Raw genomic sequence first — 57,671 nt, 5'->3', positions numbered from 1 at the left:
CCTGTCAATGATGGAGACATTGAGCAGTTTGTGAGCTTGCTCTTTACGGTCGGTGCTGCGCTTGCGGGTTGGTGGAAAAACAACAGTTTCACGCAAGCAGCGCTTCAAGCGGATGATTACAAGAAGAAACTGAAATAAGGAGGGGAAATGGCAAACCATATCATTATTTATGGCCACGGTGCGGGAGACCCTGGTGCTGTCGGTCATGGTCTGACGGAAGCTAGCTACTACCGTGATAAGCTTGACCCGTTTATTCGTAAATGGGCAGGGAAGCTTAAAAACAATACGCTGACGGTTGCGAATGAAGCTGAGAATCAGTTTGTTGAAACTCAAAAGGGCAAGGGGATATACTCCATGCGCAACTTTGCCAGCATTACTGAAATGCACCTTGATGCAGCAAGCGGAACAGCAAAAGACGGGCATGTCATCATTGCCAAAGGCTTTGCGCCTGATGCAGCAGACAAGCGCATTAGGGATGTCGTTAAGAAACATGTTGGCTTACGTCCAAATTATCCGGACGGCTTTAGCTATCGTAATGACTTGCTTAACCTTAATGTTGCAGCAAGCCTTGGCATTGGCTATCGCTTGGTGGAGCTAGGCTTCATCACGTCAGCAGAAGACACACAACAAATCACCGCAAACATGGATGCATTAGCTAAAGATTTAGTGCAAGCAATCACTGGCGAAGTTATCGCAGGTGGAACAACAACGCCAGAAACTGGCGGAAATTCAAACAATAAAGGAGAAATTGAAATGTATTTAATTCACGCAATCGACACTGGGAACTGGTACGTATCCAACGGCGTACAGTGCCGTTGGATTAGAAGCGAACGTATGCTTAAAAATTACAAAAACGAATTTGGAAAGCTCAATTTACGTGTAGATAATATGTATAGCACTGAGCTTTACAAAGAGTTTCCTAAAGATAAAATCTTATAATGATTACAATCCCTCGGCTTTGGCTGGGGGATTTTTTGTTTTCTATTTGATATTTTATAGGATAGAAAATTATTTGTGAGTCCTATTTGATAAAATAGCAAATGTGTTATAATATAGTCCTGTTCTTATAGGCAAAAATCTAGTTAACTCTAGGTTTTTTTTGTATTTTTCATAGTTTATACTTGACATAGTTGTACAACTATGCTATAATTAGTACATAAAGTAAAGAAAGGAGAAAAGATGGACGACCTAATAAAAGCCGCCACCTTCGTAAATCTAGTTTTGATAAGTGCCCTAACACTTAAGAAACTAATGAAAGACGAAGATAGCGGCAAGAAGTAACGGCAAGAGGCGAAAGCCTCAAGCTGTTTTCGTGATACCATCTTAACAAATTAAAATGAAAAAAACAACATTACTTATCTTTCTATTTGTTACTTTACTATTTATAGCATTACTTTTTACAAGTTTCTGGTGGGCTTCGGTAATTTATGCTATTATGGTAGGTGCATATAGTATTCTGGCTAGAAGGGGATAAGCTGTATGAGTGATCAAAAGAAACGTAAAGCAATTTATAATCCAGAAGCAGATAAACGATATTTAGAAACACTTACAAAAGAGCAAAGGTTAGAAAAAAATAGACGGGCAGCATTTACTCGAGCTAGGAACTTCATTAGGGATAAAAAATATACTGAAGAAGAATTTCAAGAATTAAAGCAGATAATTGAAGCACATGAAAATGATCTAAAAAAATAATTTGCCCCTTTTTAGCCCCTTCATAAAAAATATTACTAATGAGTGGTATTAATAAAGCATATCAATTTATTAAGGAAATAATGATGAATATAGAAGAAATGAACGCGCGCAAGGAAAAAATCCGTAACTTTTCAATCATCGCGCATATTGACCATGGGAAATCAACTCTGGCTGACCGTATCCTTGAACTGACTGAAACGGTTTCGAAACGTGAGATGCAAGCCCAGCTTTTGGACAGTATGGACTTGGAACGTGAACGCGGTATCACGATTAAGCTGAACGCTATCGAGTTAGAGTATACGGCAAAAGATGGAGAAACCTATATTTTCCACCTGATTGACACACCAGGACATGTCGATTTTACCTATGAAGTTTCGCGCTCATTGGCAGCCTGTGAAGGAGCCATTCTTGTCGTCGATGCAGCTCAGGGGATTGAAGCGCAGACATTGGCGAATGTTTATCTGGCTCTGGACAATGACTTAGAAATCTTACCAGTCATTAATAAAATTGATCTTCCTGCAGCAGATCCTGAGCGCGTACGTGCAGAGATAGAAGATGTTATCGGCCTTGATGCTTCAGAAGCCGTTCTCGCATCAGCAAAAGCAGGTGTAGGTATCGAAGAAATCTTGGAGCAAGTCGTGGAGAAAGTTCCAGCGCCCCAAGGTGATGTTGATGCGCCGCTCAAAGCCCTAATCTTTGACTCAGTATATGATGCTTATCGTGGTGTCATCCTCCAGATTCGTGTTATCGATGGCTCTGTCAAGGTGGGAGATACGATTCAGCTGATGTCAAACGGTAAGGAATTTATGGTGACTGAGGTGGGGATTTTTACACCAAAAGCAGTAGCACGAGACTTTCTTATGGCAGGAGATGTTGGTTATTTGGCAGCCTCGATCAAGACTGTAGCAGACACACGTGTTGGTGACACGATTACTTTAGCGAACAACCCTGCAGCAGAAGCCCTGGCTGGCTATAAAAAGATGAATCCAATGGTCTTTTGTGGACTCTATCCGATAGATTCTAACCGCTATAACGACTTGCGTGAAGCCCTCGAGCGCTTGCAGCTGAATGATGCCAGCTTGCAGTTTGAACCTGAAACGTCACAAGCACTTGGCTTTGGTTTCCGCTGTGGTTTCTTAGGGCTCCTACACATGGATGTTATCCAAGAACGCTTGGAGCGTGAGTTTAACTTGGACTTGATTATGACGGCGCCTTCTGTAATTTATCATATCAACACAACAGATGGTGAAAAGCTGGAAGTAGCTAATCCGAGCGAATTCCCAGATCCGACTCGTATTGACAGTGTCGAAGAACCCTTTGTAAAAGCACAAATTATGGTACCGAATGAATTTGTCGGTGCAGTTATGGAGCTGTCTCAGCGTAAACGTGGAGAATTTGTGACCATGGATTATCTTGATGCCAATCGTGTCAATGTCATCTACCATATTCCATTGAGTGAAATCGTCTTTGATTTCTTTGACAAACTCAAATCATCTACCCGTGGCTATGCCAGCTTCGACTATGAAATTTCGGACTATCGGCCATCACGCCTTGTGAAGATGGACATTCTTTTAAATTCAGAAAAAGTTGATGCACTTAGCTTCATCGTCCACAGGGACTTTGCTTACGAACGGGGTAAAGTAATCGTAGAAAAGCTGAAAAAACTTATCCCACGTCAACAGTTTGAAGTACCTATCCAAGCAACCATCGGTCAAAAAATCGTTGCCCGTAGCGACATCAAGGCCTTACGTAAAAACGTCTTGGCTAAGTGCTACGGCGGTGATATTTCTCGTAAGCGCAAGTTACTTGAAAAACAAAAAGCGGGTAAGAAACGTATGAAATCTATTGGCTCAGTAGAAGTTCCGCAAGAAGCTTTCCTTTCTGTTTTGTCTATGGATGAAGAATAAACAAGATAATAGAGCTATTTCAAAATTTTTTTGCAAGTAGTAAGAGACAGTCAGTGTAACTGTCTCTATTTTTTTTTTTGAGAAATCGAGATGCACATTAACCTAACTATTATTGAAAATATATCGAATAATTCTCAAAACGTTGAAGAAGTTGAAGCATGAAAAAAGCACAATCCTCCATATTAGGCATGGTAATTTCTTTAAATTGGAGTACTTTTTTAGTAATAGTCAGATTTGTTATGATAAAATGGGGAGTGAGAAAAGCTATAAAAGTAGAGAATTTAATGAAAGCGGGAAGGACATGAACCAGTATTCACTAAAATATTACTCTTTTATCTGTTAAGGCATGGAGGATGCAGCTTTTTAGGAGGAATGAGCGATGATTTATAAAAAGTATGGAGAAGTATTTAAGAAATTACGCTTACAGCATCATCTACTTTTAAGTGATTTTGAACGAGTAGGTTTATCAAAATCAACCTTATCCTATTTTGAAAATGGTAAATCAATGATTTCTTTAGATAAACTGGATCTGGCTTTACAAGAAATGCATACGACTTTTCGTTCCTATATGCTGATGATTAATAATGATGAGGAAGACTACTGGTTATCTCAATTCAAGGAAATTGAGAAAGGCTATTTTAGTAACAATCGAGAAAGGCTTCAAACCATTTATCAGAAAAATATAAAATACGATATGGAAGAAAACCAAGTCATCGCTCTTTCCGCCAAAGCTTGTTATACAAAGCTTTCGCCTGACGAAATAAAGTATATAGAAAACAAGCTCAAGTCTTATCAAGTTTGGCATAGTTATGAAATGTATATTTTAGTAAATACATTAGAAGAAATTAACCCTGACTTGTTGTATCATCTTATGGAAAGAATTTTATCTCAAAATAGTCAGTACTTAAAAGAAATCACAGAATTTAGAAATCTATTGATTAGGCTAGTTATCAGGACAATTCTTTCGCTGATTAGAAGAGAGGAGAAGGAGTTTTCAGAAAGGTTAGTAAAAGAATTAGATAAACTAATGCTTGTGTTTGATACCTATATAAGAATATCTTCTATTTTTGTAAAGGGATGTTGGATTTATAAATTCGAAGATAAAAATATGGGAATGAAACTTGTAAGTAGAACTTTAAAGATACTGTCAGAAATAGATGCCTTAGAGTTACGAGAAATTTTTAAACATAATTTTGAGCAAATAAAATGATGAGTAGACTTTAAAGTACAAATGGATATATCAGAAGAAAGGGGTTAGGCCCTCTTTTTTTATGGAGTCACGTAATTCACAATTAAAACTAGCAGTATTTGAACACTCTCTATGTTCAATATAAACAAAAAATGTTTATGTAAGTTCGTAAAAGGGCAGAAAAAGATAAGGCGATAAAGGAAAAATCTGAAACCAAAAAAGAGCCATAGAGTGAAAATATATCCAGTAACAGTTCGATTTATCGAACTTCTTCTCATAAATGTTACTTAAATGAACCTTAGAACATAGGATTAATAGTCTTTTCCTTATTTTTTTATAGCAAAACAAATGATTTGTATAGACAATTGTATCAGGTAGACCGTTGATTTAATTTATTTCTTATTATAATATAACGGTATAAGGAATAACAAAATGTATTAAAAAGAGAAAGATTAGGTTTATCTTTTAATTATATTCATTCTAATTCTAAGAAAAGCTGAAGGGGCGTACGCTGTTTTTAGAAAGGGGAGAAAAGTTTAGAATCATCACAGAAATCTTGTTATAGTTTAACATGCATAAAATAAGGGGAAAATAAAAATGAAAAAATATCAAATACTACACAAAGTGCTTTCTTTAAGAAGAATCCTTATGTTATCTGCAGTGATAGTGTTATTCACTCTTTTAGGTGCATTACCTATTAGAGGATTCGCAACAAATGGTGGAGCAGTTACAACAGCAGATAAAACTTATGCTTTTGATTACAAAACGCATATGCCTTGGGTAGGTGCTTCAAACAGCTTATTTAAAGCATCGTTTAATATTCCTTCACCTGGTACAAGTACGATTGATGGCGATCGTTATCAGGGGACACTCGCCTTTACTAAACTGCCCAATAGTGACTACCGCTTGCTTAATGTTCTTCCTTATCTGGATTCACCTACTTTTACTATTACGAATTCTGGTGGAGCTATCGCTGCATCTGGGGCTTATACATGGGACGAAGCCTTACAAGCTTGGGTTCTTCCTAATCCACTCATAGACAATACTTCTACCAGCATTGATACGAGTCAAGCATTGAATGGTACTGCGGGAATTAAAATCTACATGACCGGAGCTTCAACTGGTTTCATGCCTCTAAGTACACTCAAAAATGACTTCACATTGCTGGGAACAAGACCAGTCTTCTTACTGGGAGATATTGCTGGATTAACGCCTAATCTCGTACAAAATGTCCCCTTTAACTTATATCAGGAAAGGGCATATAATGGAGACCCTAATAAATGGCATGCGTTCAACTTTAATGTGCCCGCCTTAGTACAATATGAATATGATGGGCAAGTCAGGGGCTCTAACCCCGAGGATCAGCTTGGTTTAGTTCCAGGAGGCGCTGCTCATTTCGAATCTGAGGTGAATTTATCCTCCCCTCAGAAAATAACAGTGGATATGGTATGGCAGATAAGTAAAGATAAGGGATTATCCTTTGATGATATTCCTGAAAGTCTGACGAATTCAGAAGGCGATAAAGTCATCAAGAAAACACTCGATTTCATTTCTGATATTTCAGATGAAGGAAGTTTATATCGCTTAAAAATTACACCCATAGATTCAAAAAATAAGGAACCAATTTATACTGAGCCTGCTGTCTTGACGTTCAAAACCGAAAGTTTAAGTTTTAATATTCACTATGTTCTCAATGGTGGAAGCAATCATCCTGCTAATCCTCTAACATACACTTATGGTCGCGGCATAAGCAATTTTGAAGGCCCACAACGTGAAGGTTATATTTTTACAGGCTGGACAGATAAGGATGGAAACAGTATTGCCAACATTCCAACAGATGCGCAAGGTGATAAAACGCTCTATGCAAACTGGCAAGCAAGCAGCTATAAAATAAACTACGTTCTCAATGGTGGTGAAAATTCTGACAAAAATCCCAATACTTACATATATGGACAAGGTATCGCTCGCTTTGAAAAAGCTACGCGTCAGGGTTACACTTTCATAGGCTGGACAGATCAAAAAGGCGAAAAAATAGAAGCCATATCAGTGGAAGAACAAGGTGATAAAACGCTCTATGCCCATTGGGAAAAAGTAGCAGTTGTATCAAATGAAAATGAAGATACTAAAGCTGGCAAAGAATTCGAAAAAAATAAAGCATCTGACAGTATCAAGAAAAGCCAAAACTCCGCTACATCTGTATCTTCTGAGTCTAGAAAAGAGCTAGACAGTCTTCCACAGACGGGTGAAAAAGAAAGGTTTTCCCTTTATATTCTAGGCGTGATTATTCTTGTTGCTCTTTCCGCACCGCAAGTTAAAAAATATTTAACTAAATTGTAAATTCAAATAAAATGAAAGAGGCTGGGACAAAAGTCAAAAATAATGGAAAATCGCTCAATTACGGTCATTAAGAATGTCGTGATTGAGCGATTTTGATTTTTTAGTTTTGGACAAAAACAGTCAAATTTCGACTTTTGTCCCAGCCTCTTTTTTTACTGTCTTTCTCAAAAAGTTTCTAGTGTTTTAAATTTTTTTGAGTTGGTACACAACTTCTGAAATCTGAGTCACAATAGCTATAATTTTATTGTCCTCAGGGCTAATTTTTTAAGAGCTTGATAATTTATTTAGTCGTACTTTCATCAAGATTTCCTCGAAGTTCTTCCGCAATGATTATCACATGATTTGAAACAAGGCGCGTGCTTTAACGATTGAAAGTTTAATCACAGGTTTATAGATCAACGCTTCAGTTAACCCAACTCTCCCCGAGCTGTCAATAACAGTCTGTCTTTATCTTGAATATAAAGTCTACTCTATATATATATCATAATTAACCGTTCTCACCAGAAAAAGAAGAAATCCTGCTTGGAAAAGGAAATTACAGTTCTTTTGAGGGCGGGGAGGTGAGAAAGTTGGACATTGCAAAATATCTTTCTATAAATGCTTTATGCACCAACAAAATCATGACATAATGATATAATACGAAATATAAACGAAATATTTCAACCTGAGCACTTTGCCCATATTCTTGGAAGTATAGCACGGACAGTTTTATTTTTGATAAATTTTGTAATAGGCTTAGTACGGGTAAAGAACGGGATTTAGCGCTGTTTCATGGATTGTCTTAGCGTAAGATTTGATTAAGAACCCTCTTTTTTAAGAGTTGTAACGAAATAGAAATATTGACACTTTAATGTTAAAATAATATACTGTAAAGTATACGAAAAAAAAGAAAACGTTTTCTTTATTTGTAAATAAACCATATAGGAGCTTCCCCATGCGTGCCCAGCTTATCCAAATGATAAAACAAAATCCCAAAATTGCTGCAATTAACAATAATAAAGATTTAGAAAGTGTGATTGAAGCAAATAACAAGGTGATTTTTGTTCTTTATGGAACGATTAATACAATTTCTGATATTGTTCACACATTAAAAGAAGCGGGGAAGATTGTCATCATCAATGTTGATTTTATTGAAGGGCTCTCGTCTAGAGAGGTGTCTGTTGACTTTATTTGTGAAACAACTCAAGCAGATGGAATTATAAGTTCTAAGGCTAAACTTGTCAAAGCAGCTTCTCTGAAAAATACCCTAGCGCTTCAGCGTGTCTTTGTCACAGATTCCAAATCATTCAGAACAATTCCAAAGCAACTGAAAAATTCTCAAGCAGATATTGTTGATGTTCAACCTGGTGCTGCACCCAAAGTTCTTAGATGGGTACAGGAATCGGTAGATGTTCCGATTATTGCGAGTGGCCTTGTTTGCGAAGAAGAAGATATTCAAAATGCACTTGAGGCTGGAGCCATCGGAGTTTCAAGTACAAATAGAGTGATTTGGTGTTAAAGTCAAAGCTAGAGTTAGGATACATATGATTAGATTTGAAAAGGTTAATAAAGTTTATGGGGAAAATCATGTTCTCAAAGATGTTTCATTGGAGATAAACACTGGCGAACTTATCTGTGTCATTGGTACAAGCGGAAGCGGGAAGACGACAATGACACGCATGATTAATCGAATGAATGAACCAACGAGTGGTATTATTCGTATCAATGGTGAAGATATCCAGCAACTCAACGAGGTGCAACTTCGCAGAAAAATTGGCTATGTCATCCAGAATATTGGACTTTTTCCACATATGACGATTCGCGAAAATATCATGTTGGTGCCTAAGCTGTTGAAGTGGACAAGTGAGCAAAAAAAGGGTGTCGCAGAGCATTTGATTGCTAAGGTGGACTTGCCCGTTGACTATCTTGAGCGGAAGCCAGAGAGTCTCTCAGGTGGGCAACAACAGCGAATAGGTGTTATTCGAGCACTTGCCGCTTCGCAAAACATCATTCTTATGGATGAACCTTTCGGAGCACTCGATCCTATCACGCGCAAATCTTTGCAGGACTTGGTAAAAAAATTGCACAGAGAAATGCAAAAAACGATTGTTTTGGTTACGCATGATATGGATGAAGCCTTGATGCTCGCGGACCGTATCATTGTGATGAAGCAAGGAGAAGTCATCCAGTTTGCTAAACCTGTCGATATTTTAGAAAAGCCTGCAAATGAGTTTGTGAAATCACTATTTTCATCAAGTCAAAAAACTGAAATCTCTACACTTTTTGCTGAAGAAATTATGGAAGAGCGCGTGATTTCGGTCACTATGAACAGTGCTGTTAGCGAAGCATTATCCCTAATGGCTGAGCACAAGAGGAGAACTGTAGCAGTTATTGATGAGAAAAATATTTTTAAGGGAAAAATTTCACGTGATTTTCTCGAACTTTTTTCTCCCTCAGAGAGAATAGATGAGGCGCTGCTGGATAAAGAAAATGCTTATGTTACAGTGGATACCACTTTTAGGGAACTGATAAAATATTTCAAGGATGAACGTGTTCGAGAACTTTTTGTTGTAGACAAGGAAATGCATCCCAAAGGACTTATCAGTCAACAAGTCTTTTTAGATGTTTTGTATAATCAATTCAGTTAAGGAATCGTATGAATCAATTTTTATCTGACTATGGACTACAGATTTTGTATAAGGTATGGGAGCACTTGTATATCTCTGCTCTTTCAGTGGGCTTAGGCGTCTTATTTGCAGTTCCTTTAGGAGCAGTTTTTTCCAAAGCTCAGCGGATAGCGCCATTAGTGATGAATGTGGTCGGTTTTTTACAAACCATTCCTTCACTCGCGCTCTTATCACTCATGTTGCCTATTTTTGGCGTTGGGAAACTCTCTGCGATTATCGCCCTCTTTCTTTACTCACTCTTGCCCATACTGAGAAATACTTTTGTTGGGATTAGCTCAGTGGACAAAAGCTATACTGATGCTGCGAAAGGTATGGGGATGTCAAGCCTTCAGATACTTCTCCAAGTAGAACTTCCCATGGCTCTAGGCATTATTATGGCTGGTATCCGTGTTTCAGTGGTCTACGTTATTTCTTGGACAACCTTGGCTGCTTACATTGGTGGCGGTGGCTTGGGAGACTTTGTTTTTAATGGTCTGACTCTTTACCGTATCGACCTCCTTTTGATGGGGGCCCTTCCCGTTACAGCTCTTGCTTTATCTATTGATCTACTAATGAAAGCCCTAGAGAATAAATTTACTCTAGAGAAAAGGAATATATAAAATGAAAAAACTAGCAGCTACAGGCATCCTCTTTGCCACACTTTTTGGTTTCTTGATTTACCGTAATTTTTCTGAGCATTCTTCTGATGTTATAACTGTTAATGGAGGTGTTACCTCTGAAAGCCAGATTATCGGGAATATGATTGTTCAACTCCTTGAACATGATACAGACTATAAGGTAAAGTTTCTCAATAATCTTGTCTCAGCCCAAGTTAATCATGTCGCCATGGAGCGGGGAGAGCTTGGTATTTCTTCCGTACGTTACACGGGGACGGATCTTGTGACAACATTGGGGAGAGAAACTGTAAAAGATGCAGACCAAGCGCTGGAAGTTGTTCAAAATGAGTTTTCCGAAAGGTTCAACCAAGAATGGTACCCAAGTTACGGTTTTGCAAATGAGTTTACTTTTATGGTGACCAAGGAGACAGCGGAAAAATACCAGCTCTCGAAAGTCAGTGATTTACAAAAACATGCTTCAAACTTGACTCTGGGTGTGGACTCCGGATGGTTTGAGCGAGAAGGAGATGGTTATCAAGCGTTTACAGAAGCCTATAACATGAGCTTTAAAAAAGTTTTTCCGATGCAGGTGGGACTGCTATATGATGCCTTAAATGCCGATAACTTTGACGTCATTGTGGGCTATTCCACTGATGGTCGTATCAGTAGTCATGAGCTCGTCATGCTTGAAGATGACCGTCAGTTTTTCCCGCCTTATACTTGTAGTCCTGTTGTTGATAAAGAACTTTATGAAAAATACCCTCAGCTTTCAAGTGTTCTTCGCAAATTAGAGGGAAAAATCAGTACAGAAACGATGCAGGAGCTGAATTACCAATCTGATGGAGAGCTTATTGAACCAGAAATTGTAGCACAACGTTTCTTAGAAAAACACAATTATTTTGAGGAGACATGATGTGGGCTTTTTTTGAAAACTGGTTTTCTTATATTACAACGAACAGTTCTTATCTTTTGGAGCAGCTTGGCACACATGCTTATCTCGCTCTGACAAGTGTTGCTTTTTGCATCATTATAGGCCTTCCCTTAGGAATAGCTATACATCTACATCGAAGATGGGAGGGCCTCGTAATGACTGTTATAAATACGGTTCAAACAGTTCCCTCAATGGCAATGCTAACACTCCTCCTTATATTTTTTGGGTTAGGAACTACAACTGTTGTTATTTTAGTTGTCTTATACTCTCTTCTTCCCATAGTTAAAAATACTTTTGCTGGTTTGAACAGTGTTAATGCTGTTTATTTAGATAGTGCAAAGGGCATGGGAATGACTCAAACTCAGATTCTCCTCATGGTTCAAATTCCATTAGCCCTGCCAGTTCTCTTAGTGGGTGTGAAAAATGCCCTCGTCTTAGCAGTGGGAACTACAACCATAGGTTCTTTCGTGGGTGCAGGAGGACTTGGAGATATTATATTGCGGGGAATTAACACTGTAGGTGGCACATCAATCATCTTGACGGGGGCTTTATTATGTGCATTGATAGCTTTTGGTTTTGAAGCGCTGATTAACTGGGTGGAAAAGCAACTGCAAAATTCCTTTTCTGGAACTAAAAAGAAAAAAATTTAAAATAATACTTTTCTGTTGACAAAAACGTAACATTGTTGTAAAATAATTCTTGTAAATAAAAGCGCTTTCAAAAAGGTGCGAATTTAATAATTTTTTGTTACTAAGAGAATGTAGAGAAAAGTAACACAAAAATAAAACGTTAACCGTCTTATTTTTGTGTTGCTTTTTTGATTTCTTTTGAGAGAGGAGTAGACATGACCCTTGTAAAGTCGAAAGGACCTTAATCATGACTTTAAATCACACAAATTAAATTTAAAACTTAAGGAGAACAAAGCTTTATGGATAAAGCATTCATAAAAAAATACGGGACACTCTTACTGCTTGCTGCTGGTGCAGGGATTATTTTCCAACTTCCCTACATCCGTGAAACATTCTATGTTCCGATTCAAGAAGCTATGAATCTGAGCAATGCTCAGATGGGAGAGCTTTCGGCTGGTTACGCTACTATGGCGACCATATCTTATTTTATTGGCGGGCTTGTAGCCGACAAGTTTTCAGCAAGAAAACTTTTGACATTTTCCTTCCTTGCGACAGCTGTCCTTGGATGGTGGTTTTCAACATTTCCCTCTTTTAACACCGCGCGTTTAATTTTCGTCTTAATGGGTGTCACAACGATTATCACCTATTGGTCGGCAGTGATTAAGGCAACACGTATGTTGGGAAGCAGTGAAGAGCAAGGACGCCTGTTTGGTCTGCAAGAAGGTCTTCGCGGGATGCTGAATTGGTTACTCGTGCTTGGGATGACGGCTGTGTTTGTAAGATTTGCAGATCAGGTTGTTGGTACACAGTGGGCGATTCGTGTTTGTGCTATTGCTGTAGGTATCATCGGAATTCTCAACTGGTTTGTTATTGAAGACACCAAGGCAGAAGAAAATTCAGAGTCTATCAAAGACGTTACACTGGGTATGTTTAAACAATTGGCTTTTCCAAGAGTTTGGTTGCTCGTCGCAATCGTCTTCTTTGGATATAGCTTGTACGGTATCTTTGGCTACGTAAATACGCTAGCGATTAATGTTTATGGCTTGTCAGCTGCTGGAGGCGCTACTCTAGGTGCATTCAGATATCTGATTCAAGCTTTTGGTGGTATTGCTGGTGGTTTTATTGCCGATAAGATTGGCTCTCGACTCAAAGTTTTAATCGCAGGTGCAACGCTCACGGGACTTTCTTATGACTTGTTTCTAGTATTGCCAGAGGATGTTGCCTTGTTGGGCGTGGTATTGGGTAACTTTGTCGGTGGTATGTTTGCGATTTACTTGATTCGTTCAGTCTACTTTGCAATCATCGATGATGCGGGCATCCCTGTTTCACGTACAGGACGTGTTTCAGGAATTGTCTCCGCTTTAGGTTTTTTACCAGATGTATTCATGTACACAATGATTGGTGGTTGGTTAGATAACAACCCAGGAAAATCTGGCTTTAATATGACCTTTATCTATGCTATCGCAATGGCTGTCGGCTGTATTGTGATGTCACTCATCCTCTCACGTGTTATCAAACGTGATAAGGATTTGCATAACGCTGTAGACACTGAAACAGTTGCTGCAGCAGCAGAATAAAATAAAAAAACAAAATTACAAATAAATAGAATGGAAGATTTATACCTTATGGAAACACAAGCACTCGTAAAAGAAAAAGAACTCATTGTCTCAGAACTCAAAGATATCGTCAGCGAAGGTCAAATTTTGACTGAACATGATGCCCTCTATGATGCGGGAGCAGACCGTTATCGTAAATATGAAAAAGCCAAAGGCAAGTTAAAAAATCCATTGCCGGCAGCCATTGTCTATCCAGAAAGCACTGATGAAGTCAAAGAACTGTTGATGTATGCTAATGAAAAAGATATCAACGTGATTCCACGTGCAGGTAAGACAGCGACAGAGGGTGGTTTAGAAAACTGGAAAGATCTAGCCATTGTTGTTGACGGCTCACGCATGGACAAGATTATCAAAATTGATCCCTACAACAATCAAGCAACAGTTCAAGCAGGTGTAAAACTGCAAGATCTTGAAGATGAGTTGAGAAAAATTGGATATACAACGGGTCACTCACCACAATCTAAGCCCGTTGCCATGTACGGCGGTTTAGTTTCTACTCGCTCCATTGGACAATTTTCTACACTTTATGGCGGGATTGAAGATATGGTCGTTGGTTTGGAATGTGTCTTCCCGAATGGCCACGTGTCACGTATTAAGAATGTGCCACGTCGTGCGGGTGGTCCAGATATTCGCCATATTGTTATTGGTAATGAAGGGACGCTTTGCTACATCACTGAAGTGACGATTAAAATCTTTAAGTATCAACCAGAAAACAATAAATTCTTTGGTTACTTAGTCAACGATGTTGATACAGGTGTTAAAGTGCTTCGTGAAGTAATGACAAACGGTTATCGTCCATCTGTTGCACGTACCTACTCAGAAGAAGATGCACGTCAACATTTCTATCATTTCTATGAAGACAAATGTGTTTTGATTTTCATGGCGGAAGGACCTAAAGGCATCGTTGAAGCGACTGGTCAAGGGATTGAAGAAGCTGTTGATAAATTCAAAGATGGCGTTTATAAACAAGTAGATAGCAAACTCATTGAAGATTGGTTCAATAATTTGAACTGGACGCAACAAACAATCGATGATGAAGTTCAAGGTATGATCGAACATGACCGCCACGATGGCTATACAACTGAAATTTCTGCAGATTGGGAGCACATTACTGATATTTATAATTCAGTAATCCACCGTATCAGGACAGAATTTGATCGTGCAGATGATATTACAATGCTTGGTGGTCACTCTTCTCACAGTTATATCAATGGCACAAACATGTACTTCGTATACAATTACGATATCAACTGTGTACCAGAAGATGAGTTGCGTGTTTATCACCATCCGATTCAAAAAATTATTGTTGAAGAAGCGATTAAATTTGGCGGTTCTATGTGTCACCATCACGGTATTGGGAAATACCGTAATGAATGGACCAAGGATGAGCACGAATCTGCCTTTTACATGCTCGAAGCACTGAAAGAAACCTTTGATCCAAAAGGTATTATGAGTTTTGGTAATATCTATCCTGTGCAAGAAGGCGTAAAATATCAAAAATAATTATCTGAAAAAGGCTGGATGAAATGAAAATTATTTGTCTTGTGAAATTTGTTCCAGAACCCAATAAAAAAACAAATTTTGAAGTAGACCGAACAACAGGTAACATGAAAAGAGAAAAGATGAAGGCAATTCTCAATCCCGAAGATGCTTCAGCCTTAGCTTATGCACTAAAAATGAAGGCAGAAAATCCAGAAATTCACATTGAAGTTCTCTCGATGGGACCAGAAAAGATAAGCGCTGCTCTGCAAAATTTAGTGCGATTAGGCGCAGATCGGGCGACTTTACTGAGTGACCGTGTCTATCAAGGCAGTGATTCCTTGGCTACAAGTATGGTTTTGGCAAGATATTTAAAAAAACAAAATTTTGATTATATTTTTTCTGGCACGCAGACAATAGATGGTGCAACAGGACATATCGGCCCTCAAGTTGCAGAGTTACTCCAGATAAATCAGTTTTCTGACGTGTTAAACGTGAAAGAAATCAATGCGGAAACAGTATTTTTTGATGCAGCCTTTGATCAAGAAGTGTTAAGCCTTCAAACTAAGACACCGTGTCTCTTAAGCATGAGCTTAGAACCGAGAATGAAACTTGGTTTTGTGCGTCTTGAGGACATGGAGAAGGATGTTGGTTCTCAGTTCCAAATATTAAGTAATGAAGAACTTCAACTTTCAGTAGACGAGGTGGGACGTAAGGGATCCCCAACATTTGTGAGAAAGGATATTGCTGTTGTTCATGAAAAGCGAGAAAGCCTCTATGTCAAAGCTGATGAGACAGGGATAGAAGAAGTTTATCAATTTTTGAAGGAATACGACTATGTTTAAGACTTTAATCTTTTTGGATAAAAACAATCTTGATAAGTGCTTGGCTTTGACCGCAGTTGCGCAGAAGCTCCGACAGGAAACAGAGGAAGTTGAAATCTATGGACTTGGCTTTGACTTGGGCTCAACCCAAGTAACAGGGATTGATAAGTTAATAGATATTGCTGGCGCAACAGTTAATCTCTATGATGCGAGGCAAGTGTCAGCTTTTCTTGCGGAAGTGCAGCAGCAATTTCAATTTGACTGTATTCTAATTTTGGCCAACAGTTTGGGCAAAATGCTTGCTCCCCGTTTGGCCATGAAATTAAAAACAGGTTTGACTGCTGAAATAACAGATGCGGCAATTTTAAAAGGAGAGCGGCACTTGATTCGTCCGGCTTTTCAAGGGAATCGCATGGCAAATATTGTGTGTCGTACAAGCCCTATCATGGCTAGTGTTCGTCCAGATGTTTTTCGAAAAAACGATTCGGACAAAATACCTGAAAAGCTAAGCATGCAAAGTTCTTGTAAAGAAAAGTCATCGCTTAAAGTCATCGCAAAGTCTCAATCAAATCCTCATGCCGATATTACAAAAAGTAAGGTTTTAATTTCCGGTGGTGGTGGTATTGAAAAAGAATTTGCTCTATTATCGGTACTTTCTGACACTTTAAATGGGGAGTTAGCTGCCTCGAAGAAACTTGTTGATGCAGGTGTTGCTCTTCGGGATATACAAGTGGGACAGTCAGGAAAAATTGTCAGCCCAGATCTTTATATGGCCTTTGGCATTCATGGGACAGTGCATCATGTTGCGGGGCTAAGGGATGTGAAACATATTATTTCGGTAAACACGAACAAACTTGCTCCCATATCAGCACTGTCAACCATAGTTGTTGAAGGTGATGCAGCTGATTTTGCTCAAAAATTAAACAAAAAAATAAAAGAAAACGCTTAGGGCGTGAAAGGAAATTAAAAATGGAAATCTCAGATTTTAAAATGGACATGTTCTCTATCAAAGGGAAAAATGCCATCATCACAGGCGGGAACACTGGTTTAGGACAGGCTTTCTCAACGGCTTTGGCTGAAGCTGGTGCAAATATCTTCATGGCTGGTGTTGACCCAGAAGATAAGGAATTTGCTCAAACACTTGAAGCGCGTGGTGTAAAGACATTTTATATGTTTGCTGACTTGACGAAAGAAGATACAGCGCGTGAAGTGGTTGAAAAATGTGTTGAAGTATTTGGTTCAATTGATATTTTGGTTAACTGTGCGGGTATCTGTCCTATTGATGACGTTTTGAGCTATGATGCCAAAAAATGGGACCCAACGATTGCGGTCAACTTGAATGCTGCCTTTTATATGAGTCATGAAGCAGCTAAATTCATGGTTCCTCAAAAGAGTGGTAAAATCATTAATATCGCTTCTCTCTTTTCATTCCTTGGCGGACAAGGAGCGCCTGCCTATGCCGCATCAAAACATGGTATTGTTGGACTGACGAAAGCATATTGTGACGAGTTGGCAATGCACAATATCCAAGTTAATGCAATCGCGCCAGGATATTTTAAAACTAAAGCAGCGGCAGCCTCTGTTGAAGATCCAGAGCGCAGCAAGTGGATTGTTGGACATACACCAGAAGGACGTTGGGGAGATGTGGCTGACTTGATGGGAGCTACAGTTTTCTTAGCATCAGAAGCTTCTCATTTTGTAAATGGTCACACGCTGGCAGTTGATGGTGGCTGGCTCGTACGCTAATCACAAATTGATTGATACAGTATTGAAAAATAAAATTGCAAGGCGTGTCAAAGTTACACCTCCTGCAATTTTTATTTCACTCTAGAAAGAAAAATAAAATGAAATATATTATTGGCATTGATTCTGGTTCGCAAAGTTCAAAAATAGCCATTTTTGATATCGAAGGGAATCTTATTGTTGAAGGAAAAGAAGAACTTCGTCCTATGAAGCTTGGTGAAAATACACTTGTTGAACACCCGGGTGATGACATCTGGGAATCCATCTGCGCCGCAAGTAAAAAAGCTATGGAAAAATTTCAATATGATTCCAAAGACATTATCGGCGTTGGTCTAGGCTCTATTCGCTGCTGCCGTGTCTTGATGAAAAAAGATGGCTCCCTTGCTGCTAATGTTATTTCTTGGATGGACAAGAGAACTTCAACGCCCTATCAACACGATGTTCCTGAGGCCGCATACGTAACTTCTACAGACGGTTATCTGACCCATCGCTTAACAGGTGAATTTAAGGATAATATAGGCAATAACTTTGGTCAATGGCCTGTGGATTATGAGACTTGGGATTGGAGCACCGACCCAGAAGTTTTAAAAACTTTTAACATTCCTCGTGAAATGTTACTGGAGGCCGTTCGTCCCGGTGATGTTTTGGGCAATATAACCGAAGAAGCAAGTAAGTTAACAGGCATTCCAGCTGGGATACCTGTAGTTGCCACAACATCAGACAAGGCGGTTGAAGGACTGGGTGCAGGACTTTTACATGAAGGTACGGCAGTCATTTCCTTGGGAACCTATATTACAGCTATGGTCGCATCAGATGAGATGGCACCTGTAGATGCTTCGGCTTATTGGGGGATCATGTCCTCCGTGCCTAAGAAATACATCCTCGAAAGTTACGGTATTCGCCGAGGAATGTGGACAGTGAGTTGGTTTAAAAATCTTTTGGGTCAAGAATTATCCTTGCGCTCAAATTATATGGACATCTTAGAAGAAGAGTATCTTAATATTAAGGCTGAAGAAGTTCCTGCAGGATCAGAAGGACTGATGACTATTTTGGATTGGTTAGCCAACCCATGGGAACCTTTCAAACGCGGGATTATGCTTGGTTTTAATGCGCATCATGATTATCGCTATATGTATCGCTCAATTTTGGAAGGCATTGCCTACACGATGAAAAATAACTGTGATGGCATGACAAAAGAGCTTGGAAAAAATCTCAAAGAAATTGTTATCGTAGGTGGTGGCTCAAATTCGGACCTGTTCATGCAAATTTTTGCGGATGTCTTTAATGTACCGGCTAAACGTAACGTAATTAATGGTTCTGCAGGTCTTGGCGCAGCCATCAATACTGCTGTTGGCTTGGGTGTTTATGCTGACTATGAACAAGCCGTTGAAAAAATGGTAAAAGTCAAAAATGTATTTACACCAAAAGCTGAAAATGTTGAGATTTATGAGAAATTGATCAAAGTTTATAAAGAACTTCCAAAATATACTGATGAAGTTTTGCAGATGACTTATGAAATACTTCACTCAGAGGGATAGTTTTCGCTCCCTCACTTTAAGATTCTGAATGACAAAATACAATGGTTATCAGCCGTTGTATTTTTAGCGTTGAATTTTTACTTTCGCGATTGTCAAAAAATCTTTTTGATAAATAAGAGGTTTTTTGATATCATTTTGTAAAGTATGAAATCTTTGAGAAGTGAATGATTTGGAATAGGAGTTGAAATGAAAAAAGAAAAAATTTTGTCAGGCTTGCTTTTGACAACATTAATCTTAGGACAAACAGTATCTGTATTTGCAACAGGTCAAGATATACTACAAAATCAAGTGCAAAATGAAGGTGCAGAGCGAATAGAACAAGATGATAATGCGCAAGCTGAGGAGGAAAAAGGTGTAGAAGCTGAAACAGAAAGTGCGGCAGCTGTTCCAAAAGTGAAAGAGGATGCAGAAGAGAGCCAGGCAGCAACAACAGAGGCAATCGAAACATTGTCCTATGCTGCTGGTACAGGGACTGAAACAGATCCCTATCAGATTGCAAATGAAATTCAGCTCAATCAGATTCGAAATGATTTACCGAATAGTGGTACAGAGGGAATCTATTATAAACTGACAGCCAGTTTTGCGCTCACGGCACCTTGGACACCAATAGGGGACAGTAGTGCGGGATATTTTAGAGGACATTTTGATGGAAATAATCAGACCATCAGTAATTTATCGGTAAATTCTACCTCTTATCTAGGGCTTTTTGGAATTGCAGAGAATGGCAGTTTTACAAATCTTACGATTGAAGCTGCAGTTGTTTTAGGCTCAACAGAGCTTGGCATTTTAGCAGGACGCGCAACAGGTAGCCAAGTGACTAACGTTCATGTATCAGGCACTGTTACTGGTACAGATTCGGAAATCGGCGGTCTTATTGGCCTCAGTCGTGACACGAGGGTGACAGACAGCAGTGCAAATGTCACTGTCAGCGGAGCTGGAAGATATATTGGTGGCTTGATTGGACACAATCAAGAAGACCTTGCGCATCCGGGTGCTTCAACCATCACAAACACAGTTTCCTCAGGAAGTGTTCACGGCACCACAGTCATAGATCCTGGGGATAGTACATCTGGTTCTTTCCGTGTCGGCGGTCTTATCGGTTTTAATGAACGCGCGAATATTATTGGCAGTTCATCGAGCACAACTGTAAGTAATCTTGCTTTTGCGACAGGTGGCTTGATTGGTGAGAATATCAGTAGCCATGCTGGTGAAGGACTTGATAATAACCGTGGTCAAGTGCTTTACTCATCGGCTACTGGCAATGTAAGTGGGACAGGCCAAGGTACAGATCAACTTTCTGAGCGTGTCGGCGGCCTCATCGGACAAAATGGAGACATTGGTGGCAGTACAACAGGACGTGTCGGCGGTAATGTCATCGGGAGTAGCGCTACAGGCAGGGTTTCAAGTGCAGGACAACATGCTGGCGGTCTTATCGGTTTTAACGCTGCTGAAGGCAAAGTAGTAGAGAACAGTCACTATAGTTCAAGTAACTCCGTTGAAGGACTCAATGATGTTGGTGGCTTGATTGGGAACAATCGCTATGCAGATGTGAAAAATACAAGCGCATCAGCAGTGGTGTCTGCCTATGATACGTCGACTGCGCAGGACCAAGCAGATATTGCAGGGAAATATGCCGGAGGACTTATTGGACGTAATAGTGAGTCGCTTGTTGAACAAAGCAGAGCAACAGGTAGAGTCAGTGGACAAGACTATGTTGCAGGATTGATTGGAGCTACAGGTCCAGCATCTACCGGGTCTACTGAGCGGACGACTGTAAGCAATAGCTGGGCCTCAGGTGCTGTTACAGGACGTGGCAACTATATCGGTGGCTTGATTGGGCGTACAGCTCATACGACAACGATGAACAACTTTGCGACAGGGAATGTCGGAGCACCAACTTCTGGCAGTTACGAAGAAGGCTATCAAGTTGGTGGCTTGGTCGGTCAAGCGGGGACAGGTTCTATCTTGGAGCAAAACTATGCAACTGGAAATGTCACCGCCCAAAGTCAGGTTGGCGGTTTGATTGGTCGCTTGGAGAACTCCACCCTTTCACGTAACTGGGCAAAAGGGAATGTAATGGCTGCCAATAATGCTGGTGGTCTCATCGGTAACTCCTATGGTTCTACACAGCTTAGCCAAGTCAACGATGCGTACGCCATTGGTAATGTTACAGCAACAGGAAACAATGTCGGTGGTTTGATCGGTTCAATGTCACCAACCTCTTTTTCTCCAGGCAGCTACGGTACGACCGTCGTCAATGCCTATGCTTCAGGTGATGTGACAGGTGCTTCCAATGTTGGCGGCCTTATTGGTGGCTCAGACTTTGCAGCGACTCTCAGCAATGCTGTAGCTATAGGTCAAGTAACCGGTACAGGGGAAGTCGGTGGAGTTGCCGGCAATGCAAGTCATATCAAGATGTCCGATGTCTATCGTTGGGATTACATGAAAGTCAATGGTGAGGTTCTAGACCGTCACATCAATAATGCTGGTGAAAAAGACGGCGGTCTAGCTTCTGCACGTGAGTTGCGCATGGAAAATTCCTATGCTAACTTAACTTGGGCCATGGGAACAGCTTGGAAGTGGTCGACTGTTTCAAGGAATCCTGAACAAGTCGCTAGTTCTATCCAGCACTGGCCTGTTCTTGGCTTTGGTCCAGAGGAGGACACATTCCCGCACTACAGCATCGCTGGTACAGATAAAGAGACAAAAATGTACGATGGAGAGGAAGTTGTCCGAGACAGCAAGAGTTTATTTACCGCTGAGTACGCACAGATCAACGAGTTTGACTATAGCCTGAATGGGCAACCCTTAAACCTTGAAAACAACTTGGTTCTGGCAGATGACGTGGCTCTACATGAAATTCGGGCTATCTCCAAACTCACACCTCTGCAAACTTCTACAGGACATCGCCAAGATTCAGGAAACTTCCCCGGGAGACTGACTGCACAGGCAGACTATGAGATTACGCCTCGTCCCTTACTTTATACGGGTAAAGTTTGGCTAGAGCGCCAGTATAACGGTCAAGCAAGGATGAATTTACAAAATTCTCGACTGACTTCTGAAGATTGGACAGCCCTAGCCTTTGACCATGGAGTGACACGTGCAGAAATGCCGGGAGTTATCTCAGGCGATGAAGTGAGACTTAATGCCAATACAGATTTCCAACATCTGCTGTCAGGCAATCATAGTCTGGATGGGGTAAATGCCAGCGCGGAAGTTGGTGAAGGTGTCTTGATTCATGACTTGACACCAGAACAAATGGCACAAATCTTTAGTTTAGCGGGTGCGGATGCGCATAACTACAGGTTGAGAACCTTAGATAATGTAAATACACGTGTGACAGCCAAAGATGAGAAAGTCCCAGAAAGCAGTGAAAGAAAACCAACAGAAAGTTTACCAGCAACAGGTGAGGCAGTAAATATCGTCTTCCTAGCTCTTGGTTTTGCTGCTGTGTTCACTGCGATGATGCTCTGGTTCAAACATCGTTTGGCACAAAGAAAATAGTTGAGCATTCTTGCCTCTGAAAATTGTTCTAGAGGCTCAAGCGTAAAGCTTTGGTTTAATCATGTGCCGCGTACCTAAAATGAAATACCAGCCTGACTCAATCTAACACTATATTGAAAGAGAAGTTCACGTTTTTTAACGTGAATTTTTTGCTTGTGGAACATATTCTAATTTGTTAGAATTTCATATATAATTCTGGTTTGTTCTGGATTTTTCAGGGATAAACTTAGGTTTAAGAGAGGAGATTTTAATGAAAAAAGCTAGTTTATATTTGGGTATCGCTATATGTCTTCTTAACGGTTATTTTTCGAATGGTTTTTTATCGCTGCTCTTATCCATCATCGGAATTGCTCTGGTAATGTATGGTGCCGACGAATTTTAGTTGAGCATTCGCTGAAAAGAAATGTGGGGTAGCTTTAAAGAATCATGATAGGCATACTAAACAGTTCTTGTAAACTTTCTTGCCTTTTCCTTGTTGGCGTCAGATGGAGTAGATCTGATGCTTTTTTGAGTCGATAAGATTACTGAACGCCTATTTTTTCTCATCAAACACTCATTTCATTTGACCTTTTTTTATACTATAGACTCAGAAAGTAAACGTAACATTAGAAATGTATATGTAATGAAAATCCAAAAGTAAATGTTACGCCAAAGGAGGAGTTTATGACACCAGAAAAGAAAAAACAGCGGCGGCTGCGCAACCTCGCACTCCTGTCGCTCTTGCTACTCGCAGTAGGCGGCACCTTCGCCTTCCAAGCCTTCAACCAACGGGCCATCAATGACCGGTTGAATGAAGTGGACATCAATGTCGGTGGCCGTGTCCACGACTACTACAACCGAGACACCGAAAACAAGGACGTCTTCGTGGAAAACTATGGGGAGCGGCCAATCATGGCACGGATACGCCTGTCCGAGTTCCTCGAAACCCGACAACGTGACGAAACGGACTTCACACCCCTAGTGGCAGGAACCAGCCGTGACGATGTAGAAAACTGGACCACATGGATTCCCAGCGCAAACGACATCACCGACCGTGAAAACACCAATGCCTCAAATGCCTTCGACCAGTACGCCAACCTCATCTTTGGTTGGGAACGTTCCGGTCAAGATGCCCCATGGTATATGCCGACCTTCAACCATGACAACCTCGACCAGAGAACAGCAGCGGCAGGTCATGCGCGGGACTGGATCGAAGGGAACGGTGCTACAGATGCGGTCACAGACGGCGCGACACATCCGGGAGATGGAATTGATGCCTACTGGTCAGCAGGTGAAGACTTTGACAACAGTGGTCCAATCTGGCCGGGAGAAGAAGTGACCAACCAAACTGCTCAAAACTTACAACAAGACCGTGCGCCAATGACCATGAACCAGTGGAGCAACTTGCCTAACGAAGACAAGATAAGCAACTTCTGGGTGGTTGACCACAACACAGGTTGGGCTTACTGGGCCAACAGACTGGACAGTGAGCAAGCGAGCTCTTACCTGCTTGATGCAGCGGAGATGACAGCTGCCATTGAGGACAAGGTCTTTAACGGCTTTTACTACTATGGGATTCATGTCGAGAGTGGGCTGGTGAGCCCTGACCAGCATGAGGAGTTCCTCAATGACGGGGAGCAACACCATGCGGAGTTAGAAGAATTCCTCCGTGGTATCCAGAACGGGGTGATGTATGATGACGGACCGAACCCATTGCCTAACGAAGACAGTGCACCGGATGCTTTTGACTTTTCGACCATGCGTCCGGGGCGTATCTTTACCATGGCCGGGGAGCAGTACCGCTACCTTGAAAACATGGGTTCTGGTAATCATATGATTATCCGGAATGAGGCGATACGCAATACGACCTTTAATGATCAACCGACTGTTTTAGAGGATTTCTATGATGATCTTACGCCAGCTGTTCAGGCTATAGTGCAACCTGTTTCTATTCCAGCAGAAGTTCCTGCTATTGAGGATGCGGCAGTTGCACCTTGGATTGGTGATCGTTGGATACCAGCAGAATGGGAAGAAGAAAGATTTAATGAGGTCAGAGCAGATAGAACTACAATTGGAGGTTCAACACGTCAAGCCTTTGCGCTTTCACTGGCAGATGTTGTTCACTTGTCTACTGATGAAAGGGCATTCCGAAACCATGCGGCACGTGTCGGTGGACGTAACAGCTGGTGGTGGCTGCGTACCCCTGGTGCTTCAGGCCGTGCTTGGGATGTGGGTTGGCCTACCACCCCTGGTCGGCTGCTTGGCACTTTTAGAGTAGACGGTAGCAATGCCAATGGCGGCGTCCGCCCCGCTCTTATCATCCATCAATAAAAGCAATGAAAATGAACCAAGAGAACAGAAATTTTTGGTTCATTTTCTTTTACAGCAATTTCTTTTTCAAGGGGGACATAAAACGCCGAACCAGTGGCAAATCAGTGGCGTTCTGCAAAGTTGTCTCATTTGACAATATACCCTATAGGGTATATAATGGGTTTATCAAAATCTTTAGGAGAGAGAAAATGAAAACTGCTACAGTCCAAGAACTTAATGAAGCCCTACTTAAGGATAGGCCTTTGATCGATGTCCGCGAAAGCTATGAGTATACAGCTGGTTTTGTGCCAACAGCTAAAAATATTCCCCTGAGTCAGTTAACAGAACGCTTTTCCGAAATTAAAAATGGCAGCTATATTATCTGCCAGTCTGGTGCACGATCTGAGCGTGCCTGCGAATTTTTGGAGGCCAAGGGACTTGATGTGACTAATGTACTTGGTGGAACTTCAGCTTGGACAGGCTGTTTAGCAAGGGAGGAATGAAGCATGTTTGGTTTTGGAAAAATCCGCTCAATCTCAGCGGATGAACTCACAGAGAAACTTAAGGAAAATAAAACACAGGTGCTTGATGTACGAGAGCCCGGTGAATACGCAAGAGGGCATATAAAAGGAAGTAGAAATCTTCCCGTGGGCCAAATCGAAACTTTTACAGCTCCGGCAAATACTAAGGTTTATGTCATTTGCCAGTCTGGTGCACGTTCGAAAAAAGCCTATAAGACATTGGAGAAAAAGGGCTTTGATGTGACCAATGTTAAGGGCGGCATGATGGCTTGGAGAGGGAAAACGGTATAAAGATGGGAAAAAAATATTTGATCATTGGTGGTGTTGCTGGTGGCGCAACGGCCGCGACTCGTCTCCGTCGCCTCAATGAAGACGATGAAATCATTCTTTTTGAAAAAGGAGAGTACATCTCCTTTGCTAACTGTGGTTTACCTTATCATGTTGGTGAAGTCATTAAAGAACGGGATGATCTGCTCTTGCAAACCGTTGAAGGCATGAATAAGCAATATGGACTTGATGTACGCAACTTTTCAGAAGTGACAGCCATCAATCCCAAGGAAAAGTCGGTCAGTGTGCTCAATCATCAGACAGGCGAAACTTATCAGGAAACTTTTGACAAACTCATTATTTCAACGGGGGCTAAAGCCATTGTGCCACCGATTGAGGGATTAGACAATGCAAAGAATGTTTTTAGCCTGCGTAATATCCCCGACATGGACTTGGTTAAAGCTTTTATTCAGGAGAATGAAGTTCAGACGGCAACCGTAATCGGTGGTGGTTTTATCGGTCTTGAGATGATGGAAAACTTGGTGGAGCTCGGTATCAAAGTCCAGCTGGTTGAGATGGCACCCCAAGTTATGCCAAATATTGACTTTGAAATGGCGCAAATGCTGCATGCCCAAATCAATATGCATGGAGTAAATCTTATCTTGAATGACGGCTTGAAAGAATTTCGCCAAGAGGGCCGAGAGTTGCTCTTGACCAGTGGTAAAGTTCTTTCAACGGACATGACGATTCTATCTATCGGTGTTCTTCCTGAAAATACGCTGGCAAAAGAAGCAGGAGTTGAACTGGGCTTCAAAGGCGCCATTAAAGTCAACAAGCAACTTGAAACAAGCTTTCAAGATATCTATGCTATAGGGGATGTGATTGAAGTAGTCGATGCGGTCAATGGTCATCCGACAAATATTCCTTTAGCATGGCCAGCCAACCGCCAAGGGCGTTTAGTTGCCGATATTATCAACGGTATACCAGCAGCATATCCAGGCACGCAGGGCACATCTGTAGCTAAGATATTTGAGTTGACCGCAGCAGGCACTGGAAATAGCGAGCGTTTATTACAACATCATGGTATCGAATACCATGCTGTACATATTCATCCCAACTCACACGCAGGTTATTATCCGGGAGCGGCTCCGATTGCTTTGAAACTTTTTTTTGCGCCAGATGGAAAAATACTAGGCGCTCAGGCCGTGGGAACAGAAGGGGTGGAAAAACGGATCGATGTTATATCAACAGCTATGCGTTTTGGTGCAAAGGCAACAGAGCTTGCCTCTATCGAACTGGCTTACGCGCCGCCGTATTCATCTGCTAAAGATCCTGTCAACATGCTTGGTTATACCGTTGATAATATGATAAATAACAAAGTGCGGACTTTCCAGTGGTCAGAAGTTGACGACTTGTTGGCTGCTGGTGCCTATTTCCTAGATGTCCGTGAAGACTTTGAACTGGCGACAGGGGCCCTAGAAAACAGTCAACAAATACCGCTTAATCAGATTCGTGACCGTCTAAGTGAGATTCCTAAAAATCAAACCATTTATGTTTACTGCCAAGTAGGACACCGCGGTTATAACGAAGCACGCATTTTAATGCAGGCTGGCTATGAAGTTAAGAACCTTGATGGGGGTTATAAAACCTATAAACATGCAAGGTATGAATTACGTCAGATTGATATAAAGCCGACTGATAGGGCATGGAGAAAAACAGACACACACGCTCCAGCAAGTGACTTGATTGAAGTTGATGCCTGTGGTTTACAATGCCCTGGACCTATTTTGAAGGTTAAGGAAAGCATGGATAAAATGCAAGAGGGTCAGAGGTTAGAAGTTCAAGCCAGTGATTTTGGCTTTTCTGCGGATGTCGAAGCTTGGGCGAAAAATACTGGAAATACAGTGTTAGAGAATAAAATTCAAGGAAATAAGGTCGTCGCAACCCTTGTTAAAGGTGCAAGTGCGTCAACTGTAAAGTCTCCCACTTTACCAGAGGAAGCTGTCTTAACTGAAACCAAAGATGGTGCGACCATGGTTGTTTTCTCAGGTGATTTGGATAAGGCCTTAGCCTCGATGATTATTGCGACAGGTGCTGCTGCTTATGGCAAAAATGTCACGCTCTTCTTCACTTTCTGGGGGCTTTCGGTCTTGAAGAAAAAGAAAGTCCAAAAATCAGGCATGGCCAAAATGTTTGATATGATGTTACCGAATGGGGCCGACAAACTCAAAATTTCTAAAATGAACATGGGAGGTATGGGTACAGGGATGATTAAGTCCATCATGAAGCAGAAAAATGTGGACAGCCTGCCTGACTTGATTGAGCAAGCCCATAATCTTGGAGTGAAATTTGTCGCTTGTACCATGAGTATGGACTTGATGGGAATCGAAAAGGAAGAACTTTATGATTTTGTTGAATATGGTGGTGTTGCTACATTTATAGGAGACAGCGAAAAAGCAAACATGCAACTTTTCATTTGATTTTTTAAAATATACTACTAAAGCATAAAGCAGGAATTTTTGGGGGATTTTATGGACAAGTATGATAAAAAAATGATGAATCGTTTGAAGCGTGCAGAAGGACAGCTCCAAGGCGTTTTACGTATGATGGAGAGTGAGAAAGACTGTATAGATGTGGTTACTCAGTTAACTGCGGTACGTTCAAGTTTGGACAACTTGATTGGGCTGATTGTTGCGGAAAATCTAAAGAACTGCCTTTTAAGCGAGGATTCTGAACTGCATGAGGAAAAAATTAATCAAGCCATCAAAATGATTGTAAAAAAATAAAAATATAGAGTTAGAACAAAAGTTTAAATTTATTCAAAATAAACCAGAATTCATCAAGGAAAAGTCACTCAACCACGCTATGCTTTCGTGAAAAAATTGAGTGATTTTCCTTTTTCTCCATTTTGACTTCAAGGAGCACTTTTTTGATTCTTTTACAGCAAAGTAGCAGTATTAATTACTCCATAGTTTTACTTCTAGCAACTTTTTATAGTATTGATTTAAAGTAAATTATTTTGATTTTAATATAAAAAATTTTAAAATGAAGGTGACACAAAGAACAAGTATGGTCGTTCAAGACAGGTAATGAATGACAAAGTGATTTTGGAGAGGGCATGAAAATATATTATACAGATAAAGAGTTGCAAGAGTTCCGTGAAACAATACTTGGTTTTGAAGACTTCAAGCACAGGGAAAAAGTTTTCCGCCCTGGTCAAATGAAAAAAGACCAGAAAATGGCTAAACAAATTGCTAAAAGGGCTTTTGAAACTTATTCTGACTATAATTATAGGGCTTTAGATGCAGAAGAAGTGGCTGAATATACTGAAGAACTTGTGACCTATCATTATGCATTAACCTTACTTACCTTGGATAAAATGGATATGGATAGCTTTACGGCAGTTGCTTCTTTTACATTTACTGAATTGCTAGACGACACGGACATTCAAAAGGTTACAGACAGTATACAACTCGGCATTCACATAGTGATGGTGCTTAAAGAACGAGGTTTTGCTAAAAATATTTCTGGTGATGAAACTGCTTTTAAACCCATGATTGATACTTTTATGACTACGCACAATGAGTTGATGTCCGTGCGTGACTCCATTTCTAAAGGTAGATTTGAAGAAGATTATGGTTCTTACTTGGAAGAAGATGAGGAAGTGCACTATCATGAAATGATGTTTCATACGCCACGTGCTGTGATTCATCATGCCAGTGCTAAAGTACTTATCGAAGAGTTTGATATAACCGATCCACGAGAACAGTTTGTAATTTTTTCAAGCTTATCAAGAATCATGGAGGACTTGATGGATCCCAATGCTTTCTTTTCACCACTGGATGTTTTGAAATATGAATATACGTCTATGTATGCGCTTAGAATTGGCTTTGAGACTGCAGCTCACCGCTTGTTACTAGCTATCAAGCTCTTAGAATCTTGGATGAAACGTCTACAATTTCCAGTAAAGCTTGCAATGAAAGATTTAGTTGAGGCTTTTAACCAAAGTGTGGATCAGTGGACGATGAACTACAACTTGGAGCATCAGACTAAAAAACTTCCCCCTATCAGCATCACTTATAAATCATATGGCAAGTCAAGGATTGTCTTTCGTCCTGAAAGTAAAGCAATTTTAGAGGATTTCTCAAAAAATGTTGTTGAAGCTGTTGAAGCAGAAGATGCGGCGCAATTCCAAACTAAGAGCATGAAAAAACGGAAATTTGTACCTGCGACAGCTGAAAAGCATCAACTTTTGGTGGCGCAGTATTTGGAAGAAGGGGTGCCTAACTATCAGGATAAGGATATGGAAGAAAGGGTGAAGCAAATTTTGCCAGTCTTCATCTTTGAGTGGTATGCCAAGTACATGTTACCAGTTTCGCAAATGACGGGAAATTCTTTTGCGGCGCACATCTTGGACGAGTTTGCCAGCAAAGAGCGGTACGCGATAATGGACTATATGAGCATTTTTACGACACTTATTGGTTATGCGGCCTGGCTGGCTGAGGTTGGAATTATTCAAGAAGAAATTGCTTCAGCCATCATTAATAAAGTGAGTGATGTGGAGGCTATTGCCAACGATAGACGTGAACGTTTGGTGTTTGGAGGTAAATAAGTTTGAGGACTTTCAAGCCCTGATGGAAATAAACGGTAAAAAGTTTCTCTAAAATTCTCAATAAGGCATGCCTTCCGAATTTCTAAGGTTGTCATGCCTTTTAGTTTCTCTTGTGGAGGGTCATCTTATGCAAGAAAATATGATTAACCAACTGCTGAGTTAAAGCCGCATCATTCTCTGGAACATGAAATTCTAAGTTGAAATTATAGAAGAACATATTATGCTAGACTATGTTTATATTATAGTGACTATCCTCCTAAACCTTCTGTATCCATCTTTGTGGAGGAAGCAAACTGAAAAAATAGTTTTTAATCCATATGTAGGATAAGGAGCAAGAAACAAACTTGTAGACTTTGGGGTTTTTATTCAGAATGTTTTTATAGAAAAGAGGCATTTTGGAAATTCAAGCAGCATTGGATTCAATAATATGATACGTTAATCTATTTACTCTCCTGAGGATATTCGTGAAGATCTTTTCTGCAATAATTTAGAAGTCAGACTTTAAAAAATATGTTAAGATAGACATATCAAGAAATCGGGGGAAGTGGGAATGGGGGAGCAGTTTGATGTTCACTTAGATTATGCAAAAACACATAAAAATCAATTAATTTCTGACATTGTAGCCAATAAAAAACGACTTGAAGATAAAACTGCTGTGTTTATGGCTGGGAGTCCTGGTGCAGGTAAAAGCGAAGTTGCAGCTTCTGTTGCATCCATTTATCCAGATTACGTTGTAATTGATGCGGATTATTTTCGCTCAAAATTTCCTAGTTATAACGGAAAGAATTCAAGTGAATTTCAAAAAGCTGCTTCATGGTTGGTAGAACAAGCATTTAAATATATGATTGAACATGGATATTCATTTATTTTGGATGCAACGTTTGCTTTGAGAAGTTCTAATAATAATATTAAAAGGGCTCTAAAAAATAATTTTAAGACATTAATATTTTATGTGTATCAAGAGCCATTGATTGCATGGGATTTTACTAAAAAGCGTGAAGAAGTTGAAGGACGTGTTGTTCCTAAATCAACTTTCGTCCATGCATTTTTCAAAGCAAGAGAAAATATTATAAAGGCAAAGGCTAAGTATCCGGATATTGAATTAAATATTGTTTTAAAAGATTTTAATAATGATGTTGCTGATGTCCATTTTGATGCAGAGAATGTTGAACTCATTCTCACTCAAAATTATACTCACGAAGAATTGGAGGAAAAATTAAATGACTGAAAAAGAAAAAGTAAAAGAAATTGCTAAAAAATACGGTTCAAGCCTTGGAAAACTTTCAAGTGAGGCAACAGCTAAGGAAGTTAAAACCGTCTTTAAGTTTTTTGCAGATGATGCCAATCGCAAGCAACGGGAATTAGTTGGATTGAAAAACAAATAATACAAGTAGCATGCATATTATCAAGCAAGTCTTTCTTCATCTTTGAGTGGTATGCCAAGTACATGTTACCAGTTTCGCAAATGACGGGAAATTCTTTTGCGGCGCACATCTTGGACGAGTTTGCCAGCAAAGAGCGGTACGCGATAATGGACTACATGAGCATTTTTACGACACTTATTGGTTATGCGGCCTGGCTGGCTGAGGTTGGAATTATTCAGGAAGAGATTGCTTCAGCCATCATTAATAAAGTGAGTGATGTGGAGCCTATTGCCAACGATAGACGTGAACGTTTGGTGTTTGGAGGTAAATAAAGTTTGAGGATGCCTTATGCAGGGCATCTTTTGTTTTGTCTTTATGTAGAAGAAAAAAACGTCAAAATCTGTGTGTGTTTTTCAAAATTATTTGCAGAGCATAAAAATTTGCGTAATCCTATGTAAATACCAGAGAGCATGTTATAATCGATTTCATATTGTAAAGGAAATGTAATAATGAAAAAGAATAATATGCTGAAGGCCCTAGCTCTGATGCTTCTTTTTATAGGTTTATCCAGCTTGGTCTTTTCTGATATTTTGCCCGAAGGGGTGGAATATTCAGCTCCTGTGGCTGTTGTGGTTTTGGTTTATCGTCTGATAGGACTTTTAAGCTTTGCTTATTTGGTCCTTGTTTTTATCAAAAATAAAAAGATATGGCTCACTTGGGAGGGAAATTATTTTGAAAGGGGAGAAAAGCTGAGTTGGAGGAGGGTTTCTGTACTCCCCATAATTTTTCTTGCCTATTATATTTTTCATCTTTCGATGATTTTGACAGAAAATATCAACAACAAAACTTTTGAGTTTGACTACACTTCTCTAAATTTAGGACTTTTAGTGGAGTTTTATCTTCCTCTAGTCTTTGCGATGCTTTTAGCTATTTCTCTAGTGGCACGTATTCCAGATAAGAGAAGCGCATGGAAAATTTTGGATGTTGTGGCAGACATAGAGGTCGAACATGTTTATATGACAGTTCTTGTAAGCTTGGTCTTTCTTGACAGTATGACAGAACGCCTCATTTGGGATATATTATTTAGCCCAGTCCATTCAGAGGCCATGCTTGATCTGGTTTATGCCGATGAAAATATTTTAGGGAGTTCTGACTTTATCTCTCTTTTTGGAAACATTCTCCTCGTATTTGTTATCCTTTGTGTACTCAGTTTCTTTATCGTCAAGGGGATTCAAGCCTTTAAAAGTAACAGTGCCAACTTCCCCCTTTCCTTAACAACGAGCCTTTTATTGGCATTTGTTTTTAACTCTCTTATCCAATCAGGGATGAGAGTAGATGAAGGGCCTATGTATTATGGCTATGTTGTGACTGGGATAAGCCTATTTCAAGTTTTTGTTTTAACCCTGGCGTTTATGTTTCTTTATGTGCTGATTAACCGTTATATGATTACTACAGCAGTGATTATGTTTATTTTTGGGGGATTTAGCTTAGGAAATGCCATGAAATTTTCGGTGCGGCAAGAGCCTATATATGTTTCAGAACTTTCTTGGCTAACCAACATACAGTCCTTGCTTACTTTTGTTGATATAAAGTTGATTTTGCTGGCACTTTTCGCCTTACTCAGCCTTGTTTTACTTGCAATTCTCTTAAACAGAAGATTTTTTAAGGGAAAAATCATGGATTGGAAAACAAGAGCGGTCACTCTGCTTTTGATTTTCTCGCTTTACTTTCCTTTGATGCAGAATTTCAAAAATCTTAATACACCAGATGAACAGGTGAACTTTCCCCTCCTCAGCCAATATGTCCAAAGATATAACGGCAGTCTTTTGTGGCGCGGCTCAGCAAAGTTAGCCAGAGACAAGTCGCTTTCTTATGTTTGGTTGAAGAAAATCTATGGTAAAGCTATGGAGGAGCCTGCGGGATATAGCCAAGCCAAGATAGAGGAAATTATCCAAAAATACAGGAAAGAGGCTGATGAAATCAATCAAAGTCGCTCAGAAAATATCGCAGATCAAACGGTAATCTACATTTTAAGTGAATCTCTATCAAACCCTAATCGTATCAAAGGCGCAAACCTCTCAGATAATCCTCTGAAAAATATTGATTTGATAAAGGCAAACGCAACGGGAGGCTTGATGTATTCCAATAGTTTCGCAGGTGGAACAGCAAATATGGAGGCACAATCGCTTAGTGGTCTTCCCATGGTCAATTACTCCAGTAACATCTCGACCATTAATTCTGATGTGTTTCCAAGTATGCCGTTTATTCCGGCTATCTCTAATTTCTTCCCAGAGAAGATTGCACTTCATCCTGAAAATGGAGCTAACTATAACCGTAATACAATCTATAAAAAACTTGGCTTTGATCATTTTTATGCCCTATCAAACACGGACAAGGCAGATATATTGATCAATCAAGAAAAATTGGACGGTTATGTGACAGATGCACAAGTTTATCAAGAGGTGTTAGATAAGATAAATCCTGCACAGTCACAGTTCTTTAGCGTTTTGACCATGCAAAACCATATGTCCTATGAAAATTATTCTGGTTCTTCCAGCTTAACAGCAGTGGGGGAAGGGCACACAAGCGAACAGAATAAACACTTGCAAAACTATGTGCGCAAAATTTCTGATACCGATAGGGAGACAAAAGCTTTCTTGGAAGAGTTAGAGAAGATGGATAAAAAAATCACAGTTGTCTTTTACGGTGACCATCTTTCGAATGTCTTTCCGATAGACTATCCGAGTCTAAAAACAGAACCTTTTAAAGCCTATCAGACGGATTATTTTATCTGGACAAATAAGGGAAATACAAGCAATAAGCAAGGCGACTTAAACGCTGCAGAATTTGCGCCAGCTTTGCTTGAAACTGTAGGTGCAAAAGTTTCCCCCTACTATGCACTTTTATCAAGCATCATGTGGGAGCTGCCCTCAGAGTATAACTCTGCTTTATCGGCTCAGGTAAGTTTAAGTGAAGCGCAGCAAGAACGCATCGAGGAGTTAAAAATCATTCAGTATGACCTCACATCAGGCAAACACTATCTAAAGGAGGATTCCTCTTTCTTTCAGCTTGATGAGTAAGGGCCGGGTGAGCTTCTGATCCAGCTGTTGAGTTTGGAAAAGGAAGCTTTTTCAAAAGTCTTTGTGCAACATTTGCATCCTTTCTTCCTTTTTTATTCTGTCTGAACTACAGTCGTTTGATTTTTAATAATGATTACATTTTTTAATTTTATATTTACGTTACATTGCGTTAACATTTCTCTTGTGCTAAAATAGTTCTAAAAGCGAAATATGAAAAGGAAAAATTTGTGATAAAGATGAAGAAAAAGATAATTGTAGGAACGGCTTTTACTTTACTTTTAGTTGTAGGAACAAGCGCAGCATATACATTTCTCTCTTCAAATGAAGAACAAGCAGAAATTCAATCCCAAAAATCCGAAGAAAAGCCCGAAGAAGCAGAAAAAGAAGTCCAACAAAGTGAAGAAAACTTAAAAGATGAACAGTTGATATATACAAATTCAGCGCATCAGATAAGCGGAGAAAAACAAGACATAAAAGTTCAAGATTGGAAAGTAATAGACGATAGTTCAGGTGAGCAAGTTTTAAAAGTTACATTTACATTCAACAATAAAACAGATCAAACGATTGACTTGAGGGACTTTGCTCAGGACAGAATAAGCTTAGCACAAGTGCTGGACAATAAAAACAGTCAGGTGATTGAAATGGATACGAACGATTTGAAGGGGAAAAAGGTGCACAAAAAAGAAGGAACAACAGGCGTGATTTATGGTAAAGTATTGAAGGATGCACCAAAAATCGCCTTTGTTTTTGGCATGAATCGTAAAGCAGGAGAAACTTATACGGGAGGATTGACTCTAAACATCTAAAATTTTTGAGCAAAAAAGAGATAGACTTATAGATGGTATTTAGAGGAGAACACATGGAAATTGAAAAACTTAAAGATAGACTTGAAACGCTAGAAAAGAAAAACAGAAATCTAAGGGTTGGATTGCTTGTGCATGATTTAATGACGATAGTCTTATCTATCGCAGTTGCTTATTTATTTCTAGGCTGAATAAGATGGAGATTATGAGGAAGCTGCACCTTGCATTTATATAGGAAGAAAAGCTGAGGTTAAAATATGAGTCATATAATCAGACAAGCATTACCTGATGAAAAAAGAAAAATAGCAAAAACAATCGCAAATAGCTATAAGGAAGAACTAAGTGTGCTCTCCAAAAATCAAGAAAGCCTTATCGCGGTCTTTGAACAGGGTATCCATGCCGAGCGTTTTTGGATTTGGCTTGAAGGAGAAGAAGTGCTGGGGATTGCGGCTTGTTCTGACGATAGTGGAAGAGCTTTTACACCAGATAGAAAGAAATGTATAAAAAATTTTGGATTGATGCGTGGGCTGATTGCCTCTTTTATTTTCAATTCTGAATTTGCCAAGACACTTCCCTATCCTAAGACAACAGGCTATATCGAATTTGTCGGCGTGCTTGATTCTGTGCGAGGAAGAGGCATTTCAAAGAAAATTTTGCTTGAAATTGTCAAACAAAGTGAGCAATATGATGAATTTTTACTCGATGTCATGGATAACAATATTGCTGCAATAAAAACCTATGAGAAACTTGGCTTTCGTGAATATAAACGAGAGCCATTTCGCGGGGGCAAAAATAAAGGAATAAAAGAGCGAGTATACATGAAATTGAGTAAGAAATGAAAGGTAGATTGATGCAGTCAAAAACGGAAAAGTAAACCACATGTTTTTCTCTTATTTTCAAGCTAAAATGTGAAGGTTAATTGTAAATTATCCCAGAGTGTTGACTGTAAGGAAAAAATATGAACTGCTAAAAATCAGTAGCAAAACCAAGAAAATCAAGACTGCAAGCCCTCACAAAATGCAAGGAAATATGTCCCGTTTTTTGTGAAGATAATGGACAAAGACAAAAAGGAGCCGCAGTTTGAACAAGAAAGTGACAAAACGGTGCATGGAGTCTAGGAAGGAAGAGAGGAATGGAACACGTGGGAAAAAGCAGAAAAAATAGTGTTAAATATTTTACTCTGGTGCTGTCCTTTTTAAGTGCTCTTGCACTTTTGGGGATTTTGCTGATTCAGTTTTTCTTTTCATTTGACCAAGCAGAGTCAAACGTTATTCGTTTCAATAATCCCTTCTTTGTAGCTGGATCTTTTCTCGCATTTCTCCTGCTGCAATATGGGATTCATCGTTGGGTTGAAATTTTGAATCTTTCGACCAGAACACTTCAAAAGCTACTGACAATCTACGCAAGTGTATTTGGGATAATCATAATTTTTTTATTTTTTAGTCCCCCTTTTTCAGATGCTTGGAGTGTCATTAATGGCTTTCTTGTGGACAGTTGGCTTACAATTCCTTATGCAGAGTATTATCCGAATAATCTAGGTTTAGTCCTGATTTATCAAGTGATTTTTAAAGTTTTTGGAAGAGGCGCTTGGCCCATCATGTATGTGGTAAATGTGATTTCAGTTGTTGGTATTTGCACATTTATTCCGAAAATCACGGGACTCTTGTATAATACAAGTTCTGAAAGAATTGCCATTCAACTTATGTTCTTTGCTTTGCCTTATTTTTGGGTGATTTCCTATTTATACAACGACCTGATAAGTTTGGCGCTGGTTCTCTTTGCCCTTCTGTCTCTTCTAAGGTTTGTAAAGGAATCACCAAAAATTTTTACTCTTGTACTTTCAGGTCTGTCACTAGGTTTGGCCTATGTACTTCGGACAAACGTGCTTATTTTTATTATCGGCATAGGTATCTATTATCTACTCTTGAGGGCTGTGAGGGACAGGAAGTTTGATGGCAACCATCGTCTGGCTTTCCTACCTGTTTTAATCGCTCTGAGTCTCAGTACCAGTTTTCACTTTTTCGCACCTAAAATGATTTCAAATTATAGAACAAACTATGCCCAGCCTTCCATTTCTTGGGTTGCGATGGCTTTGGCAGACGCGAAGACACTGGAAGGTTATCGTTATAAGCAGCCTGGGATGTTCAATGATTTTGAAAGCTGGGCCTTTGACCAATACAAAAAGAAGCACGGTCAAGTTTCACGACAAGATTTTCTCCGTAATCGCTCAGCCAGAGAGAAAATTTATAGAGAATTTATCAGTAAGCGATTGAGCCAGATGATGCAAAATCCGCGACAAACGCTTGCATTCTTCGGAAAAAAAGCTATCGTTTCATGGGGAGATCCGTCCCTATCCGGAAATTACCTCATGAGACAGAGCTATGAGAACCAGCAAGAAATGTATGAAAGATTGCCTGTAGAAAGTCTCGCACTTATACAGGCAATCCCATCAGTAGCCTTGACAGACTTCGAAAGGAATCGCTGGTCGTTCAGAAGTCCGGTTACAGCCTTTCTCGTCAAGACAAGGTCTTTTACCCACTTCATTGAAAGGCCCTTCTTAATTCTCATAGTATTAAGCACAGGTCTCTTTTTGGTTAGAAAAAAATTTAGACCAAATCTAGAGGCATTTTTGCTGCTTCTCATCTTCTTTGGTGGCACTGTTTTTCATCAGTTTCTTTGGGAAACACAGCCGAGGTATTTCCTCCCTTATCTTGCGCTCCTCCTACCAATAGCCTCTTTTGAGTTTTCAGACAGACTATCCAATAAAAGGAAATAAGACTTTTATTGTAGCTTCTTTATATCCATAATGCTTTTGATAAGGTACTTTTCTGCTATAATAATAGCATGAATAAAAAAGTAATCGCTATCATCGCAATCTTGTTAATTGGTGCAGCAGGTGTTTTTGCTTGGCAGACAAAGGTGTTTGCTCCTAAAACTACGCACCAAGAGGAGAAAAATCAGGAAGTAAAAAAAGAAGAACCTCAGTTGGTCAGGGCTGATTTGACTGGGCTCGAAACGACTGCTGAAAAGGCAAAACGTCCCATAACAGCTGTCGTGGTAGAAAATTCACCAGAAGCACGTCCGCAGTCGGGACTTAAGGAGGCAGGTGTAGTTTTTGAAGCAGTGGCTGAGGGAGGAATTACCCGTTTTGTCGCAATGTATCAAGAGAAGCAACCAGACTTGATTGGTCCAGTTCGCTCTATCCGCCCTTACTTTGTGGAATGGGCAGCTGGTTTTGATGCAGGATTGGCCCATGTAGGTGGTTCAGAACTGGCTTTAGACATGGTGAAGTCTGGAAATTATGTCACAGACTTGGATCAGTTTAGAGCCCCAGCTGGAATTTTCTGGCGTTCAGATGACCGAATCGCTCCGCATAATATGTACACGAATACGAATGGATTGGATGCGTATATGGAGAAGTTGGAGAAGAAAAAATCCGATTTTGAAGTCTGGAAACGCCTGCCACTTAGTACGGAAAAGATGGAAAATCAGGATTCAAGTGGTTTGCCTATTGCACATCATATTCAAATCCCAGTTTCTACAGGAATCTTTGCCGTGGGATATCAATATGATACTCCAAGCAACACCTATAAACGTTTTCAAGGCGGCGAAGCCCATCAGGACCGAGAAAAAGGACAAGTGTCACCAGATGTCGTAATAGCTATTATGGTTAATCAAAGCTTGTCAGCAGATGGTAATCATATGGATATTGAAATGACAGGCACCGGAAAGGCATATATTTTCCAAAATGGTAAGGTGCAAGAAGGAAAATGGTCCAAACCAGATGCGCAGACCAATATCAGTTTTACCGATGAGCAAGGACAAAACATCCCTCTCAAATCCGGGCAGACCTGGGTGACGGCAGTGGATAATCTGCGTCAGGTGATTTGGGAATAAGTGTAAATGCAATAGGACAGCATGTGTGCTGTTTTTTTATAATATGGCCTTCCCAAGTCAAAGACATTCAACACGCGTGACTAACGTCATTACTCCAATAAAGGGCTCCCTACGTTTGCCATAGACAACACCAAGATTAACCTAGAGTCAGAACGATAATTCTGTTATAATAAACAATATGAAAAAAATAATCTCCCTCGGCCTAATACTCCTCGGAATACTTGCAGACCAACTGATGAAAGCTTGGACTGTCTCCAATATTCCACTGGGAGGCGAACAGGCATTTATTCCTGGTATTCTCAGTCTAACCTATCTTCGAAATGAAGGCGCCGCCTGGTCGCTTCTGGAAGGCAAACAGTGGTTTTTTCTCATACTAACACCCATTGTCCTTGCTGCCGCTGTCTATTTTCTCTACAAAAAGATAAATCAGAACTGGTATTTTGTAGCACTGACTTTGATTATTTCTGGAGCGCTCGGAAACTTTATTGACCGTGTACGCCAATCTTTTGTGGTGGACATGTTTCAGACTGACTTTATCAATTTTCCAATATTTAATATCGCGGATATACTACTCTCTGTGGGTTTTGTAGTGCTTTTCATCGCGATTATTTTAGACAAAGAGGTAGAATAAATGGCAGTAGTAATTATTGACGAAGCAAATGCTGGTTTACGCTTGGATAAGGCCTTGGCGAACCTTAGCAAAGTCTCACGTTCAGTAGTGATAGACTTAATTCGTGAAGGTAAGGTGAGCGTAGAGGGACAAGTGAAGAAAGCAAAATACAAGGTAAAAGCAGGTGAGGCGATTACTTATGAACTGCCAGAAATTGCTGTCCTTGATATCCAAGCTGAGGATATCCCTTTGGATATTGTCTATGAGGATGCAGATGTAGCAGTAATTAATAAACCTCAAGGAATGGTTGTTCATCCAAGCGCAGGGCATACTTCGGGAACTTTAGTCAATGCCATCATGTTTCATATCAAAGATCTTTCCTCCATCAATGGTGTAATTCGTCCTGGAATTGTGCATCGCATAGACAAAGACACCTCTGGTCTGCTGATGATTGCCAAAAATGATGTCGCGCATGAATCTTTAGCCGCACAGCTCAAAGCAAAAACCAATAAACGTCGCTATATTGCGCTGGTACATGGTGAAGTACCGAATGAAAAAGGTACAATTGAGGCACCGATTGGTCGGAATCCTAAGGAGCGAAAAAAACAAGCAGTTGTCGCTGGAGGAAAAGCTGCAAAAACACGCTTTACCGTGCTGGAGCGTTTCCCAGGATATACCTTGCTTGCCCTTGAACTTGAAACTGGACGAACTCATCAGATTCGTGTGCATATGGCCTACATTGGTTTTCCTATAGCTGGAGATCCACTTTACGGACCAAGTAAAACGCTCATACCAAACCTTGGGCAATTTCTTCATGCGGAGACATTGGGTTTTGAGCATCCAACAACAGGGGAACTGATGGAGTTTCAAGTAGATGTACCAGACATCTTTGCCCAACAACTTGAAAAATTGAGAGCTTTGTCATAAGGGCAAGTTAGACTCTGTCTACAGTCTGAAAAAACTCTCGTTTTTTTTTATTTTTCCCGTCATATTTCTAAATTATGGTAAAATGATTCTATGCTAAAAAAATCTGATTTCGAAAAATTTCCTGATTTGCTTGTCAAATATGATGAGCCATTGTCAAATTACACTTACACTAAAGTTGGCGGACCGGCAGATTTTCTTGCTTTTCCCGCTTCAAGTGAAGAATTAAGTGCCTTGCTTGACTTAGCACGGGCAGCAGGTACGCCGATTACCGTTTTGGGTAACGCCTCAAACTTAATCGTTCGTGATGGCGGGATTCGTGGCTTAGTTATCTTACTTGAAAAAATGAATCATATTGAAGTAAATGGGAATGTTGTTACCGCTGAGGCAGGAGCAAAACTGATTGATACGACACATGTTGCTCTAGAGCATTCTCTAACTGGGTTTGAGTTTGCTTGTGGTATTCCAGGTTCTGTCGGTGGGGCTGTCTTTATGAACGCCGGTGCTTATAATGGTGAAATTGCCCACGTTCTGCTCAACTGTACAGTCATTGACCAAGATGGCATTCTCCGTGTGCTGCAAGCCGATGAAATGAAATTCGGCTACCGTCATTCTGTGATCCGTGAGGAAAACTTGATTGTTGTTTCGGCACAGTTTAAACTCCAAGTCGGTGATGCAGCAGTCATCAAGGCGGAGATGGACCGTTTAACAGGCTTGCGTGAAAGTAAACAACCGCTCGAATATCCAAGTTGTGGCTCAGTATTCAAACGTCCTGCCGGACATTTTGCTGGACAGCTTATCCAAGAAGCAGGCATGCAAGGAGTCCGTATCGGTGGTGTGGAAGTATCCAAAAAACATGCCGGCTTTATGGTAAACGTAGATCACGGTACGGCTACAGATTATGAAAACTTAATTGCTTATGTTATTGAGCATGTCAAGGAAAACTCTGGATTGACACTCGAAGCAGAAGTCCGTATTATCGGTGAAAAATTGGAAAGATAAAAACAGGAAAATGATTAATGCAATAGTTTTTGACGTTGACGATACAATTTATGACCAGCAGGCACCGTTTAGACGGGCCATTTCTAAGGTCTTCCCAGACTTTGATATGGCGGATATGAATAAAGCTTATATTCGCTACCGTCACTATTCAGACCTTGGTTTTCCTAAAGTTATTGCGGGTGACTGGGAGATTGAGTATTTCCGTTTTTATCGTACAAATGAAACACTCAAAGACTTGGGCTATCCAGAAATTTCACGCGCTACCGGTGATTATTTTCAAGAAATTTACGAATACGAATTAGAAAATATCACCATGCTTGATGAAATGCGTTTGACTTTAGACTTTTTGAAAAAACGTAATATTCCAGTTGGCGTGATTACTAATGGTCCAACCGAGCACCAACTCAAAAAAATTCGCAAACTTGGCTTGTATGATTATGTTGAGCCAAGCCACGTAATCGTTTCGCAAGCAACAGGTTTCCAAAAACCAGAAAAAGAAATCTTTAACTTGGCTGCTCAACAATTTGGGATGAATCCCGAAACAACTTTATATGTTGGTGACTCTTATGATAATGATGTGATGGGAGGCCACAATGGCGGGTGGAAAACCATGTGGTTTAATCACCGTGGCCGCAGTATTTCTCAAGAGAAAAAAGTGCATGATGTTGAAATCGATTCTTTTGAACAACTCTTTGGAGCAGTAAAAGTCCTTTTTGATTTGCCCGACAATAAATACATCATGGATTCGAATGATAAAACCAATCCCGTTTTGGAGTTGGGAGTCAAGGCGGGGCTAAATCTGGCCGCAGAACGTCTTTTAGCTACAAAGGAATTTGATTTGAAAACTGTATCCACAATGCTTGAACTCAGTAAAAAGCAAGTGGAATTTCTCACTTTAAAGGGGTACAAGTAAGCGATGAAAATCAGAGTTTCCGCTGTCTTTTGAAAGTTTGTACAATTCTGAGAAGAAAAAATTATAAAACTTTCGCTCTTGCAAAGGACTAAAATTTACGTTATAATTATAAAAGTTCTGCTAGGCAGAAAATAGGACTCATTTTTGCTATAAACAAGCGAAAACTAAGGCCATACGGACAGCCAGAGTCACAGCCGATTGGCAATTTTATTGCCTTATTGATTAAGCAAATTGATTTGCTTATGGAGTTGAGAGGCTCCACCCAAGAAACACGCTTGCGCGCATCAATAAGAGTACTAAAAGTTGACTACTCGGTCTCTCCGCAGTAAGACTGCTTTTTATATGTAATCAAAGATTGAATGTGAATCCAAGTGTGTGTACACTTGGATTTTTTGATATGCTACCATCATTGCGCCTGAAGGCGCTAATGATGGACGGAAAGTCCTGTAGGACCTTTCCTGAGCATCTCATTAGGTAAAAATTATTGTTTTTGATTTTTGCCGTCATGATTGGCTATTGCTATCAAGTGCCTAAAGGCCCTGATAGCAAACGGAAATCCCTATAAGGATTTCCTAAGCCTCCCATTAGTCAAAAAATCAAAAAAAGTATCGTTTTTGATTTTTGCCGTCATAATAGGCTATTGCTATTAAGTGTCTAAAGGCACTGTTAACAAAAGGAAATCTCTAGGCAGATTTCCTAAGGCTTTCGTTAGTTGACAAATAAAAAAATATCGTTTTTGCTTGTCAATGTCATAAGCTATCGTCCTTGTGTAAAGATACTCATAAGGATTGAAAAGCCCTGTTAGGCTCTTTCTTAAGCATCTTGTTGGGAAAAGGACAAAAAATATCGTTTTTTGCTTTTTATACCCTGCACTGTCCCAGTGCTTCTAAAGATGCTAGATAATAGTAGAAAGCCCTAAGCTACTTTCTCCTATGCCCATCAATGAGCAGGAAATAAAAAATATTGTTTTTCTGCCTCATTATTTAATTAAGACCGGTTTTGAGATTCCGGTCATGTCTTCAATGATAAGCAAAACTCTAAATCCACCCTTAAGGATAACAGTATGACAAAAAACATTATCGAATTCAAAAATGTAACTAAAACCTTTGAAGACAGTGGCACAACGGTCCTTAAAGATATTACTTTTGAAATTGAAGAAGGTAAATTTTACACTTTACTTGGTGCATCAGGCTCTGGAAAGTCAACAATTTTAAATATTATTGCAGGACTTTTGGATGCGACTTCAGGAGATATTTTCTTGGATGGTCAGCGCATCAATGATGTCCCTACTAATAAACGTGATGTCCATACGATTTTCCAGTCTTATGCTCTTTTTCCCAACATGACTGTCTTTGATAATGTTGCTTTTGCCTTGAAGATAAAGGGAATAAATAAAGCTGAAATTGCGCAACGTGTCACAGAAAGTCTCAAGCTGGTGCAATTGGAAGGCTTTGAGAAACGTGCCATCAGTAAGCTCTCCGGCGGTCAGAAACAGCGTGTGGCTATTGCGCGTGCAATCATCGACCGTCCGAAAGTTCTCTTACTGGATGAATCCTTGTCTGCTTTGGACATGAAGCTCCGCAAGGACATGCAGTATGAACTGCGTGAGCTGCAACAAAGTCTAGGAATTACCTTTATTTTTGTTACCCATGACCAGGAAGAAGCTCTAGCTATGTCTGACTGGATTTTCATCATGAATGAAGGTCAAATCGTCCAGTCAGGCACACCAACCGATATTTATGACGAACCCATTAACCATTTTGTTGCGGAGTTTATTGGGGAGTCGAACATCATTAGCGGCCGCATGATTGAGGACTATCTTGTAGAATTCAACGGTCAGAAATTTGAAGCTGTCGATGGTGGGATGCGCCCTAATGAGCCGATTGAGGTAGTCATTCGTCCCGAAGATATTGAGTTTACTCTTCCTGATGAAGGAAAATTCAACGTTAAAGTTGATACACAACTCTTCCGTGGTGTACATTATGAGATTGTGGCTTACGATGATTTTGGCAATGAGTGGCTGATTCACTCGACACATAAAGCTTTAGTCGGTGAAACTGTAGGCTTGACCTTTGAACCTGAGGCTATACACATTATGCGTCTTGACGAAACCGAAGAAGAATTCGACGCCCGTATTGAAGAGTATGTTGAGGAAGAAGAACAAACTATCGGTATCGTAAATGCGGTCGAAGAAGAAGCCGCAGAAGAAGAGGCAGCCATCAAAGATGCTGTCCAGGAAGCCTTGGAAAACACAATGGACTTGACCGAGTTAGCACAAGCCGTAAACGATATCCTGCATAAGCAAGAAAACGGGGAAAGTGAGGAAGAAGAATGACCAAAAGACTTTTCTCTGTCCCCTACTTCCTGTGGGTAGGACTGTTCGTTGTAGCCCCTCTTATCCTCTTGCTCTGGCAATCTTTCTTTAATATTCAAGGTCAGTTTAGCTTTTCTAACTATAGTCAGTATTTTACAAGCTCAACTTATCTGATGATGACTTGGAACTCGATACTTTATGCTTTGATTATTACAGTTGTTACTCTCTTGATTAGCTTTCCTGTAGCTTATGTTTTAACTAAACTTAAGCACAAGCAGCTTCTCTTGATGTTGATTATCTTGCCTACTTGGGTTAATCTTTTGCTGAAAGCTTATGCCTTTATTGGTATCTTTGGTAAATATGGCTCTGTCAACAGTTTCTTACAATTTATCGGGCTTGGTCGTCCACAGATTTTGTTTACAGACTTTAGCTTTATCTTTGTAGCGACTTATATTTCTATCCCCTTTATGGTGATGCCTATTTTTAATGCCCTTGAGGATTTAGATAAAAATCTTGTCTTAGCCAGTTATGATTTGGGTGCAACACGCTGGCAAACCTTTATTCATGTGGTTTGGCCCTTATCACTCAATGGTGTTCGCTCAGGTGTCCAAGCGGTTTTCATTCCGAGTCTATCGCTCTTCATGCTGACGCGCTTGATTGGTGGCAATAAAGTGATAACTCTAGGTACAGCGGTCGAAGAGCATTTCCTCACCACACAAAACTGGGGCATGGGTTCAACAATAGCCATCGTCTTGGTTGTTGCCATGATGATTATTATGTTACTGACAAGAGAAAGAAAGGTGGGGAGCTAATGCCTAGTAAAAATCGTATCGGAAAAATCTATCTGGGCTTCGTGCTCTTTATCCTTTATGCGCCCATCTTTTTCTTGATCTTTTATGCTTTCAATGAAGGCGGGGACATGAACCAATTTACAGGGTTTACCTTAGACAATTTTAAGGAACTTTTTCAAGATAGCCGTTTGATTTTGATTGTCGTTCAAACCTTCTTCTTGGCCTTTTTAAGTGCCTTGATTGCGACGATTATTGGGACTTTTGGCGCTATGTTTATTGAAAATCTTAAAGCCAAAGGTAAGACGACTTTCTTAGGCTTGAACAATGTTTTGATGGTATCACCGGATGTCGTTATTGGTGCAAGCTTCTTGATTCTTTTTACACTGGTAGGTATGCAGCTTGGCTTTTTCTCCGTTTTATTAAGCCATATTGCTTTTTCTATTCCGATTGTTGTCTTGATGGTCTTGCCACTTTATCAAGAAATGGATAAGTCTTTGATAGATGCTGCTTACGACCTTGGTGCGACACAGACACAAGCACTGAAAGAAGTAATTCTTCCTTATCTGACACCAGGGATTATAGCAGGTTTCTTCATGGCTTTCACTTACTCGCTCGATGACTTTGCAGTTACCTTCTTTGTCACAGGGAATGACTTTACGACAATGTCTGTCGAAATCTATTCACGTGCCCGCGCTGGTATCTCGTTAGAAATCAATGCCCTATCCGCAATTGTATTTCTCTTCTCAATATTACTGGTTATAGGGTATTATATAATCATGAGAGAATCAGATACTGCCGGAAAATCACCAAATATTACTTAAGAAAGGACAGCACTCTTGAAAAAATTAATCTATTTTCTTACAGGGATTTTAGCGATCACTGTCCTTCTTGGCGTTACAGCTTGGCGGATGTCCGCTGCTACAGGTGTTTCAACCACTACCAACAGCTTAACTATTTTTAACTGGGGCGAATATATTGATCCGCAGCTTCTCACGAAGTTTGAAAAAGAGTCGGGCTATAAGGTGAATTATGTGACATTTGACTCCAATGAAGCCATGTATTCTAAGGTTAAACAAGGAGGCACGGCTTACGATATCGTGGTGCCCAGCGAGTATATGGTGCAAAAAATGGCCAAAGAAAATCTCTTGCTTCCCTTAGATCACACCAAGATTAAAAACCTTGATTATGATAATCCTAAGCTCTTGGATGCGGCATTTGACCCTAAAAATACTTATTCTGTGCCCTATTTTTGGGGGACTTTGGGGATTGTTTATAATGACAAATACATCACTCATCCACCCACAAAATGGGAGGACCTTTGGTCCAAAGACTACAAAAATTCAATCCTCCTCACAGACAGTAGTCGAGATGTGATGGGCATGGGTTTGATCGCTACAGGAAGCTCTGTGAATACGACGAACCAGTCAGAGATTAATCGTGCTTATGACAAGCTCCTACAGCTTACACCCAATGTAAAAGCCATTCTCGGTGACGAAATCATGAGTTACATGATTAATAATGAAACACCTCTAGCAGTTGTTTACAGTGGTCAAGCCTCAGAGATGACCTCAAGCAACGAACATTTGCATTATGTAGTACCTACGCGTACAAATATCTGGTATGATAACTTGGCTATCCCAAAAACCAGCAAAAATACTAAAGCGGCCTATGCTTTCATCAACTTCATGCAAGAACCTGAAAATGCAGCTGCCAATGCCGAGTATGTGGGCTATTCCACACCCAATGTTAAAGCCGAAGCGCTCCTTCCCGCAGAAGTACGTGAAGATAAATCCTACTATCCTGATGAAGCACTGATAAAAGAAGATGAAGTCTATGTTAACCTTGGTCCTTATTGGACGGGGGTGTATAATGACCTTTATCTTCAGTTTAAGATGAATAAATAAAGAGGAGATATTAAGATAAAAGAATACCCTAAAATACTTTTCTTGAGAATCCGGCTCATCTTTAGTTTGGATTCTTTTTTTTGATTTAGAAATAATAAAGTATATTTCAGTTAACATCGGCTTACTAAGATATTATTCAAAATTTATGAGTAACTAAATAGAACTCGTAACTAAACATTAATTATGATAAAATTAGTAATAATATATACGCCAAAAATGACATTAGGTCATCCTTATCTTTGCTACACAGTAAAAGTAAAGAATACTGGTAAAAAGTCCTTTTGTCATTTTGGCTGAAGGGATTTTTTTATGTCTGAAAATATAATTTCGGAAACTACACGTCAGCAACAAACTACAACCAATGTTCAAGAAAAGGCTGCACTCATTTGGGGGACTGCCGATATTTTGCGTGGTTTATACAAGCCTCATGAGTATGGTAAAATTATTCTACCAATGACAGTGATTAAACGGCTTCATGATACACTGGCTCCTACGCGTGATAAAGTACGTGAGACTCTGGAAACCTTGAGTGACATTTCGGTTGAACAAATCAGAAATCGCAAGCTACAAGATGCCTCAGGCTACGCATTTTACAATACCAGTGTCTATACTTTTCAAACCTTACTTTCTGACTCAGAAGGGATTGAAGATAACTTCCGAAACTACATCAAAGGTTTTTCCGAAAATGTTCAAGACATTCTTGAAAACTTTGAATTTGATAAAGAGATTACCAAACTAGCCAATAATGATGCACTTTATGCTGTCGTCCAAGAATTTAACTCTAAAAAAGCAGATCTTGGTGCAGATAAAGTTACAAGCACTGATATGGGTTACATCTTTGAAGAGTTAGTCCGTAAATTCTCAGAAAGTTACAATGAAGAAGCAGGAGCCCACTTTACAAGTCGAGATATTATTTACTTAATGACGGATGTTTTGCTTATCAATGAAAAACCATCAGATAAACAAATTGTTCGTACCATATATGACCAAACAATGGGCACTTCTCAGATGCTCTCTGCGATGACGGAGCGGATTAAAGCGCTTGACGCAAATGCATCCGTTACAACCTTTGGTCAAGAATTAAACCCAGAAACTTATGCGATTGCCAAAGCCGACACGATGATTCGCGGTGGCAACCCGGATAATATGGCTTTGGGTTCAACCCTTTCAAAAGATGCATTTTCAGGCTATACTTTTGATTACTTGATTTCTAACCCACCCTTTGGAATTGACTGGAAAAAAGATAAAAAAGCCGTTGAGGCAGAAGCAGCGACCGGAGATTTGGGACGTTTTGGTGTTGGTACACCAAAAATCTCAGATGGTCAGCTTTTGTTCCAACTTAATGGGATTAAGAAGCTGAAAGATACTGGACGGATGGCAATTATCCATAATGGTTCGGCACTCTTTACTGGAAATGCAGGTGGTGGAGAATCAGCTATCCGGCAGTATGTTATCGAAAATGACTGGCTAGAGGCGATAATCCAACTTCCAACGGATTTGTTCTACAATACAGGAATTTCCACTTATATTTGGGTGATTACCAAGAACAAATCTCCTGAACGTCGTGGTAAAGTACAGTTGATTGATGCAAGTAAAGCTTTCACGAAACGTCGCAAAAATATCGGGAACAAAAGGGTTGATATTTCAGAAACCGAGCGCGAACTGATTCTTCAAGCTTACGGTGAATTTAGAAATAAAGCCTATGTCAATGTGGATACTTCCACAGATAAAATTGTCGAATCTAAGATTTTTTATAATGATTTCTTTGGCTATCGCAAAGTAACCGTGGAAAGTCCATTAAAAGATGAAAATGGTGAATTGGTCTTGAAAAAGGGGAAACGTCAAGCAGACTCTAAACTTCGCGATACTGAGGACATTCCGCTAACTGAAGATGTTGACAGCTATTTCGAGCGAGAAGTACTTCCTTTCAACCCTGAAGCTTGGATTGATGAAAAGAAAACTAAAATTGGCTATGAAATTCCCTTCACGCGACTTTTCTATAAATACCAAGCTCCAGAAAAATCAGATGACATTGCGCTTCGCATTAAGGATATCGAGGCACGCATCATCAAAAACTTTGAAGCCCTTAGTGGACAAGAGGTGGAGGTGGAGGTAGATGGATGAAGATGAAAGATTCTGGTGTTGAGTGGATTGGGGAGATTCCTGAGGATTGGGAAATTATCTCAAGTAAATATTTGTTTTCTGAAAGAAAAGGCAAAATGAAGTCTGGAGATGTTCAATTAACTGCTTCTCAGAAGTATGGGATGATACCTCAGCAGCTTTTTATGAAATTTGCGAAACAAAAGCCAGTAGCACTCGATAAGAATTTCGAAAATTTTAAACATGTCGATAAAGGGGATTTTGTTATTAGCCTTAGAAGTTTTCAAGGAGGAATCGAGTTTTCGGAGTATACAGGTGCTGTATCACCTGCATACACAGTCATAATTCCAAAGTCTAGGAAAATTTATCGTCCATATTATAGGTGGTTGTTTAAAAATATAGCCTATATTCAAGCAATTGGTGCTACATCTGACTCATTAAGAGATGGTAAATCACTCAAATGGTCAAATTTTATTTTAGTTGATGTTCCTGTGCCAAAATTATCTGAACAACAAAAGATTGCCAACTTTCTTGACTCTAAAATAGCTTTGATAGATCAAATTATTGCAGACACTAAGCGTTCCATTGAAGAGTTGAAAGCCTATAAACAATCATTGATTACTGAGGTAGTTACCAAAGGGTTAAAGCATAGCACCGATTTCAGTATTTACTTAACAAAAATAAAATATATTGCTGAAATAGACCCACCATATGATGAAAAAATTGATGAAAATGAATTAGCAACATTTTTACCAATGGATAGATTAAAAAATGGATATTTAATAAATGATACCCAAAAATCTATAAAAGAATTAAAAAATAAATATAGCTATTTTGCTGACGGTGATATTATAATCGCCAAGGTTAGGCCCTCTTTTGAAAACGGTAATTTAGCATTGGCTTCAGGATTAGAAAATGGCTTAGGTTTTGGAACAACAGAAATTTATACAATAAGAAATAAAAAAACAAAGAATTTTAGTTCCCGATATTTAGCTTATTATTTAAGAAATACTGATTTTATTAATCAAGGTTCTTCAACTATGACAGGTGTAGCGGGACTAAAACGCATATCAGCCCAGTTTATTCAGAATTATCATATTCCTAAAATTTCCTTTGAAGAAGGAGAAACGATAGCTGATTTTTTAGATGGAAAGATTAAAAATATAGATGGATTAATTTATGAGAAATTTAATTTGATAAATGAATATGAATCTTACAAAAAATCCCTCATCTACGAATATGTCACAGGTAAAAAGCAGGTCAACAAATGAATCCTAAAGTTCAAATTGAAAAACTGAAAAAAGATTTAGAATGGTTGTTTCATCAATCAATGGTCTTAAAACAAATGTTTAATGCTGCACTAGCTGTCAGTCGAGTTTTTGAAAAAACAGATAGTTTGGCTACTTATGGAGATTATTTTGGTCTAACTCAGAATATAATGATTAGTGATATTCAATTACAGTTAGCAAAGCTATTTGACAAAAACAAGCAGTCCCACTCGATTCCTAAAATTATTGAAACGGCTAATAATCTTTATACTGAAAAATACTTTCAAAGCATGACATATTTTTCAGCTCAATCCTATCAGGATTTAAAATCAGAGTTAGAAGCATTAGCTCATAGATTGAATGAATTAGAGCAACCAATCAAAAACTTAAAAAAACTTCGAGACAAGAATCTGGCACACTTGGACAAATCAGTTGATAGCTTGGACAAACTCATAAATATTTCTAACGATGCTCCAGTGCTTTTGTCGGAAGCTGTCACTTTAATTGATTTTTCTATACAGAGTTTGAGCAAGATAAAGACAATCATGTTTAGCATAGATTCTTCTTTTCAGGAGAAAGATTATGTTTGGGAACTGAGCGAAATAGCTAAAGCCATTGAGGACTATCAGAAAAAAGTTGATAAAGAGTTGGAGTAAAAAATGAAAGACAACGAAAAACGTTTTGAGCAGGACATTGAATCATTCTTAATTTCACCTGCTGGTGGATGGCAAAAGCAAACTTTTCAAGCTAGTCACTATGATGCAAGTAAAGGTTTAGATTTGGATGCTTTAGTAGGCTATATCAAAACCACGCAACCCAAGATGTGGCAACGTTATGAAAAAATGGTGGGAGCAAATCCAGAAAGCTCTTTTTACAAACGCTTTGAGCAAGAAGTCAGCCAACACGGGATTCTTCATGTCTTGCGTAATGGGATAAAAGATCGCGGAGTAAAGTTTAAAGTCGTTCAGTTTAAACCCTCCTCAACTTTAAATCTTGAAACACTAAAAAATTATGAAGCAAATATAACAACAGTGACACGTCAGTTTGCATATAGTCCTTATAATCACAACACACTTGATATGGTGCTCAGTGTCAATGGGATTCCGCTTGTTGCTTTAGAGCTGAAAAATCAATTTAAAGGACAAAGCGTTGAAAATGCTAAACGGCAATTTATGTTTGATCGAGATCCAAATGAAGCCCTTTTCCAGTTTAATCGTCGTATCTTGGTTTATTTCTCAGTAGATTTGCATGAAGCGTGGATGACAACGAAGCTCGCGGGTAAAAAAACCTATTTTTTACCTTTTAATCAAGGCTCAAATGGTGCAGGAAATGTTGGAGGGAAAGGAAATCCAGAAAATCCTAATGGTTATTCTACTGCCTATCTTTGGGAGCGCGTACTTCAAAAAGATGCACTTTTAGATATTGTGCAACGTTTTATGAATCTTGAAATTAAGCATGAAAAAGATTCTAAAGGAAAAGCAGTTGAAAAGAAAACCTTGATTTTCCCACGTTATCACCAGTTAGACGTGGTAACCAAGCTTGTTAGTGATACTAAGTCAAAAGGTTCAGGTCAACACTACTTGATTCAGCACTCGGCAGGTTCTGGGAAATCAAACTCGATTGCGTGGTTAGCCTATCATTTGCAAAAAATTCATGATAAAAATAATCAACCATTGTTCAATTCAGTGATTATTGTGACTGACAGAACAGTACTTGACCGACAGCTGCAAGATACGATTACATCATTTGATGCAACTACAGGCTTGGTCGAAACCATTGGGGATAATAAATCCTCAAAAGACTTACTTAATGCGATAAACGATGGAAAGCAAATCATTATCACAACACTCCAAAAATTCCCAGTGATTTATCAAGATGTTGAATCCACAAAAGGAAAGAAATTTGCAGTTATTGTGGATGAAGCCCACTCTTCTCAGACAGGAAATGCTTCGAAAAAATTGAAAGCAGCTTTGAGTGATCGTGAAGAAGCATTGAAGGAATGGGAGGAGTTTGATGAAGTAGAAGCAGGAAAAGCAAGAGATGAAGAAGATCAGCTTAATGAAACTTTGCTTGGTCAAGGACGCCATGAAAATATCAGCTTTTATGCTTTCACAGCAACACCAAAAGATAAAACTTTAGAAATGTTTGGACAGCGTGCAGAAGATGGACATTTTGAACCATTTCACGTTTATTCCATGCGCCAAGCTATTGAAGAAGGTTTTATTTTAGATGTACTGCAAAACTATATGACCTACCATACGGCATACAAGATTGCAAAACTTGTTCCAGATGACCCAGAATTGCCTAAATCAAAAGCAAGAAGAGCGATTGTCAGATATGCAGAACTCCATCCTTATAATCTTGCTCAAAAGACGGAAATTATGGTTGAAACTTTCCGTGAACGCACGCAACATGCAATCGGTGGTAAAGGTAAAGCTATGGTTGTGACAAGTTCACGTCTTGCAGCTGTACGTTATATGAATGAATTCAAACGTTACATCACTGAAAAAGGCTACACAGATATTAATGCTTTGGTTGCTTTTTCTGGTGAAATTGTTGATGGAGGAGAAACTTTCACTGAATCTAAAATGAATATTTTACCAGATGGTTCTTTGGTGAAAGAAAATCAACTCAAAGAAATTTTTCATACATCAGATTATAATGTATTGATAGTTGCTGAAAAATATCAGACAGGATTTGATGAACCTTTGCTTCACACCATGTTTATTGATAAAAAACTCCGTGGAGTGAAAGCTGTTCAAACCTTATCACGTTTGAATCGGACGACTGCACAGAAAACGGATACTTTTGTGTTAGACTTTAAAAACACTGCAGAAGAAATCAAAGTGGCTTTCCAACAGTTTTATGAAGTATCTACACTAGATGAAGCAATTGATCCGAATATATTGTACGATGCGAAAGAGAAAATTCGTAAATATAACTTATACAATGACGCAGACATTAAGAAAATCATTGATGTTTTTCAAGTGAGTACAAACAAGCAAGACGATACAATGCTTGGTAAATTATCGAGTAGTTTCCGTCCAATCATTGAACGTTATAATGATATGGAGGAATCAATGCAGTATGAGTTTAGAACACTCTTGCGCGGTTTCCGTGACAAATATAATTATATTTCTCAACTGGTTCGCTTATTTGATCGGGAGTTGTTGGAAGAATCAATCTTTATCAATTATTTAATCACTTTGTTACCAAAAGACAGTGGATATTCAGTGGATATCTCTGATAAAGTCAAAATGGATTACTATAAATTAACTAAAGATTTTGAAGATGAAATTTCACTTGTAAAAGATCAATCTCAAGAATACATGTACCAGCAACAAAAGGGAATTAATCCAACAGTTAAACCACCAGAAGAACGTGATACCTTGACCGAAATCTTGGATAGAATTAATGCACAGTTTCCTGACATTTTTACAGAAGACGATCGTGTGGTTTTGGATATGGTTGTCAAGCAAGTTGTCCAAAATCCGAGTGGGAGACAAAAATCAATGGCAAAAGAAAATGATTTTGCGATGTTCAAACAATCTTTATTTCCAAAAGAGTTTGAAGACATGGTCATTAATCTGGCACAGGTTAGCAATAACACTTTCACGAAGATGTTTTCTAATCAGGGAGTATATGATTTTATACGTGAAATTTCAGCACAAGAAGCTTATAAAAAATGGCGTAGTGATGAAGGTGTAACAAGAAAGTAAAAACATTGCAACTACAAGGGGGTAAAGCTGCTTTATATCAAATTATTTTTTGTTAGTTATTCCAAACTTCTGTGACTATTGTTTTTATTTTTTCAAGGCAATGATGAAATGCATAATGTCCTAATTATATTCGAATTCTAATATAATTTTTATTTTTCTCATGTACAAATTGTAAGTTGTTTTAGTATCGCTTACTTTAGTGGTATAATCAACATAAGAGAAAAGCAGTATTGAAATATTATTTCGATATTTGCTTTTGTCTAAGTACTCCATATCTGTGCATTGGTTCTTTGCCCGCAGATGTGGAGCTTTTTTATTAAGTACATATTGCAACATAAGTTATCTTAACTGAAACAAAAAAACAAAGTAAAATATCCCCACTTATTTTTTGGAAAAGTTTCTAACATCTTTTAATTAAAAAGATGACTCAATACTTTCTCAAATAGACAGAAAGCGCATTAAACAAGCGTTTTTACTATATATTTTTATGCTTTTGTATAATTAAACTTCTGAATATTTTATTTATAAATAGTTTCAATTTCTTTTTGAAAAAAGATTTTTTAAGTTAAGTTTAAGGAAAAGGTCATATAATAAGCCCTCGTGAGTGAAATAAATTTAAACATAAAAATTTAACATCATCTATTTGAATAATGTAACTTAAATTGAGAGGATTTTTATTTTTGTAAATTCGCGGCAGGCAGAAATTTGAATTTTCTTTAAGATACACGTCCATAGCGTGCAATGACGTTAAACTGCTTACGGTAATCCTACACAAGCGTTCAAGACTTTATGATGTGTATGGGAAGTAACCATGATGATAGGGTATATACGGAGGTTCACGATTGAACAACACTCTATGGAATATTCTTAGTGGCGAAATCGAAAGGTCTAAATGAAATTCAGTAAAGTTGCTCTTTCAACTGGTATCATTGCTTCATTTATGTTTAATAGTACTGGTATGGTTCATGCGGACATGCCAAAACAATCTACACATGATGTGGCATTAGAAGTTATTAACGGTAACTATGGTACAGGACAAGAACGTGTCGATTTGCTTACACGTAAAGGTTTTGACTTTGAAGCTGTACAGACAGAAGTTAATAACATTTTGTTAGGAAAAGCTCCAAAAGCACCTGCAGTTGCCAAAAAAGTTGAAAAACAACCTGCTAAATCTAAAGTAGCACAGTCTGTATCTGAACTTGACTTAAGTCAAACCTCTGGTCAGGTAGATATAGAATCTCTTGCCAATCATATGGTTGCTAACACTGCAAATGCAGCAGGCTATTCTGCAAGTGAATGGGCCTATATCATCGAGCATGAGTCCAATGGCCGTGTAGATGCTGCAAATGCAAGTTCAGGCGCTTATGGCTGTTTCCAACTGTTAGGTCACGGTGAATATGCTGGCATGACACTTGCTGAGCAAATCGAAATGGCAAGTCAACTCCCTGCGGGAAGCTGGGTAGTTTACAACTAGGGGATTGAAAAAGATTTTTGATTCCTAGAGTGCTTAATTAAGATTGAACATTCAGGGCTATCACTATTTGTGAAGTCCTTTTTTTGTTGAACAGTATCGGAAAGCCCAGGAGTTCCATCCAAAAGTAGCCCGATACTATAAACTTTGGAGGTGAAAAATAATTTCTCATCTCAGATGCAGGAACAGAAAAATTCAAGATGAAACTTCAAAAGCAGGCCCAATCTTTACAAAATACAGTATTTAAGGGACTTTTTTATATCTTTCCCAATAAGCTAACCGACGATTGAAAATGTAAAAACTTAGAAGAGGAACAAATAAATTTCTGATAAAGTCATTATCATAACAAAACATTATGATAATATTTCATAAATATTAAGTAACATGTTAAAATATGATGAGAGATACCATTGTATTTGGAGAAACCCCCCCAATGACTTATAATCAGGCAACACAACACAACACAACACAACACAACACAACACAACACAACACAACACAACAACAGGCGGTAGATTCCCCTTCTTTTTCGTATGCACCAAAACGTTCCGGATAACTGGGACGTTTTTTGCCGTGCACCAAAGATAAAACTATTGGTTGTGACTCCAAAAGTCATAAGGCTTCTCACACTCATAAGAATTAAAAGACAGGAAGAAATAAAATGTACTCAACAAACAGGAAAAAACTAGGAATCCTTTTAGCCATATTGTCAGTCCTGCTGCTCATCTCAGGCACCTTCGCATGGTTCTCCTTGACACAGCGGGCCATCAATGACCGTAGTGTCAGTGTCAACTTTGAAGAAGTTGGCCGCCTGCACGACTACTTTGACCGCGCCTCAGGCAACAAGGATGTCTTTGCGGAGAACTTTGGCGATGCCCCTATCTTGGTGCGCGTTAAACTCCTCGAATACATGGAAATCAATGGCGAGTCCTTAGTCCAAGCTGACCCACAAGAGGTGGCAGAAGGCAACGCGGTTCAACCCATCAAGGAAGATACGGGCACATGGACCCCTTGGACACCGGAAGCCTCAGGCAACACAGTCGGCCAACGTGTCGGACCGGGCGCTGTCTTCAATGCCCGTGCCCGCTGGACTGTCGGTTGGCAGCCCCGCGCAGCCACAGACGGCTCAGGTCAGCTGAATGCCCCTTACTTCATGCCGACCTTTAACCGT

Annotated in this window: 46 protein-coding genes and 1 pseudogene (1 of these 47 running past the window's edge); all 47 read left to right on the top strand. The window is 39.4% G+C overall.

What is annotated here, in order from left to right:
• Positions 1–138 carry the 3' portion of a phage holin gene (locus ACGHCK_RS05530; protein ID WP_251421084.1) on the top strand. 99 nt of this gene lie to the left of the window's left edge, so the window shows 138 of its 237 coding nt (coding positions 100–237); the start codon falls outside the window, past its left edge; its stop codon occupies positions 136–138.
• A gap of 9 nt (positions 139–147) precedes the next feature.
• The gene (locus tag ACGHCK_RS05525) at positions 148–939 is read left to right on the top strand and encodes an N-acetylmuramoyl-L-alanine amidase (RefSeq protein WP_271327972.1); all 792 of its coding nucleotides are present in this window, start codon (positions 148–150) and stop codon (positions 937–939) included.
• Positions 940–1,479: 540 nt separating this feature from the next.
• Positions 1,480–1,692 (top strand): hypothetical protein, encoded by a 213-nt coding sequence (locus ACGHCK_RS05520; RefSeq protein WP_251421082.1) that lies wholly within the window; start codon positions 1,480–1,482, stop codon positions 1,690–1,692.
• 80 nt (positions 1,693–1,772) lie between these two features.
• Entirely contained in the window at positions 1,773–3,599 is a 1,827-nt protein-coding gene (gene lepA / locus ACGHCK_RS05515) for a translation elongation factor 4 (RefSeq protein ID WP_369918124.1), read from the top strand.
• 379 nt (positions 3,600–3,978) lie between these two features.
• Complete coding sequence (locus ACGHCK_RS05510; protein WP_251421081.1) at positions 3,979–4,809, top strand: Rgg/GadR/MutR family transcriptional regulator; 831 nt, start codon at positions 3,979–3,981, stop codon at positions 4,807–4,809.
• A gap of 576 nt (positions 4,810–5,385) precedes the next feature.
• The gene (locus ACGHCK_RS05505; protein WP_251421080.1) at positions 5,386–7,125 is read left to right on the top strand and encodes an InlB B-repeat-containing protein; all 1,740 of its coding nucleotides are present in this window, start codon (positions 5,386–5,388) and stop codon (positions 7,123–7,125) included.
• A 934-nt stretch (positions 7,126–8,059) separates the two neighbouring features.
• Positions 8,060–8,623: a glycerol-3-phosphate responsive antiterminator gene (locus ACGHCK_RS05500; RefSeq protein ID WP_251421079.1), complete on the top strand. Its 564-nt coding sequence runs from the start codon at positions 8,060–8,062 to the stop codon at positions 8,621–8,623.
• A 25-nt stretch (positions 8,624–8,648) separates the two neighbouring features.
• Entirely contained in the window at positions 8,649–9,752 is a 1,104-nt protein-coding gene (locus ACGHCK_RS05495; RefSeq protein WP_251421077.1) for a betaine/proline/choline family ABC transporter ATP-binding protein, read from the top strand.
• An 8-nt stretch (positions 9,753–9,760) separates the two neighbouring features.
• On the top strand, positions 9,761–10,390 hold the full coding sequence (locus ACGHCK_RS05490) for an ABC transporter permease (RefSeq protein ID WP_271327969.1): 630 nt from the start codon (positions 9,761–9,763) through the stop codon (positions 10,388–10,390).
• 1 nt (position 10,391) lies between these two features.
• Positions 10,392–11,300 carry an osmoprotectant ABC transporter substrate-binding protein gene (locus tag ACGHCK_RS05485; RefSeq protein WP_202230257.1) on the top strand — a complete coding sequence of 303 codons (909 nt, stop codon included), beginning with the start codon at positions 10,392–10,394 and terminating at the stop codon, positions 11,298–11,300.
• Entirely contained in the window at positions 11,297–11,968 is a 672-nt protein-coding gene (locus tag ACGHCK_RS05480) for an ABC transporter permease (RefSeq protein ID WP_251421071.1), read from the top strand. Before ACGHCK_RS05485 ends, ACGHCK_RS05480 begins: the two co-directional genes overlap by 4 nt.
• A 278-nt stretch (positions 11,969–12,246) precedes the next feature.
• Complete coding sequence (locus ACGHCK_RS05475; protein WP_251421069.1) at positions 12,247–13,524, top strand: MFS transporter; 1,278 nt, start codon at positions 12,247–12,249, stop codon at positions 13,522–13,524.
• A gap of 30 nt (positions 13,525–13,554) precedes the next feature.
• Positions 13,555–15,066: an FAD-binding oxidoreductase gene (locus ACGHCK_RS05470; protein ID WP_251421067.1), complete on the top strand. Its 1,512-nt coding sequence runs from the start codon at positions 13,555–13,557 to the stop codon at positions 15,064–15,066.
• Between the two features lie 23 nt (positions 15,067–15,089).
• Positions 15,090–15,887 carry an electron transfer flavoprotein subunit beta/FixA family protein gene (locus ACGHCK_RS05465; protein ID WP_251421065.1) on the top strand — a complete coding sequence of 266 codons (798 nt, stop codon included), beginning with the start codon at positions 15,090–15,092 and terminating at the stop codon, positions 15,885–15,887.
• Positions 15,880–16,815: an electron transfer flavoprotein subunit alpha/FixB family protein gene (locus ACGHCK_RS05460; protein ID WP_251421063.1), complete on the top strand. Its 936-nt coding sequence runs from the start codon at positions 15,880–15,882 to the stop codon at positions 16,813–16,815. The genes ACGHCK_RS05465 and ACGHCK_RS05460 overlap by 8 nt, the downstream gene beginning before the upstream one ends.
• 20 nt (positions 16,816–16,835) lie before the next feature.
• Entirely contained in the window at positions 16,836–17,612 is a 777-nt protein-coding gene (locus ACGHCK_RS05455; protein WP_202230261.1) for an SDR family oxidoreductase, read from the top strand.
• A gap of 98 nt (positions 17,613–17,710) precedes the next feature.
• Positions 17,711–19,147, top strand: a complete 1,437-nt coding sequence (locus ACGHCK_RS05450; protein ID WP_271327967.1) for an FGGY-family carbohydrate kinase — start codon at positions 17,711–17,713, stop codon at positions 19,145–19,147.
• A 186-nt stretch (positions 19,148–19,333) separates the two neighbouring features.
• On the top strand, positions 19,334–22,651 hold the full coding sequence (locus ACGHCK_RS05445; protein WP_271327966.1) for an LPXTG cell wall anchor domain-containing protein: 3,318 nt from the start codon (positions 19,334–19,336) through the stop codon (positions 22,649–22,651).
• Between the two features lie 663 nt (positions 22,652–23,314).
• Positions 23,315–24,961: a DUF6273 domain-containing protein gene (locus ACGHCK_RS05440; RefSeq protein WP_394304500.1), complete on the top strand. Its 1,647-nt coding sequence runs from the start codon at positions 23,315–23,317 to the stop codon at positions 24,959–24,961.
• 188 nt (positions 24,962–25,149) lie between these two features.
• Positions 25,150–25,443, top strand: a complete 294-nt coding sequence (locus ACGHCK_RS05435) for a rhodanese-like domain-containing protein (RefSeq protein ID WP_251422681.1) — start codon at positions 25,150–25,152, stop codon at positions 25,441–25,443.
• A gap of 3 nt (positions 25,444–25,446) precedes the next feature.
• Positions 25,447–25,752, top strand: a complete 306-nt coding sequence (locus tag ACGHCK_RS05430) for a rhodanese-like domain-containing protein (protein WP_251422678.1) — start codon at positions 25,447–25,449, stop codon at positions 25,750–25,752.
• A 2-nt stretch (positions 25,753–25,754) separates the two neighbouring features.
• Positions 25,755–28,208 carry an FAD-dependent oxidoreductase gene (locus ACGHCK_RS05425; protein ID WP_251422675.1) on the top strand — a complete coding sequence of 818 codons (2,454 nt, stop codon included), beginning with the start codon at positions 25,755–25,757 and terminating at the stop codon, positions 28,206–28,208.
• Between the two features lie 51 nt (positions 28,209–28,259).
• Positions 28,260–28,514, top strand: a complete 255-nt coding sequence (locus tag ACGHCK_RS05420) for a metal-sensitive transcriptional regulator (RefSeq protein ID WP_202230995.1) — start codon at positions 28,260–28,262, stop codon at positions 28,512–28,514.
• Positions 28,515–28,846: 332 nt separating this feature from the next.
• Positions 28,847–30,340 (top strand): hypothetical protein, encoded by a 1,494-nt coding sequence (locus ACGHCK_RS05415; protein WP_251422672.1) that lies wholly within the window; start codon positions 28,847–28,849, stop codon positions 30,338–30,340.
• Positions 30,341–30,890: 550 nt separating this feature from the next.
• Positions 30,891–31,568, top strand: coding sequence for a zeta toxin family protein (locus ACGHCK_RS05410; protein ID WP_251422669.1), 678 nt, complete (start codon positions 30,891–30,893; stop codon positions 31,566–31,568).
• Positions 31,561–31,725 (top strand): hypothetical protein, encoded by a 165-nt coding sequence (locus ACGHCK_RS05405; RefSeq protein ID WP_251422666.1) that lies wholly within the window; start codon positions 31,561–31,563, stop codon positions 31,723–31,725. The genes ACGHCK_RS05410 and ACGHCK_RS05405 overlap by 8 nt, the downstream gene beginning before the upstream one ends.
• 62 nt (positions 31,726–31,787) lie before the next feature.
• Positions 31,788–32,036: a hypothetical protein gene (locus tag ACGHCK_RS05400; RefSeq protein WP_251422663.1), complete on the top strand. Its 249-nt coding sequence runs from the start codon at positions 31,788–31,790 to the stop codon at positions 32,034–32,036.
• A gap of 177 nt (positions 32,037–32,213) precedes the next feature.
• Positions 32,214–34,784, top strand: coding sequence for an LTA synthase family protein (locus ACGHCK_RS05395; protein WP_251422661.1), 2,571 nt, complete (start codon positions 32,214–32,216; stop codon positions 34,782–34,784).
• A 227-nt stretch (positions 34,785–35,011) separates the two neighbouring features.
• Positions 35,012–35,590 (top strand): hypothetical protein, encoded by a 579-nt coding sequence (locus tag ACGHCK_RS05390; RefSeq protein ID WP_271327962.1) that lies wholly within the window; start codon positions 35,012–35,014, stop codon positions 35,588–35,590.
• A gap of 53 nt (positions 35,591–35,643) precedes the next feature.
• Complete coding sequence (locus ACGHCK_RS05385) at positions 35,644–35,778, top strand: hypothetical protein (RefSeq protein ID WP_271327961.1); 135 nt, start codon at positions 35,644–35,646, stop codon at positions 35,776–35,778.
• 66 nt (positions 35,779–35,844) lie between these two features.
• On the top strand, positions 35,845–36,426 hold the full coding sequence (locus tag ACGHCK_RS05380) for a GNAT family N-acetyltransferase (protein ID WP_251422655.1): 582 nt from the start codon (positions 35,845–35,847) through the stop codon (positions 36,424–36,426).
• Positions 36,427–36,728: 302 nt separating this feature from the next.
• Positions 36,729–38,363, top strand: a complete 1,635-nt coding sequence (locus ACGHCK_RS05375) for a glycosyltransferase family 39 protein (RefSeq protein WP_251422652.1) — start codon at positions 36,729–36,731, stop codon at positions 38,361–38,363.
• A 68-nt stretch (positions 38,364–38,431) separates the two neighbouring features.
• Entirely contained in the window at positions 38,432–39,484 is a 1,053-nt protein-coding gene (locus tag ACGHCK_RS05370) for a DUF3048 domain-containing protein (RefSeq protein ID WP_271327960.1), read from the top strand.
• A 178-nt stretch (positions 39,485–39,662) separates the two neighbouring features.
• A complete protein-coding gene (gene lspA / locus ACGHCK_RS05365; protein ID WP_251422646.1) occupies positions 39,663–40,115 on the top strand; it encodes a signal peptidase II in 453 nt (150 codons plus the stop codon).
• Complete coding sequence (locus tag ACGHCK_RS05360; RefSeq protein ID WP_251422643.1) at positions 40,116–41,021, top strand: RluA family pseudouridine synthase; 906 nt, start codon at positions 40,116–40,118, stop codon at positions 41,019–41,021. It begins immediately after the preceding gene.
• Between the two features lie 90 nt (positions 41,022–41,111).
• Positions 41,112–42,020, top strand: a complete 909-nt coding sequence (murB, locus tag ACGHCK_RS05355; protein WP_251422640.1) for a UDP-N-acetylmuramate dehydrogenase — start codon at positions 41,112–41,114, stop codon at positions 42,018–42,020.
• A 10-nt stretch (positions 42,021–42,030) separates the two neighbouring features.
• A complete protein-coding gene (locus ACGHCK_RS05350) occupies positions 42,031–42,933 on the top strand; it encodes an HAD family hydrolase (RefSeq protein WP_202231004.1) in 903 nt (300 codons plus the stop codon).
• Positions 42,934–43,996: 1,063 nt separating this feature from the next.
• A complete protein-coding gene (locus ACGHCK_RS05345; RefSeq protein ID WP_202231005.1) occupies positions 43,997–45,268 on the top strand; it encodes an ABC transporter ATP-binding protein in 1,272 nt (423 codons plus the stop codon).
• Positions 45,265–46,059: an ABC transporter permease gene (locus ACGHCK_RS05340; protein WP_251422637.1), complete on the top strand. Its 795-nt coding sequence runs from the start codon at positions 45,265–45,267 to the stop codon at positions 46,057–46,059. The genes ACGHCK_RS05345 and ACGHCK_RS05340 overlap by 4 nt, the downstream gene beginning before the upstream one ends.
• Complete coding sequence (locus ACGHCK_RS05335; RefSeq protein ID WP_202231007.1) at positions 46,059–46,859, top strand: ABC transporter permease; 801 nt, start codon at positions 46,059–46,061, stop codon at positions 46,857–46,859. Before ACGHCK_RS05340 ends, ACGHCK_RS05335 begins: the two co-directional genes overlap by 1 nt.
• 15 nt (positions 46,860–46,874) lie before the next feature.
• Positions 46,875–47,942, top strand: a complete 1,068-nt coding sequence (locus ACGHCK_RS05330; protein ID WP_251422634.1) for an ABC transporter substrate-binding protein — start codon at positions 46,875–46,877, stop codon at positions 47,940–47,942.
• A 309-nt stretch (positions 47,943–48,251) separates the two neighbouring features.
• Positions 48,252–50,066 (top strand): type I restriction-modification system subunit M, encoded by a 1,815-nt coding sequence (locus ACGHCK_RS05325; protein ID WP_271327959.1) that lies wholly within the window; start codon positions 48,252–48,254, stop codon positions 50,064–50,066.
• Positions 50,063–51,313 carry a restriction endonuclease subunit S gene (locus tag ACGHCK_RS05320; protein WP_251422628.1) on the top strand — a complete coding sequence of 417 codons (1,251 nt, stop codon included), beginning with the start codon at positions 50,063–50,065 and terminating at the stop codon, positions 51,311–51,313. Before ACGHCK_RS05325 ends, ACGHCK_RS05320 begins: the two co-directional genes overlap by 4 nt.
• Positions 51,310–51,966 (top strand): AbiU2 domain-containing protein, encoded by a 657-nt coding sequence (locus tag ACGHCK_RS05315; protein ID WP_251422625.1) that lies wholly within the window; start codon positions 51,310–51,312, stop codon positions 51,964–51,966. Before ACGHCK_RS05320 ends, ACGHCK_RS05315 begins: the two co-directional genes overlap by 4 nt.
• A gap of 3 nt (positions 51,967–51,969) precedes the next feature.
• Positions 51,970–55,029: a type I restriction endonuclease subunit R gene (locus tag ACGHCK_RS05310; protein ID WP_271327958.1), complete on the top strand. Its 3,060-nt coding sequence runs from the start codon at positions 51,970–51,972 to the stop codon at positions 55,027–55,029.
• Between the two features lie 892 nt (positions 55,030–55,921).
• Positions 55,922–56,503, top strand: coding sequence for a transglycosylase (locus tag ACGHCK_RS05305; protein WP_271327957.1), 582 nt, complete (start codon positions 55,922–55,924; stop codon positions 56,501–56,503).
• 658 nt (positions 56,504–57,161) lie between these two features.
• Positions 57,162–57,671 (top strand): annotated as a pseudogene (locus tag ACGHCK_RS05300) (hypothetical protein); the annotation flags it as partial.

The organism is Lactococcus muris (assembly GCF_042849115.1).
Classification (GTDB): Bacteria; Bacillota; Bacilli; order Lactobacillales; family Streptococcaceae; genus Lactococcus; species Lactococcus muris.
The sequence above is the reverse complement of the archived record's forward strand: the minus strand, read 5'-3'. Positions and strand labels throughout refer to the sequence as shown.

Excerpts from the sequence above, each read along its gene's own strand:
- ACGHCK_RS05505 (WP_251421080.1), top strand. The coding sequence starts at position 5,386 with ATGAAAAAATATCAAATACTACACAAAGTGCTTTCTTTAAGAAGAATC.
- ACGHCK_RS05500 (WP_251421079.1), top strand. The coding sequence starts at position 8,060 with ATGCGTGCCCAGCTTATCCAAATGATAAAACAAAATCCCAAAATTGCT.
- ACGHCK_RS05455 (WP_202230261.1), top strand. The coding sequence starts at position 16,836 with ATGGAAATCTCAGATTTTAAAATGGACATGTTCTCTATCAAAGGGAAA.
- ACGHCK_RS05400 (WP_251422663.1), top strand. The coding sequence starts at position 31,788 with ATGTTACCAGTTTCGCAAATGACGGGAAATTCTTTTGCGGCGCACATC.
- ACGHCK_RS05325 (WP_271327959.1), top strand. The coding sequence starts at position 48,252 with ATGTCTGAAAATATAATTTCGGAAACTACACGTCAGCAACAAACTACA.
- ACGHCK_RS05440 (WP_394304500.1), top strand. The coding sequence starts at position 23,315 with ATGACACCAGAAAAGAAAAAACAGCGGCGGCTGCGCAACCTCGCACTC.
- ACGHCK_RS05370 (WP_271327960.1), top strand. The coding sequence starts at position 38,432 with ATGAATAAAAAAGTAATCGCTATCATCGCAATCTTGTTAATTGGTGCA.
- ACGHCK_RS05480 (WP_251421071.1), top strand. The coding sequence starts at position 11,297 with ATGATGTGGGCTTTTTTTGAAAACTGGTTTTCTTATATTACAACGAAC.
- ACGHCK_RS05345 (WP_202231005.1), top strand. The coding sequence starts at position 43,997 with ATGACAAAAAACATTATCGAATTCAAAAATGTAACTAAAACCTTTGAA.
- lepA (WP_369918124.1), top strand. The coding sequence starts at position 1,773 with ATGATGAATATAGAAGAAATGAACGCGCGCAAGGAAAAAATCCGTAAC.
- ACGHCK_RS05395 (WP_251422661.1), top strand. The coding sequence starts at position 32,214 with ATGAAAAAGAATAATATGCTGAAGGCCCTAGCTCTGATGCTTCTTTTT.
- ACGHCK_RS05490 (WP_271327969.1), top strand. The coding sequence starts at position 9,761 with ATGAATCAATTTTTATCTGACTATGGACTACAGATTTTGTATAAGGTA.
- ACGHCK_RS05450 (WP_271327967.1), top strand. The coding sequence starts at position 17,711 with ATGAAATATATTATTGGCATTGATTCTGGTTCGCAAAGTTCAAAAATA.
- ACGHCK_RS05410 (WP_251422669.1), top strand. The coding sequence starts at position 30,891 with ATGGGGGAGCAGTTTGATGTTCACTTAGATTATGCAAAAACACATAAA.
- ACGHCK_RS05460 (WP_251421063.1), top strand. The coding sequence starts at position 15,880 with ATGTTTAAGACTTTAATCTTTTTGGATAAAAACAATCTTGATAAGTGC.
- ACGHCK_RS05320 (WP_251422628.1), top strand. The coding sequence starts at position 50,063 with ATGAAGATGAAAGATTCTGGTGTTGAGTGGATTGGGGAGATTCCTGAG.
- ACGHCK_RS05415 (WP_251422672.1), top strand. The coding sequence starts at position 28,847 with ATGAAAATATATTATACAGATAAAGAGTTGCAAGAGTTCCGTGAAACA.
- ACGHCK_RS05475 (WP_251421069.1), top strand. The coding sequence starts at position 12,247 with ATGGATAAAGCATTCATAAAAAAATACGGGACACTCTTACTGCTTGCT.
- ACGHCK_RS05465 (WP_251421065.1), top strand. The coding sequence starts at position 15,090 with ATGAAAATTATTTGTCTTGTGAAATTTGTTCCAGAACCCAATAAAAAA.
- ACGHCK_RS05385 (WP_271327961.1), top strand. The coding sequence starts at position 35,644 with ATGGAAATTGAAAAACTTAAAGATAGACTTGAAACGCTAGAAAAGAAA.
- ACGHCK_RS05520 (WP_251421082.1), top strand. The coding sequence starts at position 1,480 with ATGAGTGATCAAAAGAAACGTAAAGCAATTTATAATCCAGAAGCAGAT.
- ACGHCK_RS05305 (WP_271327957.1), top strand. The coding sequence starts at position 55,922 with ATGAAATTCAGTAAAGTTGCTCTTTCAACTGGTATCATTGCTTCATTT.
- ACGHCK_RS05510 (WP_251421081.1), top strand. The coding sequence starts at position 3,979 with ATGATTTATAAAAAGTATGGAGAAGTATTTAAGAAATTACGCTTACAG.
- ACGHCK_RS05430 (WP_251422678.1), top strand. The coding sequence starts at position 25,447 with ATGTTTGGTTTTGGAAAAATCCGCTCAATCTCAGCGGATGAACTCACA.
- ACGHCK_RS05435 (WP_251422681.1), top strand. The coding sequence starts at position 25,150 with ATGAAAACTGCTACAGTCCAAGAACTTAATGAAGCCCTACTTAAGGAT.
- ACGHCK_RS05405 (WP_251422666.1), top strand. The coding sequence starts at position 31,561 with ATGACTGAAAAAGAAAAAGTAAAAGAAATTGCTAAAAAATACGGTTCA.
- ACGHCK_RS05315 (WP_251422625.1), top strand. The coding sequence starts at position 51,310 with ATGAATCCTAAAGTTCAAATTGAAAAACTGAAAAAAGATTTAGAATGG.
- ACGHCK_RS05525 (WP_271327972.1), top strand. The coding sequence starts at position 148 with ATGGCAAACCATATCATTATTTATGGCCACGGTGCGGGAGACCCTGGT.
- ACGHCK_RS05335 (WP_202231007.1), top strand. The coding sequence starts at position 46,059 with ATGCCTAGTAAAAATCGTATCGGAAAAATCTATCTGGGCTTCGTGCTC.
- ACGHCK_RS05495 (WP_251421077.1), top strand. The coding sequence starts at position 8,649 with ATGATTAGATTTGAAAAGGTTAATAAAGTTTATGGGGAAAATCATGTT.
- ACGHCK_RS05420 (WP_202230995.1), top strand. The coding sequence starts at position 28,260 with ATGGACAAGTATGATAAAAAAATGATGAATCGTTTGAAGCGTGCAGAA.
- murB (WP_251422640.1), top strand. The coding sequence starts at position 41,112 with ATGCTAAAAAAATCTGATTTCGAAAAATTTCCTGATTTGCTTGTCAAA.
- ACGHCK_RS05470 (WP_251421067.1), top strand. The coding sequence starts at position 13,555 with ATGGAAGATTTATACCTTATGGAAACACAAGCACTCGTAAAAGAAAAA.
- ACGHCK_RS05340 (WP_251422637.1), top strand. The coding sequence starts at position 45,265 with ATGACCAAAAGACTTTTCTCTGTCCCCTACTTCCTGTGGGTAGGACTG.
- ACGHCK_RS05380 (WP_251422655.1), top strand. The coding sequence starts at position 35,845 with ATGAGTCATATAATCAGACAAGCATTACCTGATGAAAAAAGAAAAATA.
- ACGHCK_RS05425 (WP_251422675.1), top strand. The coding sequence starts at position 25,755 with ATGGGAAAAAAATATTTGATCATTGGTGGTGTTGCTGGTGGCGCAACG.
- ACGHCK_RS05360 (WP_251422643.1), top strand. The coding sequence starts at position 40,116 with ATGGCAGTAGTAATTATTGACGAAGCAAATGCTGGTTTACGCTTGGAT.
- ACGHCK_RS05310 (WP_271327958.1), top strand. The coding sequence starts at position 51,970 with ATGAAAGACAACGAAAAACGTTTTGAGCAGGACATTGAATCATTCTTA.
- lspA (WP_251422646.1), top strand. The coding sequence starts at position 39,663 with ATGAAAAAAATAATCTCCCTCGGCCTAATACTCCTCGGAATACTTGCA.
- ACGHCK_RS05445 (WP_271327966.1), top strand. The coding sequence starts at position 19,334 with ATGAAAAAAGAAAAAATTTTGTCAGGCTTGCTTTTGACAACATTAATC.
- ACGHCK_RS05350 (WP_202231004.1), top strand. The coding sequence starts at position 42,031 with ATGATTAATGCAATAGTTTTTGACGTTGACGATACAATTTATGACCAG.
- ACGHCK_RS05485 (WP_202230257.1), top strand. The coding sequence starts at position 10,392 with ATGAAAAAACTAGCAGCTACAGGCATCCTCTTTGCCACACTTTTTGGT.